The 46,047-nt window shown below is 71.3% G+C and carries 33 protein-coding genes; 22 read left to right on the top strand and 11 right to left on the bottom strand.

The genetic code is table 11. The features are described 5' to 3' along the window. Positions 1 to 233: 233 nt before the first annotated feature. Positions 234 to 4,031, bottom strand: coding sequence for a kelch repeat-containing protein (locus tag ABZV94_RS20330; RefSeq protein ID WP_356342011.1), 3,798 nt, complete (start codon positions 4,029 to 4,031; stop codon positions 234 to 236). A 286-nt stretch (positions 4,032 to 4,317) separates the two neighbouring features. Here ABZV94_RS20330 and ABZV94_RS20325 point away from each other — a divergent pair, with 286 nt between their 5' ends. The 4 genes from ABZV94_RS20325 to ABZV94_RS20310 all read left to right on the top strand — a co-directional run bounded on the left by ABZV94_RS20325 (position 4,318) and on the right by ABZV94_RS20310 (position 9,526). Next, positions 4,318 to 4,878, top strand: coding sequence for a DUF6069 family protein (locus ABZV94_RS20325; protein ID WP_356342009.1), 561 nt, complete (start codon positions 4,318 to 4,320; stop codon positions 4,876 to 4,878). A 446-nt stretch (positions 4,879 to 5,324) separates the two neighbouring features. Continuing rightward, positions 5,325 to 6,164: an alpha/beta hydrolase gene (locus tag ABZV94_RS20320; protein ID WP_356342007.1), complete on the top strand. Its 840-nt coding sequence runs from the start codon at positions 5,325 to 5,327 to the stop codon at positions 6,162 to 6,164. Positions 6,165 to 6,966: 802 nt separating this feature from the next. Further along, on the top strand, positions 6,967 to 8,541 hold the full coding sequence (locus ABZV94_RS20315) for an ABC transporter substrate-binding protein (protein ID WP_356342004.1): 1,575 nt from the start codon (positions 6,967 to 6,969) through the stop codon (positions 8,539 to 8,541). A 268-nt stretch (positions 8,542 to 8,809) separates the two neighbouring features. Continuing rightward, positions 8,810 to 9,526 carry an SDR family oxidoreductase gene (locus ABZV94_RS20310; RefSeq protein WP_356342001.1) on the top strand — a complete coding sequence of 239 codons (717 nt, stop codon included), beginning with the start codon at positions 8,810 to 8,812 and terminating at the stop codon, positions 9,524 to 9,526. A gap of 346 nt (positions 9,527 to 9,872) precedes the next feature. Here ABZV94_RS20310 and ABZV94_RS20305 read toward each other — a convergent pair whose 3' ends face one another. The 3 genes from ABZV94_RS20305 to ABZV94_RS20295 form a co-directional block, all read right to left on the bottom strand. Next, on the bottom strand, positions 9,873 to 10,718 hold the full coding sequence (locus ABZV94_RS20305; protein ID WP_356341999.1) for an LLM class flavin-dependent oxidoreductase: 846 nt from the start codon (positions 10,716 to 10,718) through the stop codon (positions 9,873 to 9,875). 50 nt (positions 10,719 to 10,768) lie between these two features. Beyond that, positions 10,769 to 12,469, bottom strand: a complete 1,701-nt coding sequence (locus ABZV94_RS20300) for an amidohydrolase (RefSeq protein WP_356341997.1) — start codon at positions 12,467 to 12,469, stop codon at positions 10,769 to 10,771. Positions 12,470 to 12,760: 291 nt separating this feature from the next. Further along, positions 12,761 to 13,324 (bottom strand): YceI family protein, encoded by a 564-nt coding sequence (locus tag ABZV94_RS20295; RefSeq protein WP_356341995.1) that lies wholly within the window; start codon positions 13,322 to 13,324, stop codon positions 12,761 to 12,763. A 210-nt stretch (positions 13,325 to 13,534) separates the two neighbouring features. Between ABZV94_RS20295 and ABZV94_RS20290 the strand changes: the two genes are divergently transcribed. Beyond that, the gene (locus ABZV94_RS20290; RefSeq protein WP_356341993.1) at positions 13,535 to 16,294 is read left to right on the top strand and encodes an AAA family ATPase; all 2,760 of its coding nucleotides are present in this window, start codon (positions 13,535 to 13,537) and stop codon (positions 16,292 to 16,294) included. A 302-nt stretch (positions 16,295 to 16,596) separates the two neighbouring features. Here ABZV94_RS20290 and ABZV94_RS20285 read toward each other — a convergent pair whose 3' ends face one another. Together ABZV94_RS20285 and ABZV94_RS20280 are read right to left on the bottom strand one after the other, a co-directional pair. Beyond that, positions 16,597 to 17,091, bottom strand: a complete 495-nt coding sequence (locus ABZV94_RS20285; RefSeq protein WP_356341991.1) for a hypothetical protein — start codon at positions 17,089 to 17,091, stop codon at positions 16,597 to 16,599. 147 nt (positions 17,092 to 17,238) lie between these two features. Further along, entirely contained in the window at positions 17,239 to 17,643 is a 405-nt protein-coding gene (locus tag ABZV94_RS20280; RefSeq protein ID WP_356341989.1) for an SsgA family sporulation/cell division regulator, read from the bottom strand. Positions 17,644 to 17,996: 353 nt separating this feature from the next. On the opposite strand from ABZV94_RS20280, the gene ABZV94_RS20275 reads away from it, so the two are divergent. From ABZV94_RS20275 to ABZV94_RS20265, 3 genes are all read left to right on the top strand, one after another. Further along, positions 17,997 to 19,502, top strand: coding sequence for a GMC family oxidoreductase N-terminal domain-containing protein (locus ABZV94_RS20275; RefSeq protein WP_356341986.1), 1,506 nt, complete (start codon positions 17,997 to 17,999; stop codon positions 19,500 to 19,502). A gap of 637 nt (positions 19,503 to 20,139) precedes the next feature. After that, a complete protein-coding gene (locus ABZV94_RS20270; protein WP_356341984.1) occupies positions 20,140 to 21,147 on the top strand; it encodes a hypothetical protein in 1,008 nt (335 codons plus the stop codon). Beyond that, positions 21,144 to 23,513 (top strand): hypothetical protein, encoded by a 2,370-nt coding sequence (locus tag ABZV94_RS20265; protein ID WP_356341982.1) that lies wholly within the window; start codon positions 21,144 to 21,146, stop codon positions 23,511 to 23,513. Before ABZV94_RS20270 ends, ABZV94_RS20265 begins: the two co-directional genes overlap by 4 nt. A gap of 39 nt (positions 23,514 to 23,552) precedes the next feature. Here ABZV94_RS20265 and ABZV94_RS20260 read toward each other — a convergent pair whose 3' ends face one another. Further along, the gene (locus ABZV94_RS20260; protein WP_356341979.1) at positions 23,553 to 24,575 is read right to left on the bottom strand and encodes a glycoside hydrolase family 3 N-terminal domain-containing protein; all 1,023 of its coding nucleotides are present in this window, start codon (positions 24,573 to 24,575) and stop codon (positions 23,553 to 23,555) included. 651 nt (positions 24,576 to 25,226) lie between these two features. Between ABZV94_RS20260 and ABZV94_RS20255 the strand changes: the two genes are divergently transcribed. The 6 genes from ABZV94_RS20255 (at position 25,227) to ABZV94_RS20230 (ending at position 29,963) form a co-directional block, all read left to right on the top strand. Further along, entirely contained in the window at positions 25,227 to 25,760 is a 534-nt protein-coding gene (locus tag ABZV94_RS20255; RefSeq protein ID WP_356341977.1) for a GNAT family N-acetyltransferase, read from the top strand. Next, entirely contained in the window at positions 25,757 to 26,020 is a 264-nt protein-coding gene (locus ABZV94_RS20250; RefSeq protein ID WP_356341974.1) for a hypothetical protein, read from the top strand. The genes ABZV94_RS20255 and ABZV94_RS20250 overlap by 4 nt, the downstream gene beginning before the upstream one ends. 72 nt (positions 26,021 to 26,092) lie before the next feature. Then, complete coding sequence (locus ABZV94_RS20245; RefSeq protein WP_356341972.1) at positions 26,093 to 27,358, top strand: ParA family protein; 1,266 nt, start codon at positions 26,093 to 26,095, stop codon at positions 27,356 to 27,358. Continuing rightward, a complete protein-coding gene (locus ABZV94_RS20240; protein WP_356341969.1) occupies positions 27,355 to 28,593 on the top strand; it encodes a ParB/RepB/Spo0J family partition protein in 1,239 nt (412 codons plus the stop codon). The genes ABZV94_RS20245 and ABZV94_RS20240 overlap by 4 nt, the downstream gene beginning before the upstream one ends. Before the next feature lie 157 nt (positions 28,594 to 28,750). Further along, a complete protein-coding gene (locus tag ABZV94_RS20235) occupies positions 28,751 to 29,524 on the top strand; it encodes a GNAT family N-acetyltransferase (RefSeq protein WP_356341967.1) in 774 nt (257 codons plus the stop codon). A 109-nt stretch (positions 29,525 to 29,633) separates the two neighbouring features. Continuing rightward, positions 29,634 to 29,963 (top strand): nuclear transport factor 2 family protein, encoded by a 330-nt coding sequence (locus tag ABZV94_RS20230; RefSeq protein ID WP_356341965.1) that lies wholly within the window; start codon positions 29,634 to 29,636, stop codon positions 29,961 to 29,963. A 45-nt stretch (positions 29,964 to 30,008) separates the two neighbouring features. Here the strand turns inward: ABZV94_RS20230 and ABZV94_RS20225 are convergent, their stop codons facing one another. After that, positions 30,009 to 31,073 carry an NAD(+)/NADH kinase gene (locus ABZV94_RS20225; protein WP_356341963.1) on the bottom strand — a complete coding sequence of 355 codons (1,065 nt, stop codon included), beginning with the start codon at positions 31,071 to 31,073 and terminating at the stop codon, positions 30,009 to 30,011. A 217-nt stretch (positions 31,074 to 31,290) separates the two neighbouring features. Here ABZV94_RS20225 and ABZV94_RS20220 point away from each other — a divergent pair, with 217 nt between their 5' ends. The 3 genes from ABZV94_RS20220 (at position 31,291) to ABZV94_RS20210 (ending at position 35,013) form a co-directional block, all read left to right on the top strand. After that, positions 31,291 to 32,082, top strand: a complete 792-nt coding sequence (locus ABZV94_RS20220; RefSeq protein ID WP_356341961.1) for an aquaporin — start codon at positions 31,291 to 31,293, stop codon at positions 32,080 to 32,082. A 160-nt stretch (positions 32,083 to 32,242) separates the two neighbouring features. Further along, positions 32,243 to 32,656, top strand: a complete 414-nt coding sequence (locus ABZV94_RS20215) for an ATP-binding protein (protein ID WP_356341958.1) — start codon at positions 32,243 to 32,245, stop codon at positions 32,654 to 32,656. After that, complete coding sequence (locus ABZV94_RS20210; protein WP_356341956.1) at positions 32,608 to 35,013, top strand: LuxR C-terminal-related transcriptional regulator; 2,406 nt, start codon at positions 32,608 to 32,610, stop codon at positions 35,011 to 35,013. Before ABZV94_RS20215 ends, ABZV94_RS20210 begins: the two co-directional genes overlap by 49 nt. A 19-nt stretch (positions 35,014 to 35,032) precedes the next feature. Here the strand turns inward: ABZV94_RS20210 and ABZV94_RS20205 are convergent, their stop codons facing one another. The 3 genes from ABZV94_RS20205 to ABZV94_RS20195 form a co-directional block, all read right to left on the bottom strand. Then, positions 35,033 to 35,560, bottom strand: coding sequence for an SRPBCC family protein (locus ABZV94_RS20205; protein ID WP_356341954.1), 528 nt, complete (start codon positions 35,558 to 35,560; stop codon positions 35,033 to 35,035). A gap of 400 nt (positions 35,561 to 35,960) precedes the next feature. Further along, complete coding sequence (locus tag ABZV94_RS20200) at positions 35,961 to 36,929, bottom strand: amidohydrolase family protein (protein ID WP_356341952.1); 969 nt, start codon at positions 36,927 to 36,929, stop codon at positions 35,961 to 35,963. Positions 36,930 to 37,135: 206 nt separating this feature from the next. Continuing rightward, positions 37,136 to 38,179 carry a LacI family DNA-binding transcriptional regulator gene (locus ABZV94_RS20195; RefSeq protein WP_356341950.1) on the bottom strand — a complete coding sequence of 348 codons (1,044 nt, stop codon included), beginning with the start codon at positions 38,177 to 38,179 and terminating at the stop codon, positions 37,136 to 37,138. A gap of 246 nt (positions 38,180 to 38,425) precedes the next feature. On the opposite strand from ABZV94_RS20195, the gene ABZV94_RS20190 reads away from it, so the two are divergent. From ABZV94_RS20190 to ABZV94_RS20170, 5 genes are read left to right on the top strand one after another with little or no spacing between them, the layout of a single operon-like run. Then, complete coding sequence (locus ABZV94_RS20190) at positions 38,426 to 39,721, top strand: extracellular solute-binding protein (RefSeq protein WP_356341947.1); 1,296 nt, start codon at positions 38,426 to 38,428, stop codon at positions 39,719 to 39,721. Between the two features lie 6 nt (positions 39,722 to 39,727). Beyond that, on the top strand, positions 39,728 to 40,639 hold the full coding sequence (locus ABZV94_RS20185; protein WP_356341945.1) for a sugar ABC transporter permease: 912 nt from the start codon (positions 39,728 to 39,730) through the stop codon (positions 40,637 to 40,639). Continuing rightward, on the top strand, positions 40,636 to 41,574 hold the full coding sequence (locus tag ABZV94_RS20180) for a carbohydrate ABC transporter permease (protein WP_356341943.1): 939 nt from the start codon (positions 40,636 to 40,638) through the stop codon (positions 41,572 to 41,574). Before ABZV94_RS20185 ends, ABZV94_RS20180 begins: the two co-directional genes overlap by 4 nt. Positions 41,575 to 41,625: 51 nt before the next feature. Next, positions 41,626 to 42,888 (top strand): glycosyl hydrolase, encoded by a 1,263-nt coding sequence (locus ABZV94_RS20175; protein ID WP_356341941.1) that lies wholly within the window; start codon positions 41,626 to 41,628, stop codon positions 42,886 to 42,888. Continuing rightward, positions 42,881 to 45,901 carry a glycoside hydrolase family 38 C-terminal domain-containing protein gene (locus tag ABZV94_RS20170; RefSeq protein ID WP_356341938.1) on the top strand — a complete coding sequence of 1,007 codons (3,021 nt, stop codon included), beginning with the start codon at positions 42,881 to 42,883 and terminating at the stop codon, positions 45,899 to 45,901. The genes ABZV94_RS20175 and ABZV94_RS20170 overlap by 8 nt, the downstream gene beginning before the upstream one ends. Positions 45,902 to 46,047: the final 146 nt, after the last annotated feature.

The following is a 46,047-nucleotide window of genomic DNA, read 5'->3' as shown; positions in this document are numbered from 1 at the left end:
GCTCAACGCCCTGCGCGGCACACACGCCGCCGAGGCCGCCATCACCATGGCCGTCCGCACCCTGCACGCGGCCCTGCACACCGCCTGAGCCGGGGGTGCGCTACGGCACCCTTCGGTCCCGGGCACCGTCTCCGCGCGCGGTCCGGCGAGGACGGACGGCGGAACCCTCGGGTCCGGACGGGCCGCACCGCCGGACACACGGACGTGTCCGGCGGTGCGGCCCTGTTCGCGTGTCAGCCCCGGGAGGCGGTGCGGGGCACCACCCGCAGGCGCACGGGGACGTCCGGCACCCAGTACGGGCCGTCGGTGGCCAGGGCCAGGGACGCCGTCCAGTCGCCCGTGCCCTCCAGGCGGCGCGCGTCGAGCGTGACGGTGACCGTCGCCGTACCGCCCGGACGCAGGGTCAGGCGGTGCGGGGTCTCCGCCAGCCAGGGCACGTCGGTCTCGGTGCGGTCGTAGCCCGGCAGCAGGATCGCCGTGGACACGGGGACCGGGAAGCGGGCCTGGCTGCTTCCGCCGACCCGGTACAGGCCGGGTGCGCCACCGCCGCGGTACACGGCGCTCGGGGCGTCCGGGAGCGGTGTCCAGGCGTCGCTGCCGGGGTCGTACGCGTATCCCTCCGCGGTGAGGACGCGCTGGGAACCGACGCGCTTGAAGCCGCCGGAGACGAGCAGCCGCCCGTTGGCGGCGGCGTAGGTGCCGGTCGCCAGGCCGGCCGGCATGGCGGCGATGGGCTGCCAGCTGTCGGACGCGGGGTCGTAGACGTAGCCGTCGCCGGTCTCGACGTAGTCGTGGATGCCTCCCGCGCAGTACAGCCGTCCGTCGACGGGGCCGCAGTTGGCCCAGCTGATGGTCTGCGGGTAGTCGGCGGCCCGGGACCAGGACCGGGCGCGCGGGTCGAAGACGTACACCGTGTCCGAGCAGTCGGTGTTCGTGCAGCCGCCGACGACGTAGAGCCGCCCGTCGAGGACGGCGCTCGCCGTTCCGTAGTGTCCCTCGGGGATGTCCGGGCCCTTGGACCAGCGGCCGGTGGCCGTGTCGAAGACCTGCGTGGTCCGGCTCACGGTCTCCTGGGGCCCCCAGCCGCCCACCGTGTACAGGCGGCTGCCGATGAAACCGTGCGCGGTGGCCTGCCGGGGCTCGGGCGCGGACGGGCCGCGCCGCCACGCGCCGGTCGCGGGGTCGTACACGTAGAGGTCGGTGGTGGGTTCCTGGCCGTCGGAGCCGAGGGCGGAGTAGAGCCTGCCCTGGTAGGTGCCGACCGCGTTGTCCATCACGGGGACGGGCAGGTCCGGCAGGTCGCGCCAGGCGGTGCCCGGGGCCGGGGAGCCCGGCGCGGTGCCGGTGCGCTCGCCGACGCGGACGGTCAGCGGCGCGGTGCCGGTGTTGCGCAGCGTCACCTTCCGCACGACATGGCCGCCTCGCGCGGTGGTCGCGTCGATCCGGGTCGTGCCGACCGAGAGCCGGCCGGCCTTCAGGACGAACGAGGCCGCGGTGACCCGGTCCGCGGGCACGGTGACGGTCCGCGTGGCCTCGGCGTAGGACGGCTTGGCCGCCGTGGCCGCGGTCCGGCCGCCGCCGGGGACGAACAGCCGGCAGTAGCCGTCGCCCGCGCGCGGGTCGCCGGAGGCCGCCACGGTCGGCGCGCTCGCGCCGCCGGTGCGGACCACGGCGCCGAGCAGCCCCTTGCCGGTGTTGGCGTCGGTGACGGTGCCGGTGAGCACGCCGCCGGCGACGGGCGTGGCCACCCGTTCGGTGACGGTGACGTCGTCCACGGCCCAGAACAGGCCGGGCCCGGTGAAGTGGAACCGCACCCGTACCGCGCCCTCGCCGGCGTACTCGGTCAGCGGGACCTCCACCCGCCCGCTCGTCCAGAGCTGGTCCTGGTGCCACACCGTGGTCCACGTGCGGCCGTCATCGGCGCTGACCTGCACCTCGCCCTTCTGCCCGGCCGATCCCTCGTAGTCGGTGTCGAAGCTCAGCGCCGGGTCTCCCGCGCGCCGGAAGTCGTAGGCGGGACTGATCAGGGAGGTGTCCAGAGAACTCCCGGCGTGGTCGGCGTCGGCGACGGCGAAGCCGCCCGAGCCGCCGGTGCCGTTGCCCCGGCCGCCGGGGTCGTCGAACGTCCAGCCCGGGCTGCCGGTCACGCTCCAGCCGGCGGGAGGCCCGGAGGCGCCGTCGAACGTCTCGCTGCCGACGGTGTCCGCCTTCACGGTGTACGCCGGGTCGTCGGCGGCCCAGGTGTCCACGGGGAGGGCCAGGCCGACGGTCCGGTCCGCTCCGCCCACGGTCACCCGGCGTACGAGGGACTGGTAGTCGCTGTCGTCGCCGACCACGCGCAGGGTGTACGTGTGGTCCTCGGGCAGGTCGAGGCGGTAGGCGCCGGTGACCGGGTCGGACCACACCGGGGCGCCCGGCACCCCGTCGACGGTGATCTTCGCGTGCAGCGGCCAGCCGTGCCCCGAGCCGTCCGTGACGGTGCCGGACACCCGGTGGGTGGCCAGCTTGCGCAGGCCGAGGTCCCCGTTCGCGGTGCCGCCGTCGGTGAGGCGGACGCCCGCCAGGGTGCCCGGCGCGTATCCGTAGGCCGTCACCCGGACGTCGTGGTCACCGGCGGGCAGCGGCAGGGTGTAGCGGCCGTGGGCGTCGGTGGCCGTGCTGTACGGCCCGGCCGTCACCTCGGCCGCCGCGACGCCCGCGCCCGAGCCCGCGTCCGTGACCGTGCCGCTCAGCGTGCCGTGCGGGCCCATGGTGAAGGCCGTCAGGCCGTCGGGGGTGCCGAGGCCGGTGGGGCCGTCGTAGCCGGGACCGGCGGTGCACAGGTAGGCCGGCGCGCAGGTCCCGTTGGTGCCCGAGGTCACGTCGTGCAGGCCCCGGCCGCCGGTGGCGTACGGGTAGACGGCGGGCCGGGAGCCCGCCGCCGGGGTGCCCGCGTCCGCGTACACGCCCGCGATGATCGGCGCCGAGGCGCTGGTGCCGCCCGCCACGCCCCAGCCGCCGGTGTCGCCGTAGCTGTCGTAGACGGCGACGCCCGTGTCCGGGTCGGCCACCGCGGAGACGTCGGCGACGGTACGTCCGGGGCAGCCGGTGTCCCGCTGGAACGCCGGCTTGGGCTCGTACCGGGAGCAGCCGGAGCCCGCGCCGTTGCCGTCGTGGTCCCACACCGACTCCGACCAGCCGCGTGCGGCGTCCGGGTCCCTGGTCAGCGTGGTGCCGCCGACCGCGGTGACGTTCGGGGAGGCGGCCGGGTACGAGACGCCGTAGCGGAAGTCGCCGGAGGAGGCGACGACGGCGACGCCCGGGTGGTCGTAGTGGACGTCGGCCGCCGACTCCGCCGGGTCCTCCGGGAAGAAGGCGTAGTTGGAGCCGTAGGAGTTGGAGACGTACTTCGCGCCGAGTGCGACCGCCTGGTCCACGGCCGCGCCCAGGTCGTCGATCGTGGCGGTGTCCGCCTCGACGAGCAGGATGCGGGCCTTGGGCGCCACCGCGGAGATCATGTCCAGGTCGAGGGAGATCTCGGTCGCCCAGCCGGGGTCGGGGTCCGGGTAGCGGGTGCCGCCGCGCTGGTCGGTCTTGGTGAAGCAGCCGTCGGCGGTGGTGCAGGGCGGCAGCCCGTACTGGGCGCGGTAGACGGCGAGGTCGGCCTCGGCGTTCGGGTTGTCGAAGGCGTCGACGACGGCGATGGTGGCGCCCGCGCCGCCGTCGGCGGGCAGGCCGTAGGCACCGCGCAGGTCGGAGGGGCCGAAGCCCTGGGGGTCGTCCGCGGCCCCGAGGACGCCCTTGCGGGCCGTCAGGTCGGTGCGGCGGAGCCCGAAGCAGGTGAACTCGTGCGGTTTGGGCGGGCCGCAGAGCGGTTCGGTACGGCTGTGTGCGGCGGGCGCCGCCGACTGCTTCACGGGCGCCGCCGCCCCGGTTCCCGCCTCGGCCGGGGTCACGGCCCCGAGAATGGCCAGGACGGCGGTGGCCAGCGCGGCGGCGCCGACGGCCTGGCGTCTGCGCCGGCGTGGCCCGGCGCTTCGGCGTATGAGCAAGGTGTTCTCTCTCTCGGGTGTGCGGTTCGGTGATCCGGTGCGGACCGCGCAGGCCTCAGCTTCGCCCGTTTTCGGCACGGGAAGATCACGAAAGAGGAGTGAAGCACCGTCGCGGCCCGGCGTCTTCCCGTTCGCCTCACAAGGAGGGCCCGAACGGGCAAGTCCCTTGCCCGGCACGGCGGAAGACCCGCATCGGTCGCGTCGACGGCGAAGGCGGAGCATGCTGGTACCAGCGCGACACGACCGCCAGTCGACCTGACAGCAAGTCGAGTGACAGCCGGTCGACATGGCAACGAGTCAACTCGGTGACGACACGTCCGAGAGGTTCCTCATGGCCGGCTCACCTTCGTACGGCGACGTTCCGCCCTACAACACCCCGCGCGGCGGGCCCGGTTACCGGACGCCGACCGGGCCGCGGTCCGTCGCGGCCGGCCGGCTGTGGGCGACCGGGGCCGCGACGGCGGTGGTCGCCGCCCTGGTCGCGGTGGTGGCGACCATGTTCGTGCGCGGTGTCCTCGGCATCGCGGTGTTCGTACCGGAGGCGGCCGGCGCGTGGGGGGACGCCACGACGGGCTACCTCGCCGCGTGGGCGGCGGCCGGCGCCGTCGCGGCCACCGGGCTGCTGCACCTGCTGCTGCTGACCGTCGCTCGGCCGCGCGCCTTCTTCACCTGGATCGCCGGGCTGGTGACCGTGGCGCTGGCCCTGCTGCCGTTCACCACGGACCTCACCCTCGCCGCGAAGCTCGCCGGCGCCGCCGTGTTCCTCGCCATCGGCGGCACGGTCACCGGCCTGCTCTCCGGCACGGCGTATAGCGTCGCGCCGGACCGGAGTCAGGAGGGGTGGTGAGGAGCGGACGCCCACCCCGCCGCCGGGCGCGGTCGTCGACGCCAACCTTCCCGGAGCGGGACGAACGTGACGCCACCGTGCGCACCCGGTCCGTGTACCGAGCACTCCTGAGAAAGCGGACACGTCGTCTCCACAGGGCCGGCATGACCCGTGATCTTGCAACCCACCTCTCGGTCCGGCTGCGACCAGTGACATGGGCACTCGTGCCCCGGCCGCGAGGACCGGCGTGTCACCCGACGGCGACGGCCGGGACGACGAGACCACTCCGTTTTGACTTCCGCCCGTGGCTCCCGCGATCAGGAGGCTTCGGAATCGGGCACCGCGACGGTTGCAGAGGACCGTGCGGTGTGGCCGGCCGGCGTGAAGGAAGAGTCGAGTCCGGTCGAGCGGTGCCGGAGATCGGGGGGCGCGTCACGCCCGAGCGTGCGAAGAGAGAGAATCCCAGCGTGAACAACGGACCCTTGGTGCTGGTGCACGGCGCCTTCCACGGCGCATGGTGCTGGAACGAAGTGATCGTGGAGCTGGCCGCATTGGGCAGGCCGGCCGTCGCCGTCGACCTGCCGGGGCACGGCCTGCGGGCCGGCAGACCCGCGGCGCTGCTGCGCAGACCCTTCGATCCCGGTGCGTTCGCCTCCGAGGTCTCTCCGCTGGCGCACGTCGACATCGCCGGTGCCGCCGCCGACCTCGCCGACACGGTGCGGCGGGTCGGGCGTGGCGCGCCCGCGACGCTGGTGGCGCACAGCATCGGAGGCACGGTCGTCACGCGCCTGGCGCAGGAGAATCCCAGCCTCGTCGCCCGAATCGTCTATGTGAGCGGGTACATGCCCGCCTCCGAGGTGACCGCGCTCGCCTACATGAAGCGCCCCGAATTCGCGGAATCCCGCATTCCCGCGCTGCTGAGCGGCGATGCTTCGGTGACCGGCGCCCTGCGGATCGACACACGCAGCGACGACGAGGAGGTGTTGCGAACCCTGCGGGAAACGTTGTACGGGGACGTTCCCCGGCCACTCGCCGACGCGGCCATCGCGCTACTGGGGTCCGACGCGCCCGTCGGTCTCGCGGCCCAGACAACACGTCTGACGGCCGAGGCATGGGGGTCAGTTCCCCGTACGTACGTGCGCTGCACGCGTGACAAATGTGTCCCGCTCGGCCTTCAGGACCTGTTCATCACGGAGGCGGACGCGGCGTTTCCCGGGAATCCGACAGTCGTCACGTCGCTGCCGACGGCCCATTCCCCGTTTTTGTCCGCGCCACGGCTTCTGGCTGAGACGATCCATACCCTGTGATCCCGGCTCCCCGACGCCCCCGGAGCACCGGAAGCGTTCGGCTCGGCCACATGCCTGGCACGTAGTCGGCACGTGCCGGAAGCGAGGCGTCTTTCCGGGTGGCTGACGGTCAAAACGGACGCTGCCGTCCGTGCGCACTGTGGCGCGTCCGACACCGTCTGCCCAGCGGCACGGTTGGCGCACCGGCGGAGACTGAGAGAATCCGGTTGACACGCGCGGGCACACCGCTTGCCTTTTCGGCCCGATTGGACGCCACGCCCCACGTCCCCGCAGTGACCGGGACCATGACCATCAGTCACATGTCATCCCATGGCGACAGTGCCACGTCGGCACGCATTTCGATTTCGTCCGTCTCTGCGCCGGTCACAGGTGCGGTTCTCCCCGTCGGCCGAACACACTGAGTCACTCACGGTGGGGGGGCGTCGCGTCCTGTGGCAGTCACGAGGCGGCACAGGGCGCCTTAACCTCATGCCGAACCGGCCTTGCCCGTCCCACCCCGGCGCGGACGGCCCGGAGCGCCGCACCCACCGACGTGACGCCTGGAGAGACCCGAGCATGAACCGCGAGGAGACCCGTGCGTTCGAGCCGACGGCTCAAGTGACGGGGGTGCCCGGCGCGCGGGCTCCGTGGGCACACCGCGCCGGGACCGTCTCGACGCCGGTCCGGTCGCGTTGACGAGTCGCATGACACCACCCCGAGCCTCCTACTACGCCTCCCCGCAGAGAAGGAACAGGGCATGGGAGCCGGGCCGCGGCCGCTAGAACCGGCTTCTCATCCACGCATCAAAGAAGAGGCAGTTGCAGTGAACACACGCAACCTGTGGTCGATCCTTCCCGTCGTCATGGGGGTCGCCTGCGGTCTACTGACCGGATGTGACGATATCGGCGCCCTGGACGGAGGCACCCGCATGGTGGTTGGAACGACGGACGACGTCCTGGCGACGGATCCGGCCTCTGGATACGACCCCGGCTCCTGGCTGCTGTTCGACAACGTTTTCCAGACCTTGCTCAGCTTCCCGAAGGGCGGCACACAGCCCCAGCCCGAGGCGGCTGACAATTGTTCCTTCACCGACACCCGGGCACAGGTCTACCGGTGCGTCCTGAAGGACGGCCTGGTCTTCAGCAACGGTGACCCGCTCACCTCTGAGGACGTCAAGTTCTCCTTCGACCGGGTGCGCAGGATCGATGACGCAGGCGGACCCGCGATCATGTTCACGGGGATCAAGAACGTCGAGACACCGGACGAGAGGACCGTCGTCTTTCGGTTGAAAAGCCCGGACGCCACGTTCCCCAGCAAGATCGCCTCCGCGGCCGGCTCCATCGTCGACCACCGACGGTATCCGGCGAACGAACTGCTCACGGACGGACGGGCCGTCGGTTCGGGTCCGTACCGGCTGGACTCCTTCACGTCCGGCAAGGCAGTTCTGTCCGTCAACGAGCGATACAAGGGCACTGGCACGATGCACAACTCGGGGATCACCTTGCGGCTGTTCCACGGCGACCAGGAGGCGCTGAAACGTGCTCTGCTCGACCACGACGTCGACATCGCCTACCGCGGCTTGGACGCACGCACTGTCGCGGACATGCAGCAGCACAAGACGCTCAAGGACATCGACGTGGTGGACGGCGACAGCGCGGAGATCCAGCACTTGGTGTTCAACCTCGACGATCCCGTGGCCGGCAAGCTCGCCGTACGCAGGGCCGTCGCCCTCCTCGTCGATCGCGAAGCCCTGGTAGAGGAGGTCTACCACGACACCGTGCTACCGCTGTATTCGGTCGTTCCCAGCGGTCTGGCCGGTCATAACACGGCGTTCTTCGACGCCTACGGCCCTCGGCCCTCCCGGGACAAGGCCGCGAGGGTCCTGCATCTCGCCGGCATCACCGGCAAGGTGCGGTTGACCCTATGGTCCACTCCTGCCCGGTACGGCCCGGCCACCGACCAAGAGGTGCGGACCATCGCCGCACAGCTGAACGCGAGCGGGCTGTTCGACGCCGATGTACGCTCGGTGCCATTCAGCCAGTATGAGAAGGATGTCGCCGACGGCAGGTACGGCGTCTACGTCAAGGGGTGGGTGCCGGACTACCCTGACCCCGACAACTTCATCGCTCCGTTCTTCGGGACGGGGAACGTCCTGCGCAACCATTACGCCAACAGCACCATCACTGACGTCCTCATCCCGCGCACCGCCGCACAGAGCGACCGCGCGGCCGACGCCCCCGACTTCGACCGCGTCCAGCACATCGTGGCCGAGGATGTGCCGGTACTGCCCTTGTGGCAAGGGAAGCAGTACGCGATCATCCGCGCCGACGTACGCGGCGTGGAGTACTGCCTGGACGCCTCGACGGTGTTCCGCTTCTGGGAGCTGTGGCGAAGGTGACTGTCTCAGGCGAAGAGGTCACCGTAGCGCGCATCGGCGGGTACGTTGCATCGCCGCAAGACACCGCCTATTACGACGTAATTCCCTGCGACACCCCGTATCCGCCGGGCGAACGATTCTGCCCTCGTGCCCTGCCGTACCCGGTCACCGGCACTTGCGTCCCGGGTGGGGACCATGGAGGCCCGCGGTGTCGGGCTGCCGTACGAGCCGGATGGAAGGATCGGCCGCAGAGGTCAAGTCACAGATGATCGACGACAAGGAGACCGCTGTGTCCGGACGTACCGTGCTGATCACAGGAGCGTCGAAGGGAATCGGCCTCGCCACCGCGCACCGGCTCGCCGGTCTGGGACACCGAGTGCTGGGGATCGCCCGCGGTATCCCGGACGGTGACTTCCCGGGGAAGCTGCACGCATGCGACCTCGCCGACGCCGAGGACACGCACGCGCTGTTGGACACCCTCGCCCGTGAGGAGAGCGTGGACGTGGTCGTCAACAACGTCGGCATCGTCATGCCGGAACCGCTCGGGAACATCACCCTCGACGCGCTGCACGCGGTGTACGACTTGAACGTGCGCGCCGCCGTGCAGGTCACCCAGGCGTGTATCGGTGGGATGCGGGAGCGCGGCTGGGGGCGGATCGTCAATGTGACGAGCCGGGCGCAGCACGGCTCCCGTACGCGCAGCAGCTACGCGGCGGCCAAGAGCGCGCTGGTGGGACTGACCGGCACATGGGCGCTGGAACTGGCGCGGCATGGCGTGACGGTCAACGCGGTCGCCCCGGGCCCGGTGGAGACCGAACTCTTCCGCGAGAAACACCCAGTGGGCGAGGCGGAGGAAGCGAGGGTGCTGGGCTCCGTGCCCATGGGCCGAGTCGGCCGCCCGGACGAGGTCGCCGCAGCCATCGCCTTCCTGGTCAGCGAGGACGCCGGCTTCATCACCGGCCAGGTGCTCGGCGTGGACGGCGGGGGCAGTCTGTCCGGCCGCTGAGGACCTGAGCCCGCAGCACCCCCGGGGACTGGCCAACCCGTTGCCTACCGGCTGTCGATCCGGGGGGCGCCACCCAAGCTTCCGCTTTCCGGCCGCCGCCCGGCCCAGTCGTCGGGCAGTCGGGCACCGGTGACTTCTGAGGCTCCCCGGTCACCGGCCCGCGTGGGATGGGGCAGCACAGCCCCAGCGGATCAGCACCCAGGCTGCGGTAGGGCTCACGTCCACGGGCCGACACCGCGAATACGGACGCCTCACACGGTGGGCGATCGACAAGCCTCGCCGCTGCGCAGTGCCTTGCGAAGGCGCCGGGCACCGTCCATGCGCCCGGCCCCCAGTCGCCGGTGCCTCACACCACGTCGGCAAGCCGGTCCACCTGGTCCGGGTCGGGACCATAGCAATACAGCATCACCTCGTCGGCGCCCAGGTCGGCGAGAGCGGCGATGGTCGCGCGGACGGCCGCCGAAGTGGTGAGCAGGCCCGCGGCCATCCGGTCGGCCATGCCCGTGAAGTCGTAATAGCCGAGCATGGCGGCGCGGGCTTCGTCGATCACGGACTCCGGGCCGAGCGCGACGCTGACCTGGGCGACGAGCCGGGGCCGGCCCTCCCTTCCGTATGCGCGCCAGGCCCTGCGCACGATGTCGAACAGGTCCGCGACCATCGGCACGGGCGCGGCGGCCAGGTAACCATCGGCCCACCGTGCAACGCGTTGGAGAGCGGTGGGGCGGAATCCGCCCAGCAGGACCTCGGGGCCGCCCTGACGGGCGGGGCGCGGTCCGACCGGTCCGATGCCGTCCCCGAGCTCCGCGCCGGACCACAGTTTGCGCATGACGGCCAGTTGTTCGTCCAGGCGGCGCCCGCGGACGCGCATGTCGGCGCCGACGGCCCCGTAGTCGTCGGCGCGGGTGCCGACGCCGAGGCCCAGCACGAGCCGCCCCCCGGTCATCCGGTCGATGGTGGCCGCCTGCTTGGCCAGCAGCACCGTGTCGCGCGTAGGGGCGAGGAGGACCTCGGTCTGTACGCGGATGCGCGAGGTGGCGCCCGCAAGGATCGCCAGGGCGGTCAGGGGTTCGGGATTGTCGTAGACCAGCCTGTCGAGCAGACCGATGGAGCTGAACGGACCGGCATCGGCCCGTCGGGCCCAGGTGGGCAGCAAGCTGGGATCGCCGATGGGCAGGCCGATGCCGACGTTCATGGACGGGGCTCCTTCTCTGGAGAGGGGGCGGGAGTCGGATGCGACTCCGATCAAGTCACCGGCGGCAGCGCCGGGCCGGTGGTGCCGAGCTGTTCCTGAGCGACGATCTGCGGGATCGGCCAGGTGACGCCGGGGGGCGGCCAGGACTGCCCGGTCGCCTTCAGGAACTCGGCGGGCGGTTCGTACAGCGGCGGCTGCGTGCCGTCAGGGATCATGCTCTTCCAGGTCACCCCGCTCGTGCGCTCCTTGAACTCGTCCTTCATGCCCTGGAGCAGGTCGGGCTGTTCGATGAGGTCGACGGCGGAGGCTGCCATGTAACGGGCGGCGGAAAGCATGGCCTGGTGGCCTATATGGGTCGCGGCGGTGGCGGTGACCCCCCAGTTGTGGTTGGGCAGCCCGGGCGGATAGGCCGCCGCGAGCAGTGTGGCCGTGGGCGCCTGCCAGCTGACGTCGGCGGCGTCAGTGGCCAGTCCGCCGGTGTAGTTGGCGGCGGGTGGGGCGAGGGGGGTGATGGTGGTGGGCATGCCGGTCTCGGGCTTGCCCAGCGATTTCTGGATCGCCTTGGCGAGAGCGTGGTCGTCCTCGGTGAACTGCGGCGCGCCGATCCGCCGCATGTTGTCATACACCAGCTCGGCGCCCGCCTTGTTGGCGAGCAGGTTCCAGGTGGCGGAGTGGAACTTGTGCACGAGCCGGGTCTGGCTCGCCTGGGCGGCCGCCTTGGCGCAGTCCACGATCTTGTCGTAGAGCACCTGGGCGCGAGCGGGGCTGCCCTCGCGGACGTAGTACCAGATGGAGCACATGTCCGGGGTCACGTTGGGGGCGCCGCCACCGTTGATGATCGCGTAGTGGAAGCGGCCCGACGGCGCGACGTTCTTCTCCCGCAGGTATTCCGACATCGTCGCCATCAGCAGCGCGCCGTCGAGACCGCTCTTGTTGCCGAGCGGGGTACCGCCGTGCCCTGAGGCGCCGAGGAAGGTGAACGTGGCCGACAACAGCGCGCTGGTGGTGTTCCAGAACGGCATCGTGACGTTGAACGGGTGCCAGTCGAGGACGGCGTCGAGCCCGTCGTACACGCCGGCCTTGACCGCGTACGCCTTGCCGACCAGTTGCTCCTCGCCCGCGCTGCCGAAGAGCTTCACCGTGGCCTTGAGGCCGTGCGCCTCAATGGCCTTGCTGACGGCGATGGCCGCGGCGGTGGCGGCACCGCCCAGCAGGTTGTGCGCGTCGCCGTGGCCGCCGCCATACGTCGGGCCGTAGGCGTCATAGTTGTAGACGAGTGGATCGTGCGTCGACGCGCCCTTCTTCTGGGAGAGGCCGGGCAGGGCGTCGTACTCCGCGCTGAAGCCGAGCACCGGCCCACCGGAGCCGTAAGTGGCCACGAACGCGGTCGGGAAGCCGGCGGAGCCCCAGGTGACGCGGAATCCGTTGCGCTCCAGCAGCGCGGCGAGGGCCCGGGACGACTTCCACTCCCGGAGGGACAGTTCGGCGTGTTGCCAGATCTCGTCGCTCAGTTCCGTGATCGTGCGGCTGTGGGAGGTGATCCAGGCGTCGGCGGTCGCTTGGGCGGGGGTGTTGCCCGCGATGCCGGTGGGGGCTTTGTAGTCGGTGGGAGAGACGCCGGTGCGTTCGTCGTGGCCGAGCGTTGCGGCGAGCACGGGGTCGGCTTGCAGGACCGTGGCGGTCGTGGCGGTGGCGCCCAAGCCGAACATCTTGAGCAGGCGCCTGCGGCCCACATAGGGCACGTCGTTCATCGCAGCCCTTCTGACAGCGCGATAGTGATAAGTGACACAGTCATGATGTCGCCAAGACATGATTGACACCAGGACTCGTTAAGCCACTTGATGTACTTATCAGCCATCTTTGATGTCAGTATCAGACGCATATGAGGTCACATGTCGCGGACCAACGCGTCACGTGTCTCCACAGGCGTTCAAGGGCTCGGCGCAGGCGCGCGCGGCGGGCCGGCCCGCGAGGAGCCGGCCCTTGCAAGCATCGGTCCAAAGCACCGATCGCCGGCCGTGACCGGACGGCAGGGTCGACGGTTACGCGTTCTTGATCGCCGAGATGTCGAAGACCAGCTTGATCTTGTCGGAGACCAGGACGCCGCCCGTCTCCAGCGCCGCGTTCCAGGTCAGGCCCCACTCCGAGCGCAGGATCTCGGCCTTGCCCTCGAAGCCGACGCGCTCGTTGCCGAACGGGTCCTTCGCGGCGCCGTGGAACTCCAGGTCGATGGTGAGCGGCTTGGTGACGCCGAGCAGGGAGAGGTCGCCGGTGATGCGGTAGTCGTCGCCGCCCAGGGACTCGGCCTTGGTGGAGCGGAACGTCATGACCGGGAACTCGTCGATCTTGAAGAAGTCGGACGACTTCAGGTGGCCGTCGCGGTCGGCGTTGCCGGTCTCGATGCTGGCCATCTGGACCTCGAGCGTGGCCGTGGACTTCGTGGGGTCGGCACCGTCGAGGTGGAGGGTGCCGGTGAAGTCCTTGAAGCCGCCCTTGACGTTGGTGACCATGGCGTGCCGGGCGACGAAGCCGATCGCGCTGTGGGCGGGGTCGATCGTGTAGTCGCCGGTCAGCGTCGCGGGATCCGCGCTGTCGAGAGTACTCATGGAGTGCTCCGGAAAGGTGGGCTGGAACAGAGGACGCCCAACATCATGGCACATCCCTTGAACGTTCAACCGATGCTTTCCGACCGATGTAGCTTACAGGGGCAGCCGGATGTGTTAGACATATGTGACAGAGCCAGTTCGTCACCGCGATGCGTCGGCGTATCCACGCAGCTGCTCACGGTGACAGCAGGACTCGCAGAGGGTGTGCCCATGGAAGATCCGACTTTTCCGCTGCCGTTGGTCGGCCGCCACGAGGAACTGCGCCGACTCGACATCTTCCTCCAGCGAGCCCAGGAGGTGGGAGATTCCCTCTTCCTGTACGGTGAGCCCGGCGTGGGCAAAACGCGGCTGCTGGAGGCCACCGCGGAACGCGCCCGCACGCGAGGCGTACGCGTCCTGCGAGCCACCAGCACGCAATACAGGGCGGACGTCAGCTACGGGATGCTCGCGGAACTGCTGCACCCGCTGGCTCCGCAGTTCGCCGAGTTGGACGACGTCCTCCACGACGCCCTGCTGGCCGCGCTCGGCAAGCGCACCGGCCCGGTCCCTCCCCGACTGGTGATCCTCAACGCCTGCTTGACCTTGTTGCGGCGCCAATCCGAGCGGGAGCCGCTCCTGCTCGTCGTGGACGACATGCCCTGGACCGACGATCCGAGCGCGGTCGCGCTGGGTTTCGTGGCCCGGCGGCTGGCCGGCAGCAGAGTAGGCCTGATCACTGCCTCGCGCACCGGCGAACGCGACCACTTCGAGCGCAGTGGCCTGCCGGGGCTGCACATCAAACCGATCGACGAGCGGGCCTCGGCCGAACTGCTTCACGCGGCGTTCCCCGACATACCACCGAGCGTACGGCACCGCCTGGTCGCCGAGGCACGGGGCAATCCGCTGGCGCTGCTGGAACTACCTGTGGCGCTGGACCCGGACCAGCTGACCGGCGTGGGGGTTCTGCCGGACGCGCTTCCGCTGACCCGCCATGTGGAGAGCGTTTTCGCGGCGCGCATCGCTTTGCTGCCCGCCGAGACACGGGAGGCATTGCTGATCCTCACCGAGGAAGGCACCGGTGATCTGCGCGTACTGCAAAGGGCTGCGGGTGCCGAACGCGTCCTCGACCACCTCGCCCCGGCGGAGAGCGCGAAACTGATCAAGGTGGACCTCGCCTCCAGACAGGTCGAGTTCCGGCATCCGCTGGTCCGCTCGGCAGTCGTGGAATCCGCCGGGGATGCCGAGCTTCGCCGGACCCACCGGCTGCTCGCCGACCAGTTCACCGACGATCCCGAGCGCCGAGCCTGGCACCTCGCCGAAGCGACGAGCGTGGCAGACGAGTCGGTCGCTGCACTGCTGGAGGAAGCCGCCCGGAGCAAGCTGCACCGCGGCGACGCCAACGGCGCACTGGCCGCACTAGTGCGGGCCGCTCAGGTGACGGCCCGGGCCGACAACCGCTGCCGACGGCTGGCCGAGGCCTCCTATCTGGCCGCCCATATCACCGGCGATCTGGGAACAGCGACTCGTCTGCTGAGTGAGCTCCGCGCCATCGGCCCGCGGCTTGGCGGTTCGCTGTACGCGGCGGCCGCCGCCGCCTACGTCCTCATCAATGGTGACGGCGACGTGGAGGCGGCGCACGAACTCCTTGTCGAGGCCATTGAGCAGGACCACCACGGCTACCAGGCCGACCGCGCCGACCTCGTCGAAGCGCTGCACACCCTTCTGATGATCTGTTGGTTCGCCGGCCGGGAGGATTACTGGCAACCGCTGTACGCCGCCATAGACCGTCTCCGGCCGCGCCCGCCCGAGCTGCTACAGCTGGTGAGCGGCATCCTGCCCGACACCGCCCGCGCCTCATCCGCGGACCGGCGGCGCCTGACCGAGCTGATCGATCGGCAGTCCGAGTGGAGTGCGCCCCAGGATCTGGTCCGCGTCCACGCCGCTGCGATCTATCTTGATCTGCTCGGCGGATGCCGAACTCAGGCCTGGCGCCTCGTCGAGAGCGCCCGGGCAGGCGGCGCCGTACGCAGCGGGCTGAGCGCGCTGCTGCATCTGGGGCTCGACGATTTCGCGGTGGGACGCTGGGAGGATGCAGAACAGCTGGCCGATGAGGGCCTGACGCTCGCCGCGGACAACGGGTACACCTTCGCCTCCTGGTTCTTCCATCTGCACAAAGCCCTGCTGGCCGCGGTCCGCGGCGACACGGACGCGGATCGCTGGGCCGACGAACTCGTCCGCATCACCAGCAGCCGCAAGGCCCACGGAGCAGCCCGCACCGCGTACCACCCCCGGGCACTGGCCGCCTCCGGCCGCGGTGACTGGGAGGCGGCCTACCAGCATGCCTCGCGGCTCAGCTCGGCTGGCCAATTGGCCCCGTTCACTTCGCACGCGCTCTGGGTGGCGCTGGACCTTGTGGAAGCTGCGGTCCGCACCGGCCGGACCGCCGAGGCGGAAGCGCACGCCCGGGCCATGCGCGAGGCGGGACTGCCTGACCTGTCTCCCAGGCTCACCTTGTTCACCCTGGCCGCGGAAGCACTCGTGTCCCCGGGCGAGGAGGCGCTGCTCCTCTTCAACCGCGCTGTGACGGCGCCCGGCGCCCATCACTGGCCCTTCGACCATGCGCGGGTGCTCCTTCTGTACGGTGAGCGCCTGCGACGTGTCGGTGACCTGGCCGAGGCACGGGCCCGTCTCAGTACAGCGCTCACCATTTTCCAACGGCTCGGAGCCACGCCCTGGGCGAACCGGGCGAGCGCCGAACTGCGGGCCACCGGCCGCAGCCTTGCTCTTCAAACCGCTGAGGGCGCGCGGACCGGAAATCTCACGGCTCAGGAGGTGGAGATCGCCATGCTCGCCGCGGAGGGCCTGACCAACAAGCAGATCGGCGAGCGGCTCTTCCTCTCCCACCGCACAGTAGGCACACATCTGTACCGCATCTTCCCCAAGCTGGGCATCACCTCTCGGGCGGCACTGAGGGATGCGCTGTCGCAGTAGGAGGGCACGGACTCCGTCAACAGGGCCTTCACCTGCGTCCACCGCGACCCACGGCCGGCTCCGTCCTGCGGCCAGTGGACCATGTGGTCCGTATCAAGGAACCGTCAGGCGCCGATCACGTGCACATCGGGCGCAACCTCGGTGATGTCCCGGTGGTTCTCGATGTCCTCTACGTCCTCCACGTCCTCCACGTCCTGCCGCACGGAGCCCCGCTGTCCGAGGACGCTGCCGACCCCGGCTGCGACTTCTCGTAGTCACCGGGGTGTTCCCGCCCTGCGCCCGCCGTCGGAGGAGCACGTGTCTCAGGCGGCGGCGTAGCGCACCGAACGGCCCTGTTGGACGCGCCGGGCAGCACCCTTGGCGACCAGCCCCTCGAGGGCCGTGCGTACGACGGTGGTCTTTATGGCCCGGTCAGGGTGAGCCTCGCACAGCGTCGCCGTGATCCTCCTGGCCGACGAGGGGGCGGACTGCCCGGCCAACTCGGACCGGACGAGGCTGACCAGTGTCGGCGTGAGCCGTCCGCGCCAGCCGGTGCGACGCGGGTCACGGGCCCGGCCGCGCGTGTTCCCACCGGGGAGGCCGACGGACCGTCGCACGGGGGCGTCACTGTCCAAGGCCTGTCGCATTCTGAGAAGTACGGCATGATTGCCGCGAAGTGCGAGCAGGCGCGCTTCCAGGTGCTCGAGCTCGGCTCTGACCGCGTCCTGCGCCGCCGCGTTACGCTCCAGGTCACTCGCCAGCTGAGCGCTGTAGTGCGCCACCATGTCCGTCGTGGTGGTTGCTTTCGTCTGGGGCATCGGCGCCACCTCCCTCTGCTGCCCCGTGACTGACCGTGCCCGCCGCCACCAGCGGCACAGCGAGCGTCGCTGGATGACGGCGTGCTTTGACTCAGTGTGGCATTCGGCGGTGAAGCACGCACCGGTGTTGCCTCTGGAATACGCGTCTCATTCAATCATGTGTGTCAGTCGATCCCACTCCAAACATCTCCACTCGTGTCCCTCGGGGACAAGGCGGTAAGTGTCGAGAAGCCACTCGGTAAGGGGCTCCGCCGTCATCTCGAACAGGGCAGTGTGAGGGTCACGGCCCACCTGGAGCCAGACGAACCACGCGTCGGTCCCGTTGCCCGCCGGCCAGACGGTGACATCGCCCTCGCCGACGCTGCTCGTCAGGCCGTCGGCGAGCAGTTCCCGGGAGAAGACCCACCGCACCGGATACTCACCTTCCGAGTCGAGGATCACCGTGACGGCATATGGATCGCGCGGGTCGTAGGAGATTTCGCAACGGACCATCACCGGAAGCCGCTTGGCGACCCAGTAGGTGGCGGTAAACGTCAGGTGCGCTTTCCTCATCGCCTCCACCTCCCGCCAGGTGGGAAAGAGGGGGGGTAAGTCACTGTTTCCGGCTGTTTCATCTGCTCGCTTCCCTGTTCTGGTACCGGGTTGCCCCGCACCACCCCGTACCGCCTCCTCATCATGCTCGTCGCGGCGGCGCCTTTCCCATCCGTCATATGACGTTCATCGGGCGCTGCCGCGGGACAGGGCCAGGCGCGCAACGGCGGTCCGCATGCTCAACGCACGTCCCCTGAGACCTGAGTCTGCCGGTTCGCATATGAAGTAACATCGCTTGTGTATTAGTCATAAAGCAGTCATGTCATTCTCACGGACAAGGTTGTATGGTGAATACAGAGACGTACGATTACGTCGTGGTGGGGGCTGGCACCGCTGGTTGTGTACTGGCGGCCCGGCTGACCGAGGACGCGGGGACCCGCGTTCTGCTCATCGAGGCCGGCAGTGCCGATCCGCTGCCTCTGATGGCCGTTCCCCCGGCCTGGCCGGCTCTCCTGGGCTCGGAGGCGGACTGGGCCGACCGCACCGTCCCTCAGGAAGGCGCCGACGCGCGCGTGGTGCCCCTGCCGCGCGGGCGGGCCCTGGGCGGCAGCTCGGCCATCAACGCGATGACGTTCCTGCGCGGACACCGCTCCAGTTACGACGCGTGGGAGAAGGCAGGGGCGACGGGCTGGTCGTACGACGAGCTCCTGCCCTACTTCAAGCGCAGCGAGAACCTGGCGGGTGTACCTGGCCGGAACCCCCGCTACCGGGGTACCGCGGGACCGCTGCGCGTCGCCCCGGCAGCCCGGCCCCATCCCCTGTCCGAGGCCTTCTTCGAAGCGGTGCGGCAGGCGGGGCACCCGATCACCGAGGACTTCACCAGCGGCCTGACGGAGGCGTTCGGCTGGGAAGATCTGACGATCGTCGACGGGCAGCGGCTGGACGCCGCCACCGCCTACCTGCGGCCCGTCCTCGACCGCCCCAACCTGACCGTGGTGACGAACGCCCTCGCTCACCGGCTGACCTTTGACGGCAAGCGGTGCACAGGCGTCGAGTACGGCGTCGGCGGACAGACACACAGCGCGGTGGCGACACAGGAGACGGTGCTGACCGCGGGCGCGCTGGGCTCCGCCCAGTTGCTGATGCTTTCCGGCATCGGCCCGGAGGACCACCTGCGCGAGGTGGGCGTCGAGCCACGATTGCACCGACCGGGAGTGGGCGCCAACCTTCAGGACCACACCTTTACGGGCGTGGTCTACCGCTCGGCCCGTCCGGTTCCGCCGTCGACGGGCAACCACGGCGAGGTCGCGGGGCTGATCCGCACCGACCCCTCCCTGGACGGCCCTGACGTCCAGTTGCAGATGGTGGACGTACCGCTGAGGGAGGACACGCTGCCCGGTCCGGAGATGGACCAGGGATACACGCTCATGGTGGCTCTCATGCGCCCGTTCAGCAGGGGTACGGTCCGGCTGGCCGACGCGACCCCGGGCAGCGCCCTTGTCGTCGATCCGCGCTACTACACCGACCAGCGGGACGTCGACGCGCTGGTAAGCGGTCTGCGCACGGTCCGGGAGATCGGCCTGACCGACGCGCTGGCCGACTGGCGGGGTGAGGAGGCCCTGCCCGGCGCGGACGTCCAGGACGACGATGGCCTGCGCGCCTACGTCCGTAGGAACATCCGTTCGTACTCCCACTACAGCGGGACGTGTCGCATGGGCTCCGACCCCGAGGCCGTGGTTGATCCGCGACTGCGGGTGCGCGGCGTCGAGAGGCTGCGGGTGGCCGACGCGTCGGTCATGCCGAGCATCGTGTCCGCCAACACCAACGCCACCGTCTACGCGATCGCCGAGCGAGCTGCCGAACTGCTGCGCACCCGCTGACGCGGCACCGCCGTTCCGGTCCCGCTGGGCAGCCGCTCGGCCGAGCCGACTGCCGGGCTGGACCGGGACGCCGTGGCGTGCGAGTGTCGTCCCCGCGGTGGGCGGCGTCTCGAAGCCTCGCCGGACATCCCGTAGTGGGGTGCACCCTGGCGAGGAGGCCCACGGCCAGGCCACGGCTGCGAGCAGGACGACCGCGCCTCAGTGCGTACGCTCCTCCCCGAAAACCGCGTTCCACGCCGCAACGAGAGCGGCACGCACCTCTTCCCGGCTTTCCTCAGGCTCGTCTCCCCCCTCTACCTCGCCGTGTTCACCGGCAGCTCTGTCCATCGAGACACCATTTCCATCGGGAGGATCGAAGGGGATGTGGGCCGGCAAGCCTCCGTGACCGCACCGGCGAGACTGTAAGGAGCGAGCCGCACACTCGGCAGTCGTTCCGTCCGGGCGTGTCCCGACGGACCACGTCGGTTCCCGTTCGTACACCTCGCGTCCTCGCAGCGGTGGGCCGCCCCCGAGGCCGCGCTAATCTGCGCCTGCGCTCGCACGCGCGCGATTCCCCCGGCCGGGGTGTCGTTTCCGACGTTGCACCGGGACGGCCCGATGCGCCGGGCCGAGCACATGGTGATGTGAAGTGGGAAACATGGATGGCAGTCAGGTACCGCTGCCGAGCGAGGACTCCGCTCCGGGACGGGACGACGCGCAGGCTCCCGAGGCCTCGGCTCCCGCCGGTGAGGAAAGCGCGCTGTGGAACGAGGTGCTGCCCTGGGTGGACGACGTGTCCGGCGCCGAGGACGCCCCCAGCCCGGCACCGGACGGCCCACGGAACGGACAGGCGCCTGAGCCCGGGAAATCCGGGTCCGCGCGGGCCGGGCGTCTGTCGCGTCCGGCCCGCCGGACGCGACAGACGGATGTCGAGCGGTCCCGCGACCGGCTGAGGCGGCGGAGGGGACCGATGGCCCTCGGTGCCGGACTCGTCGGCACGGGCACGGTTGCGTTCGCCATGATCGTGGCGACCCAGCACAGCGGGGACGGCCGCCCCGCCGCGGCCTCCGTCGTCCGGGCGGAGACCGGCGAACCGGCGTCGGACTCGCCCGGCGGCCACGCTCCGAAAGCCTCGTCGTCACCCGGCCGCTCCCCGTCGTCCGCCCCGGACAGCCCCACGCCGGCCGGCGGCGGGACCTCACTGTCCGCGAGCCCGTTCCCCGGCGCCACATCCGCCCCGGCCACCTCAGTGGACGACGCCCACTCCTCCAGGCCGCACACCGCTCCTCCGGCCGCCACGCCCCGTGAACCGACCACCACGCCCGCGCCGACCCGAGCACCCAAGGTCATCCGAGCCACTGCCGTGCTCAACCCTGGCCAGTCCGTGCCGTGGGGCAAGGCGACGCTGGCGATGACGCCCGGTGGAGATCTCGTCGTCACCGACGAGCACGGTGTCACCCGGTGGGCCTCGCACACCTCCGGTTCGGACCTGCAGACGGTCTTCCAGGACGACGGCTGCATGGCGATCTATGACCCAGGCGGCAATGTCCACTGGTCGTCGTACACCAACGGTCATCCCGGCGCGGTCCTCGTGATCACGGGGAACGGCAACGTGGAGATCAAGCTCGGGGACAGTGTGCTCTGGCAGACGGGGACCGGACATTGAGCCAGGGTCCGGGCGGCCCGGCGGTCCGCGCGGACCTTCCCCAGGCCGAGCGGGCGGGTGAGGACAGCCCACGGCCCGGCGCCCGCATGGCCGCCCGGCCGGCCGGGAACGCCTGGCTCGTCCACCCGGCGGGCGAACTCGACCAGCGGTCCTGGATGTACGCGGCTGGTTTGGCCCACGACTCCGAGTACACCCTCGTCGTGGTCGACATCCCACCGGACGCGTCTGCCGGCGTCCTGCACGACGTGCTGCGGGCCCTGCCCCCCGGCGAGCGTGGAGTGCGGCTGGTGTTCGGCCGTACGCCTCCTGGTGGTACGGCACAGGCCGGGTCGTGGCTGGCAGCTCGGTCGGGCCGCATCGTGGTGACCGCGCTCGGCCGGCCGCGGCCCACCTCGGAGGGCGCCCTTTTCATCGGTGCCGAGCAGGGGCCGGGCTGGATGCGGTACGACCCGGCCGGCGGCGCGGCCTGGGAGGGACGGCGCTTCCCCCGGCCCGAGTGGGAGCACGACCTGCGCGCGGAGTCGTGGTCGGCGGGCCGGGACACAGTGGCCGAGCCCGTCCCCGCGGGGCTGTGGCTGCGCCCGACGCGCCTCACCCCCTCGTTGCCCCGTCACCGGTCGCTGTTGATGACTCGGCTGGCCGGAAGACCCGACGCGGTCACCGTGGTGGTCGGCGCCCCCGGTGCCGACGCCGTGCCGCTCACCGACGTGGCCCGAGCGTGGTGGACGCTCCCCGAACACCTTCGGACCTTTGCCCGCTTCGTCTGCTTCGGTCCGGTCGACGTGCCGGCGGGTCTGTCGTTCAGTGCCGCATTGGCCGCGAAGGTGGGGGTGGCCGTACGAACGTACAACGGGCTGCCTGTCGGCCCCGGCCCGCTGTCGGTGACGGGCGGGGCCGTGATGACGGTCGGCTCGGACGGAACCCTGGGACGGCCGGTGATGGTCCGCGAGTCGGTCCAGTTCCCCCCGCTGGCTACCGGCGCGCCCCGGGATCCCCTGGTGACGGACCATCATTGGCCGCTGCTCGGACTGCCGTTGGTGCGCCCTGGCGTCTACCGGTACGGCTCGGACGCGGTGGTCGAAGTGGTTCTCAGCGGCCTGTGGATCCGCGGTGCGCGGGAACGGCCGGGGACGGCGCGACGATCGGCGGCGCCGGACGAGCGGCACGAACTGGTCCTGTACGACAGCGCGGACGCCGGCGCCCGCGAGCAGTTGTGCCGGATCGCGGAATCGCTCGCCCGGAAAGTGTCGGCAGAGTACGGGGTGCCCGTCCAGGTACGCGCCGTGGACGACGGCCCGGAGGAGGTCCCGGAGGTTCCGCCGGGCCGGGCCACACCCGTCTCCGGCCCCATCACGGGACAGGCGCTGGAGTCCGTCACCGCGGTCGCGCCGCGCGGCGCCGCAGACGCCGTGCTCCTGCCGTCGGCGCCCGCACCGACATCCGGTACGGCCTCAGCGGACGTTCCCGGCACGGTCCGCACATCCGGGCCGCGACAGGCGTCTGCGGCCGGACCGCTCCCGGGCGTGGCGGGACACCCGGCGCCGTCACCGGTACCGGCCGGCACACCGGTCCCCGTATCCAGCCGGACCCCCGGGCCCGGTACGGCGGACACCGCCCCGCCGCACCCGCCCGGCGACGGCGCCCCGGGCGCCGTGGTGGACGCGCGGCTACGGAACGCGCTGGGGCAGCGGTACGAGGAAGAGGCTACCTTCGCCGTAGCGTTGCTGCACCGCCAGCCCGCCCTGCTCCACGGCGGACCGCTCGCCGACGCCGTGGCGGAGCTGGCACTGCTCCGGTTCTATGTACGCGACAGGGGGATCCTGTCCCTCCCCGCGCAAACACGGGACGACCGGTTCCTGCACGCCACGCTCGGCCTGCGGCTCACCGCCGGACTGCGCAGGCTCCCCGCCTTCACCGGGCCGGTGACCGTGCGAGTGTCACTCGGAGACGACGACCTGGCCTGGTACGCGGCCCGTGAGCAGGTCGTGGCACAGAACTGTTGTGCCGCCGTGCTCTCCCCGACGCCCGGACAGCCGGGAAACACGGACGTTGTCATCCTGTCGGCCGGCGGCCGTCGCACGGCGATGCTGGAGGCGGGCGATCCTGATGTGGTGCTCTTCCCGCCTGGAACCGCCTTCGCCGTGCTGCGGGTAACGCGGGCCGGCGCCACAGGCCGCCACCTCATACTGCTGCGGGAGCTGGACTCGCCGCGCGATCCTGAGGCGGACCGCGCGGCGCTGCGCCGGCTGGAGCGGGCTCTGGCCGAATGGCGGCGTGACGAGAGCACCGGACCGCACCGGAGGGGCCCGTCCGGCCGCTTCTTCCAGCCACCGGGCCTGGAACCGGGCGGGCGCCGGCCTGGGTGAGACAGGGGCTGTCTCCCGCCTCAGTCGGCGCGGGTCTGCTCAGCCGCAGGTGAGCAGACCGGCGTTGGCCTTTGCGGCGAGAACCCGGTGCACGCTGTCGGCGACGTCGGCGCGGAACGCGGCACTGGTCCGCATGCGGGAGCTGACCGCCTGGGTCATCGCCGGGATGATGGACGGCTTCACGGTCAGGACCAGGTTGCCGCCCGCCGACAAGAAGTCGACCGCTCGCTGGGCGGGGGTGAAGGACCGCACGGCGACGGCTTGACCGAGGTCGTCGGAGATGACCACGCCCTTGAAGCCGAGCTGGGCGCGCAGCAGCTTGCGGACGACCGTGGGCGAGAAGGCCGCGATGTTGTGGGCGTCGATCTTGGTGTAGGTGGCCGAGGAGACCATGACGAACGGCGCCCCGGCCCTGATCCCGGACTTGAATGGCGTGAGGTAAGAGCTCGTGGCGGTCGTCACCGAGTCGACGACGTTCGCCGTGGTGTCGGTGTTGCCGGTTACCCGGCCCAGTCCTGGGAAGTGTTTGAGCGTGGTCAGCACGTGGCTCTGCCGAAACCCGGCGGCGAACGCCCCGCTGTGCGAAGCGACGGTATCAGGGGTGTGCCCGTACTCGCGGTAGTAGCGCCCGATGGGTGCGTTGCGCGTGCCGAGGCTCGCCGGCACGACGTCCGCGACGGGGGCCAGGTCGAGATTCACCCCTGCGGACTTCAGCTGGTCCGCCCAGCCTGCGGCCTTGCCGCGCAGGGTGGACGTCGACCAGCTCCCCTGGGTCAGAGCGTTCGGGATGGTGGAGAAGCCGGGACCGCTCAGCACCTGCACCTGACCGCCCTCCTGGTCGGTGGCGACCAGGAGGCCCACCTTGCGGCCAGCGACCGTGTCCGCCTGGCCGCGGAAGCCGTCCACCACTGCGCGTGTGGCCTTGGTGCCGGCACTGCTGCGCCCGGTCAGCATGACCGAGCCGACATGATGCTCACGGAGGGTACGCAGGTCGGTGGCGCTGGGCCGGGCTGCGGACACACCGCCCATGAAGAGCTGTCCTATCCGCTGTGCCTGGGTCATGCCGTTGTACGCACGGTCGGCACAGGTGGTGGCGGACGCTCCCGGGCCCGACGGCGTCACGGCGGACACTGGCTGTGCGGTCCGTGCGTGCGCGACTTGTTGTCCGCAGGCCACCACGGCCAGCATCATGCCGACAAGCGGGGCACCGGCACGCAGAGCCGTCGAACGGCCTTTTCCCGGCCGGCGAAGTCGTGCTGTCATGGAGGGCGCTCCTGTCTCGGGGGTATGTCTCGGGAGAGGGTCGGCGGTGTGATCGCCGCCCGCTGGGCAGCCATCCCGGGCCGGCCCGCCGCGCCCCCATACGCTACGCCGGACCGTACGGATCCGCGCGCCACGTCCGGAAAGACGGGACCCGGGCGGCGGGTGGCCCCTCCGCTGGTGCCGTTCCTGCCGTGCGGCGACGCGGCGGTCCTGTCGGTGGACCGCACCAGGGCGGGTGACATGTACCTTTTGACCGTCACGTTCAGGTGATCTCGTCGCCGCGTGCGGCGCTCCCCGCCCAGCCCGTAGAGACATTCGCCTGACAGCTGAATTGACCTCGAAGTCAAGGCCAGCGCACACTAGCGGAAGATGTGAGCTGCGTGGTGTCGACAGTCACCCGCTTCCTGAGTGACTGGACTGATTCCGCACTCCGTGAGGAACGAGACGTTCGTGTCCCATGCCTCCGCCGCGCTCCGGCCCGGCCACCTCTCCGTCACCGACGACGGCCGGAGCGCACTGACCCGCCCCGCTGTGCCGGCCGACCACACCGCCGTCAACGCGATGCACGACAGATGCAGCCCGGAGTCCCGTTTCCGGCGCTATCAGACGGCGCGGCTCGGGCTGACCCGCGCCGAATGGCTGTCGCTGACCAGACCGGACAGGGGTGTGAGCTGGATCACGCACCCGGCCGAGGACCCGGGGCGGATCGTCGCCGCGACTCATGTGTTCCGCACCGCGACCACCGGGAACGGCGAACTCGCCATCCTGGTCGAGAACTCGTGGCAGAGCGTCGGACTGGGCACGATTCTGGTACGGCGGGCACTGCGGCAAGCCGGTCGTCTCGGCATGGCGTCCGTCCAAGTTCTGACTCACCGGGACAACCACCGCATGCTGTCCATCTGCCGCTCGTTCGGCGCCCGTATCCCGCAAACCGGAGGTCCGACCGTGGATCTCACGCTCGCCATCGCCGAGGAGGCGCCTTGAGGACGCGGTCGTACCGGCACGCCACCCCCGTCCAGCGGTTCGCCGCCCGCCACCCCGTCCTGCTCGCGGTGTACACCGGTACGCCGATCGGGCTCGTCGTCGTCCTCGCCGCCTGGCCCCGCGTCCGTACCGCCGCGGACGTCGCCTTCGTCCTCGCCAACTGCGCGCTCGTGTACTGCGTCTTCGCGCTGGTCGCCTACGGGGAACGCGCGCGGCAGCGGCTGCTCGGCCGGGACCGCCGTACCGCCAAAAGGGGCTGACGGACCGACACAACTTTGAAAACTAACGCGTCGCTGGCTCATTCGACCATCCGCGTTAGTAAGGTGTCCTCCATGAGTTCTCCAGCCACCTCCAGCGACCGCGAGAAGGTCGTCTCCAAGCTGCCGGGCTGGCTCCGGCAGAACCTCAAGGTCAGAGCGGCCCAGCTCGGCATCGAGATCCAGACCGCCGTCGAACAGGGCGTCCGGGACTGGTGCGCGCTGGCCTCCGCCACCGCCCCCGTCGACACCGCGGGCGCCGACTCCTTCTCCACCTTCCTGCCGCCCGGCCAGTGGGAGGAGTTCCGCCGGACCGCCGAGGACCGCAGGGTCTCCCTCATCCAGGGCCTGGCGCAGTCCGTCCAGCTCTGGCTGGACACCAACCCGGCGCCCGATGTCGTACGCCCCGCGGTGACCCGCCGCATCGTCATCTGCAACCAGAAGGGCGGCGTGGGCAAGACCGCCATCACCGCCGGCCTCGGCGAGGCGCTGGCCGAGTCTCCGGACGCCCTGCACCCCGTACGCGTGGCGAAGGCGCTCGCCAAGGCCCTGCGCGACAGCGAGACGGGCGTCGACGCCGCGGAGCCGGAGGACGACCCGCTGGGGGTCGAGAACCTGCCGGGGCTCGGGATGCGGGTCCTGCTGGTCGACTTCGACCCGCAGTGCCACCTCACCAACCAACTCGGCGCCACCCCCCTGCCGATGAACGGCGACAGCCTCACCAACCACATGGCCGGAGACCCCAAGGGCGACCTGCGCGACCTCGTCGTCTCCATCGACGAGGAGAAGTTCGGCGGCCGGCTGCACCTGCTGCCCGCGTGCAACGACGCCTTCCTCCTCGACGTGCGGCTGTCCGCCGTACGGGCCCGGGAAGCGGCCCTCGAACGGGCCCTCGCGCCCCTGGAGTCGGACTACGACGTCATCCTCATCGACTGCCCGCCGAGCCTCGGCCTCAGCATGGACGCGGCGGCCTACTACGGCCGGCGCCGCGACGGCGAGAAGCCCGGCCAGTCCGGCGCGCTCATCGTCGTCCAGGCCGAGGACAGCTCCGCCGACGCCTACGAGCTGCTGACCACGCAGATCGAGGACCTGCGCGCGGACCTCCAGGTCGACATCGACTACCTCGGCATCGTCGTCAACCTCTACGACTCGCGCCGCGGTTACATCGCCACCTCCTCCCTCCAGGGATGGGTCGACATAAAGGATCCGCGGGTCGTCGGCCTCATCGGAGACCTCAAGGAGCAGAAGGAAGCCGTGCGGATGAAGCAGCCCCTGCTGTCCTACGCACCCAAGTCCCAGCAGGCCATCGGCATGCGTGCGCTGGCCCGGGAGATCTCATGAGCAAGGCCGAGCAGCTGGGGGCAGGACGCTTCGGCGGCGCCCGCACCGTCAGCGCGCGCCGGCAGGCCGTGGCCGCCGCGACCGGTGTGCCGACCGAGGGCGTCGCACCCCCCACCGAACTGCCCATCCACCGGATCAGCCCCAACCCCGACAACCCCCGCTCCCGGCTCGGTGATCTGACCGACCTCGCGGGGAGCCTGAAGACCCATGGCCAGAAGCAGGCCATCACGGTCATGAACCGGGACGCCTACCTCAAGGCCAACCCCGACCGCGAGGGCGACCTCGAACCGGACACCACCTACGTCGTCATCGACGGCAGCAGCCGGCTCGCCGCCGCCCGGGAGGCCGGGCTGACCACCGTCAAGGTCATGGTCAGCGACGACCAGGGCAACACGTCCGAGGAACTGCTGGAGTCGGCCCTCGTGGCCAACATCCACCGCCAGGACCTGGGCGAGCTCGACGAGGCCCGTGCCCTGCAACGGCTGCTCGCCATCCACGGCAGCCAGACCGCGCTGGCCAAGCGGCTGCACCGGTCCCAGGGCTGGGTGTCCCAGCGGCTCGCCCTGCTGACGCTCACCCCCGAACTCCAGGCGCGCATCGGCCAGGAGCCCATCGACCTGCTCCGGGCGGTCGGCAAGAAGCCGGCCGAGGAGCAGGAGGCGGCCCTGGAGGCCCTCAAGGCGGAACGGGCGCGCGCCGAGGCGGAACGCCTGGCCCGCAGGGAGGCGGAGAAGCTCGCGCGCGAGGTTCCCCAGCCGCCGGAGCCCCAGCCGGAGCGTGAACCGGAACCGCGGCCGGTGGCCGTGGCACCGGCCGCACCCGAGGAGCCGACCGTGGCGCCCGGCACCGCGCAGCCGGAGCCCTCCGTCCCGGCGACACGCCCGGCTCCTGTGACGGTTCATCCGGCCGCGCCGGCCGCGCCGAGCGCCCCGGCCCCCGGCCCGGATGCGGCACCGTCCGCGACCGTTGCGGACACGGCGGTTCCCGAGCCCCGTACGACCCCGGGCGCCGCCGCTCCCGCCGTACGGCCGGCCGGCGCGGAGCAGCCCGTGCGCAGGCTGCCGTACGACGAGCCCGGCTCGCTCGCCATGCTGCTGGACCAGAAGATCGAGGACGACGACGTGTTCTTCGACCTGATCCGGTTCCTCGGGCTGCGCGCGCTCCAGCGCGACCCCGCCCGCCTCGGCGAGCTGGGCCGGTTCCTGGCCGACCAGCCCGCGGCCAAGGTCGACTGACCACGGCCCCGTCGCACGCCGCACGCCCCGCGTCCGTCCGGCCGCGGGGCGCGGGCCGTAGGCCGTAGGTCCTGGGCGGGAGCGGTGACACTGGGCGCACCTTAAGCGTGTCATACGTTTCGACACCTGATGTCATTCAAAAGGTGGGCTGGAACCCATGACAACCGCACTTGACACCGGGCAGCTGGCCCGGGTCACCGCCAACTTCCGCCAGTACCTCATGGGGTGGGGTGCGGAGCTGAGTGAGTGGGGAGACCCGGACCACTACCGCAGCGGGCTGGCCCAGCCCCAGTTCAACTGTGTCGTGCGGCTGCGGTCGCTGGACGTCGTCGAGGAGTCGATGGCCACCGCGCGGGCCCGGCTCGCGGGCGTGCCCTGGTGGTGGTGGGTCGGCCCGGACAGTCCGGCGGGGACCGCGGAGGCGCTCGCCGGTCTGGGAGCGGTGTCCCTCGGTGCCGCACCCCTGATGGCGCGCTCCCTCGACCAGGCCGAGCAGACCGAGGAGCCGTCGCCCGGCCTGCGGGTGGAGGAGGTCGGGGACGGGAACCGGCTGCGGGAACTGGTCCGCACCTACAGTGCCTCGATGGGGGTCTCGCCGAGCCTGGAGGACGGCGTGGTGCGCGTCGAGGCCGGGCGGCCCGACAACGCGGACGTCGTTCGTCTCGCCGCGGTGCTCGACGGTCGCGTGGTCGGTACGACGGTGGTCATGATGGCGCACGAGGTGGCCGGTGTCTTCCTGGTCCATGTCGCGGAGCCCTACCGCCGGCGGGGCGTCGGCGGTGCCCTGACGACGGCGGCGCTGCGGGCGGGGCGGGAGCGCGGGATGCGCCTGGCCGCGCTCGGGGCGAGCCCGATGGGTGAGCCCCTGTACCGGCGTTTCGGCTTCGAGACCGTCGCGCAGTACCACCTGTTCTCCGGACCCGCTGCGTGACTGGCGGCAGATCGGCGGCTCGGATGCTGCGTCGTCGGCGCGTACGAACTCTTCGAGGTGCCGGCTCCGGAACCGGCCCAGTGACCCTTTCCCGTGAGGAGCGGCTGCCATGACCGACATCGAACTTCCCGACGCCATCAGGGCGTTCATCGAAGCGACCAACGCCGGTGACTCCGAGGCCTTCGTGGCCGCCTTCACCCCGGACGCGTACCTGAACGACTGGGGGCGCGAGTTCCACGGGCGCGCCGGGGTCAGCGACTGGAACCGCACCGACAACATCGGTGTGCAGGCGCACTTCGACCTGGTCTCGGCGCAGCGGGACCCGGCGGACGGCCGCTACCTGCTGACGCTGAAGGTGTCCGGCAACGGCTACAACGGCACCGGGCCCATGGCCTTCGAACTGCGCGACGGGCTGATCTCCAGCCTGCGGATCAGCTAGGGCCTGCCGCCGGCACGCGGCTGCCGCCCCCGGCCGGGGGCCCGCTCACCGAGCGGCGGCCGGCGGGGGCAGTCGCATGCCGGCGAGGTCGGGCGGGATGGGCGTGTCGGGCCGGAAGAACGGCGCCGAGGGTCCGTCCTGCGCCGTGGCGGGGGCGTCGGTGAGGTGGAAGCGGCCCCGGAGACGGCCGTAGAAGTCCGTCGGGTGCAGGCGGATCAACCGCACCCGGTCCGGGGCGCGGAAGACGCCGATCCAGTCACCGGGGTCGAGCACACCGCGCAGCTGGCCGTCGATGCTCACCGCGGCCTGCCCGGAGTGGGGCAGGACGCGCAGGGCGACCGGTTCGTCGGGCGCGGCGACGATGCTGCGGTTGAAGGTCATGTGCGGCGCGATGGGGGTGAAGACGACCGCGTCCATGTGCGGGGAGAGCACGGGGCCGCCGGCGGCGAAGCTGTAGGCGGTGGACCCGGTGGGCGTGGCCACGGCCAGCGCGTCGGCCGAGTACGACGCCAGCAGCCGGCCCGCCAGGTAGACGCCGACGCTCACCTGGCGGTCGCGGGCGAGCTTCTCCAGCACCACGTCGTTGAGCGCGTTGACGTCCAGGGCGACGCCCCAGCCCTCGCCCTCGGTGGTCTCCGGCCGGACGTGCGGGGCGGGCAGCGCGGGGCCGCGCCCGTACAGCAGCAGGCCCTCCATGCCCGGCGGTATCTCCAGCGGGCGCGACGCGCGCATGGTGAGGGTCATGCGTTCCTCGACGACGGCGTGGTCGTCGTGAACGGCGTCCAGGGCGGCCGTCACCTCGCCCGCCGGCACCTCGGTGAGGAAGCCGACCTTGCCCAGGTCGACCCCGAGCACGCTCGCCCCGCTCTTGACGGCGATCCGGGCGCCCCGCAGGAAGGTGCCGTCGCCTCCGAGGGTGACGACGAGGTCGGGGTTCCCCGCGGCCTCCGCCTCCTCGCGTCCGCCGCGCCGGCCGTGGTCCTTGGCCCACACGTCGATGTCGGTGCACGGGATACCGCGGGCGTCGCTCCACCGGTGCACGGTCAGCGCCGCTTCCCGGGCGGCGGCCCGTCCCTGATGAACCACGAGGCCTATGCGTTGTATGGGCATGCTGACATCATGCAACACATAACAGCAGGTGGCACAGCGGAGAGCACCTGACTTCCCATGGGTTGACGCCACTGAGATGTGCGAGGTGACTTCACCACGGCATTGTGGGGATCGCCCCACGCGCCGGTTGGTGCAGGCTCGATTTCACCGGGTCGTGGTGGCTGGAAGGCTGCGCAGTGAGCGTCCCCGCTTCCATCGCCGTGCCGAGGTGACCCGTATGACCGCGTCCGCCCGCCGTCCCGCCGCCGTACCCACCGGACAGGTGTGGTGCGAGTTCGCCCTCACGACCGTGCTGCTCTTCCTGGTGGTGACCATCGTGCGCTGGGTCCGCGTACCCGCGTCGCCGCTGTACGTCGGCGATCTGCGCCTTGCTCTCGCGGTGGTCGGACCGGTCGCCGGACTGCTGATCACCGGGCTGATCCTGTCACCGTGGGGGCGCCGCAGCGGCGGACACATGAATCCTGCGGTGACCGTCGCCGTATGGCTGATGGACGTCTTCCCCGGGGTCAGCGTCCTGCCCTACATCGCCGCCCAGCTGGCGGGCTCCGTACTCGGGGCGTCCCTCGGGCGGCTGGTGTGGGGCCCGGTCGTGTCCACGGTCGGCTTCGGCGCGCTGCGGCCCGCCCCGGCCTGGCCGGCGTCGGCCGTGTTCCTCGCGGAGACCGGATCCATCCTCGTGCTGGCCCTCGCCGTCGGCTTCCTGCTGGCCTATCCGGCGTTCGGCCGGTGGCTGCCGGCGACGGTGGGGGTGTGCATCGCGCTCATCATCGTCATCCTCGGCCCGCTCAGCGGTGGTTCCGCCAACCCCGCGCGGCAGTTCGGACCCGCCCTGCTCGCCGGCCGGTTCACCGACCTGGTGACCTACATGGTGGCGCCGATCCTCGGCGCCGTGCTCGGGGCGTCGGTGCACCATCTGCTCTACCGCCGGTTCCAGTTGCGCGAGCCGATCACCTACAAGCTCGCCGGCACCGGGGACGCCGCCCAGAGCGCCGAGACGCCGCGGGTGTGACAGGTTCCTCGGCCCGGCCCCGGCGCCCGCTTTCCCGGTCACAGGTGATTTCCCGGGGAATGCTGATTCCTTCCCGAGGAAACCGGCGGTGGGGCGGGTGGGACGCGGCTGCGTCAACCCCGCCTTGATAGGCCAACGGCGCCCGGGGGAGACTTCACGGGTGATCCAGCCCGGCGACCGACCCGAAACTCTCGTGGGACGACTGCGAGAAATCGACTTCCTCCAGCGATTCGTCCACCAGAGCGGAGTGAACGGCGGCACCCTCCTGCTGTCCGGAGAGCCGGGTGTGGGGAAGACGGCCCTGCTGGAGGCGACCGCCGGCACCGCCCGCGCGTCGGGGACGACGGTCCTGCGCGTGACGGGGGCCGAGTTCGAGGCCGAGGTCAGCTTCGCCGGGCTCAATCAGGCCCTGTTTCCCCTGATCGACGAGTTTCGGCGCTCGGCGACGAACACGCCGGGGCACTGCGGGTCGCCCTGGGCTTCGAGGTCGGCCCCGCTCCCGACCGGCTCCTGCTGTCCAACGCCGTGGCTCTGCTGCTGCGACGGGTGGCCGCGCGGGCACCGCTGCTGCTGATCATCGACGACCTCCCCTGGCTCGACCGGGCCAGTGCGGTGGTGCTGAGCTTCGCGGCACGCCGGCTGATCGGCAGCAGGGCCGGCCTGCTGGCGGCCTTCAGAACGGGATCGGCCGGCTATTTCGACACCAGCGGCCTGCCCGAGCTGCCGTTGCACGCGCTCGACGACGAAGCCGCCGCCCGGTTGCTGGCCGAGCGCTTCCCCGGCCTCGACCCCCAGGTGCGCGCGCGGGTCCTGAGCACCGCGCAGGGCAATCCCCTGGCGCTGCTCGAACTCCCGCACGCCGTGCGGGAGACGCGGCGCGGCCCCGCCGAGCCCGTGCCCCGGATACTCCCGCTGAACCAGCGCCTTCAGGGACTGTTCGCGGCCCGGGTGGCGGCCCTGCCCGCCGCGACCCGTACCCTGCTGCTCACCGCCGCGCTGGAGAGCACCGGTGACCTCAGCGCGCTCCAGGCCGCGGCCGGCGCCGCCTACCGGCTCGACGATCTCGCACCCGCCGAGCAGGACCAGCTCGTCCGGGTCGCGGCCGCCTCGCACACCGTCGCCTTCCGGCACCCGCTGATCCGGTCCGCCGTCGTGACCGAGTCGACGTCCGCGGAACGCCGTCGGGTGCACCGGGCCCTGGCGGAGGTCCACCGCGACGACCTCGAACGCCGGGCCTGGCACCTGGGCGAGGCCACCGTGGAACCCGACGAGGAGGTGGCCGCGCTGCTCCAGGAAGCGGCGCGCCGGGTCCGCGGACGCGGTGACTACCAGGCGGTGATCGCCCTGCTGTGCCGTGCCGCCGATCTCAGCCCGACACCGCAGGCACGCAGCCGCCGCCTCGCCGAGGCCGCCTACATCGGGGCGGAGGGCCTGGCGGAGACCAGGAGCGCCCTGGAACTGCTGCAAGGGGTCCGCCAGTCCAGCGAGCAGACACCCGCCTCCCTGAACTACGCGTCCGCGACCGCCTTCCAGCTCCTCGACGCGGACGGGCACGTCGACACCGCCCATCGCCTCCTGGTCGGCGCGATCGAAGCCTGGCCCAACCGCACGGACCCGCTGGACGAGGAACTCGTCACCGGACTGTGGACCCTCGCCCTGATCTGCCTCGTCGGCGGACGAGCCGAACTGTGGGAGGCCTTCCACGCGGCGACGGCGCGACTCGAGCCCGGGCCGCCGGAGATCATGACGCTGAGCATCGGCCTGTTCGCCGCCGACCCGGTGCGCACGGGGGTGGCCCTGCTGCCGGCCCTGGAGACCAGCCTGGCGACGATCCAGCACGAGACCGACCCCGCCATGGTGCAGAACGTGGCGGCGGCCGCGATCTACCCGGACCGCCTGGCCGCGGTACGTGAACCCCTGTGGCGGAGCATCCGGCAAGGAAGGGCCGGCGGGCCCGGCAGAAGGCGGATCGTCGCCCTCATGGACGTGTGCTTCGACGACTTCGTCCGGGGCGAGTGGGCCGAGGCCGGCGAACTCGCGGCCGAGGGTCTCGCGGTGTGCGAGGAGTTCGGGGGCAGGTTCTTCGGCTTCTACTTCCGCTACCACCAGGCTCTCCTCGCCGCCGTCCAGGGCCGGTTCGAGACCAGCCGCGCCCTCACCGACCAGATGATCGGCTGGGCCGGTCCGCGCGGTGTGGGCATGGCGCAGACGTACGCCCGCCACGCCCTGGTCCTGGCCCACCTCGGGGAGGGCGACTACGAGTCGGCCTACCAGCGGGCGACGGAGATCAGCCCCGCCGGGACCCTCGCCTCGCACGTACCGCACAGTCTCTGGGTGGCCCTGGAACTGGTCGAGGCCGCTGTCCGCACCGACCGCAGGACCGAGGCCGAACAGCATGTGCGCGCGCTGCGCGCGTCGGGCACCGCGGCCCTCTCGCCCCGGCTCGCGATGCGGGAGGCGGCCGCGGCGGCACTCGTCGCCGATGACGAGGCCCCGGAGCTGTTCGAACGCGCCCTGATGACGCCCCGGACCGGCGAGTGGCCCTTCGACACCGCGCGCGTCCGCCTGCTGTACGGCGAACGGCTGCGCCGCTCACGGGCGATGAACGAGGCGAAGGTCCAGCTCAAGGAGGCGTCCGACGCCTTCGAGAAGCTCGGTGCCACGCCCTGGGCGGCGCGTGCCGAACGGGAGCTGAGGGCGGCGGGGCAGGCCGCTCGCACCCCCGCCAACACCCGGGGCGCGGCCGCGCTGACGCCACAGGAACTGGAGATCGCGCGGCTGGCGGCGTCCGGCATGACGAACAAGGAGATCGGCGAACGGCTGTTCATCTCACCGCGTACGGTGAGCAGTCACCTGTACCAGATCTTCCCGAAGCTGGGCATCACCAAGCGGGCGGCCCTGCGGGACGCGCTCGGCAGCGACGACGCGTGACCGCTGTTCCGCGAGGCAGTCACCCCTTGCGGACCACCCCGTCGCCTCCGGACGCCTGTGCCTCCAGCCCCCTGAGCCACCCCTCCACCATGCGCCGGGCGGACGCCGGGTCCGCTTCCCGGCGTGCGATGGCGGCGGGGCCGCGCGCCGCGATCCCCGTGCGGACCAGGGTGCGACCGCCCAGGTCAAGGAGCAGCCACTCCTGGTACAGGCCGAGATCGCTGCCCTGCGCGAACCAGGCCAGGCGGCTGCCGGGGCTGCACTCGCCGACCCGTGCGCGCATCCGCAGGCCCTCCAGGCGGTAGGCGAACTCGCTGCCGCTCCGCAGCCCCGGCGGCTTTGGGTCCGCCATGGACCCGTCGTCGACCGGCGTGGCATCCCGTGCCCATGTGCACAGGTCGGCCAGGTGTGCGAAGACGGTTTCCGGCGGCGCGCCGATGTCGGTCTCGCCGACGGCCCAGAGGTCCGAGAAGTCCGGGGAGTAGCCGATCGGCCAGTGCAGAAGTCGGTGACCGTCCGGCTGATCCGGTCCGGGCGCATCGAACACGATGTCTTCCTCCGTGCGGCTCCTGGTGGTTCCTTCCCCCCACCAGGCTTCCGGACGGCACACGGACGGGCATCAGTCATTCGACGGGGTCGGCGCATGATCAGCGCCCCGGCTGGGCCCGGTCACCCCGCTCGGCCCCGCGCCACCCCACTCACAGTGGTCCACGCGAGCGGCACCCAGTCCGCATAGACGCTGACCACGGCATTGACCTCGGCAACGAGCTGGGCATCCGACGTGACCAAGGCCGTGGCGCAGCGCCGCCTCCACGGCCCGTCGGTCGACCGCGACGCGGAACCTGTACCGCCGGCACAGCGCACACGGTCGTCGCCGGCGTGGCAGTGCGAGGGCGATACGGCCGGTGCCGGCGAGCCCACAGCCCCCGACGGCATGTGTGGTCCGCTCAGTGCCCGGTGAGCAGGTCCGGCAGCAGCCGGGCCGCGTTGCGGGTGGTGAGCGCGCGCCAGGTGCCGCCGGCCGGCTGTTCGGCGGCGTCGACGGAGGCGATCTGCGCGACGGTGCCGGCGGCCGGGGTCCAGCAGTAGTCGCTGCCGTAGAGGAGGCGGTCGTAGCCGAAGGTCGTCGTGAGCACCGGGATCTGGTGCGGGAAGGGGCTGCCGGCCATGTCGAACCAGAGGCCGCGCAGCTGCTCCTGCACGGTGGGGCCGTCCTGGTCACCGAAGCCGAACACGGTCCGGAACAGCTCCATGCGGTCGGCGAGCAGCGGGAGCGCGCCACCACCGTGGGTGAAGACCCACTGGATGCGCGGGTAGCGGCGCAGCACTCCGCTGAACACCAGGTCGGAGACGGTACGGGTGGAGTCGAACAGGAACTCCAGCATGGGCCGGGGCCGGTCCAGGGCGACGGCCTCGTGGCAGGGCGGGGAGGTGGGGTGGACGAAGACGACGGCACCGCGCTCGTCGAGGTTCCGCCAGAGGGGTTCGAAGCGGGCGCTGCCGAGATAGGCGCCCGCGTGGTTGGTCTCGACGGCGACACCGTGGCTGCCGAGGACGTCGAGGGCGTGGGCGGCCTCGGCGAGCGCGCCGTCCACGTCGGGCAGCGGGAGGGAGGCGAAGTGCCCGAAGCAGCCGGGGTGTGCGCGCAGCACGTCCGCGGCGAACTCGTTGACCCGCCGGCTCAGCAGGCGCGCGGCGCGGTCGTCGCCGAAGTGCATACCGGGCGAGGAGACGGACAGCACACTGGTGCGGATGCCGTGGGCGTCCATGAGGTCCAGGTGCCCGGCCGCCGACCAGGTGGGGTAGCCCCGCATGCCGTCGGGGAGCAGATGTCCCGCGGCCTTGGCGGCCTCGACGTAGTCGGGGGTCACGAAGTGGGCGTGGACGTCGACGAGTTGCTCCGCTGTCGCGGTCACGGGGGAGGCCTCCCTCTCTGGCCGGCGGCATGGGCGGGGCGCGTGCCGCGGGCTGGGACGTACGGTCCCTGCGGCTGTGTGCGGCGGTGCCCCGGCCGGTTCCCCGATTCTCGTCAGGGGGTCCGCGGGAGGGCCATGGGGTGATCCCCACGGCCGGACACGGCGGGCATGGGGTGCACCCCATGGCGGCGGTCGGCGGCCCCTTCCTAGCGGGGCGCCCGCCCCGTGCTCTCCCGGGCTATGAGTTCGGGCAGCGGTACCTGGACGGTGCCCGGGGCGGCTCCGTCCAGCAGGGACACCAGTTCCCGGGCGGCCGTGCGGCCGAAGGCCACCGTGTCCCGGGAGAGCGCGGACAGCCAGGGCTTGACCATCCGGCACAGCGCGGAGTCCTCCCAGGAGACCACCGACACGTCGTCCGGCACGGTGAAGCCCAGTTCGGCCGCGGCGCCCACGCCCGCGACCGCCATCACGTCGTTGTCGTAGATCAGCGCCGTGGGCGCGGTGGCCGCGCTCAGCACCCGGCGGGTGACGGCGGCGCCTTGCGCGTCGGAGTAGTCGGTGGTCACCGAGCGGACCTCGGTCAGGCCGCGCCGCTCGGCCTCGGCGCGCAGGCTGCGTACCCGCCGCTGGGTGTGCGCGAGCCCGGGGAGCCCGGCGATGTGCACGATCCGCCGGTGGCCGAGCGCGTGCAGTTCCGCGACGACGGCGGCCATGGCGCCCGCGTCGTCGGCCCACACGGCCGACAGCCGGGGGTTGAGCCCGGCCGGCGCGCCGCCGATCACCACGGCGGGCAGGCCGAGTTCGTCGAGGAGAGCGGGGCGGGGGTCGTCGGTGCGGGGGTCGACCATGAGGACGCCGTCGACCCGGTGCTCGGCCCACCAGGTCCGGTATACCGCGCATTCGTCGGCAATGTCCTCTACAACTTGGAAGAGCAGGCCGAGGTGTCGCTCGGCCAGCACTTCCTGGATGCCCGAGACCAACTGGAGGAAGAACGAGTCCACACCGAGGGTGTGCGCGGGCCGGGCCAGTACGAACCCGACCGTGGCCGTGCCCTCGCCGGACAGCTGGCGTGCGGCGGTGCTCGGCCGCCAGCCGAGCTGTTCGGCCACCCTGCGCACCCGGGCCCGGGTCACCTCCGAGACGCCGGGGCGGTCGTTGAGGGCGAAGGAGACAGCGCTCTCGGAGACCCCGGCCCGCCGCGCGATGTCCTTCATCGTCGGCCGGCGCGCCGGTGAACGCTTGTCCGCCACTTCTGCTCCCCTTCCCTGACGTCGAGCACTAATGCGCTTGAGTCATGCCAGCCTAAAGCGCATTAGCGATCAGCAGCAAGACCCTTGTCTCTCCTTTACCAAACGCCTCTGACCTGCGGCTTTGTTCAACCTGAAGAACTTTTCCCCGGCATCCATTGACATTTTTCCGCCGAAGGATGCAAGGTCTGCCCCTGAACCTGTGGCCGGCACCGTCGCCGTGGCCCGCTGTCCGAAGGAGTTCCCGCCGTGCGCATATCCCGCAGAACCCTCGCCTCCGCTGTCGCCGTCGCGGCCCTGCTGCCGCTGAGTGCCTGCGGCTCCGGGAACGACGACAGTTCGTCGGGCGACGCCTCGGGCAAGATCCAGGGCGACATCACCTTCCAGACCTGGAACCTGAGGGCGAACTTCAAGTCGTACTTCGAGGGCGTCATCGCCGACTTCGAGCACCAGTACCCGGGCACCCACGTGAAGTGGGTCGACCAGCCCGCCGAGGGCTACGCGGACAAGCTCAGCGCGGAGGCGGCCGGCGGCACGCTGCCCGACGTCGTCAATGTCTCCCCCGACCTCGCCGCCCCGCTCGCCAAGGCGGGGCTCGCCCTGAACCTGGACAAGGACAAGGCGGCGGCGAAGTACAGGAGCGAGTACCTGCCCGGCGCGTGGAGCAGCACCGACATCCCGGGCCTGCCGGGCACCTGGGCGTTCCCCTGGTACCTGAACACCGGCCCGCTGTTCTACAACAAGGCCCTGTTCAAGGAGGCCGGCCTCAACCCCGACCAGCCGCCGAAGACGTACGCCGAACTGTTCAAGGACGGTCTTCAGATCTCCAAGAGGACCGACGGCAAGGTCGCCACCCTCGCCAACGTGCCGGCCGTCGAGGACTTCGGCCGCTACGGCGTCCAGCTGATGAACAAGGAAGGCACCGCCTTCACCTTCAACGACGCCAAGGGTGTCGAACTCCTCACCAAGTACAAGGAGTTGTACGACGCCAAGGCCCTCGACCCGCAGGCCCTGACCGCCACGCCCGAGTCGTCCGGCCGGAAGTTCCTCACCGGGGCCGTCGCCATGAACCCCGGCAGCGCGCTGGACCTGAAGAACTTCAAGACGCAGGCGCCGACCCTGTACAAGAACATCGGCATCACCGACCAGATCACCAGCACCGGGCACGTCAACATGTACGTGCAGAACGTGATGGTGAACGCCCAGTCCAAGCAGAAGCCCGCGGCCGTGGCCTTCGCGCACTTCGTCACCGACGCGAAGAACCAGATGGCCTTCGCCAAGAAGGTCGCCATCTTCCCGAGCACCGCCGGCACCCTGAACGACCCGTACTTCACCAAGGAGGACGGCACCGACGAGACCCGGGTCCGGGTGGCCGCCGCCAAGTCGCTGAAGACGGCCGTGAACTACACGCCGGTGCTGTTCAGCGACCAGATGAAGACCGCGCTCCAGCAGGAGGTCGACAAGGCGCTCCAGGGCAAGGAGAGCCCCAAGCAGGCGCTCGACAACGCTGTCAAGGCCTGCGACCAGCTGCTCAAGCAGGGCTGATCCGCCGTGGCCCTCTCCTCCCCCGCCCGCCGAGGCTCCCGGGTGCGGCGTCAGCTGCCCACCAGTCCGTGGCTGTTCGCCGCACCCGGGTTGCTGGTCACCGCCGCGTTCGTGCTGTACCCGTTCGTGTCGACCGTGGTGAACTCCTTCACCGACCGTCGCACGCTGATCCCGGGCCGGTTCGTCGGTCTCGCCAACTACCGCGAGATGCTCCACGACGACATGTTCTGGATCGCCCTGCGCAACAGCACGCTGTACATCCTCGGGGTCGTCCCCGCGCTCGTGATCCTGCCGCTGCTGCTGGCGCTGCTGGTGCAGAAGCACATCCCCGGCATCGCCTTCTTCCGGTCCGCCTTCTACACCCCGGTCGTGGCCTCGATCGTGGTCGTCGGCCTGATCTGGGTGTGGCTGCTGGACGAACGCGGTCTGGTCAACTCGCTGCTGGAGACGCTGGGCGCGAGCCCGGTCGGGTTCCTCAGCGACCAGTGGCTGATCCTGGTCAGTGCCATGGCGGTCACGGTGTGGAAGGGCCTCGGCTACTACATGATCATTTACCTGGCCGCGCTCGCGAACGTACCGCGCGAACTGCACGAGGCCGCCGCCGTGGACGGCGCGGGCGCGGTCCGCCGCTTCCTCAGCGTCACCGTGCCCGCCGTGCGGTCCACGATGGTCCTGGTGGCCGCGCTCGCCTCGGTGTCCGCCTTCAAGGTGTTCTCCGAGGTGTACCTGATGGCCGGCCCGACCGGCGGCCCGGCCGGCGAGGACACCACCCTCGTGATGCTCGTACAGCGCACCGGCACCGGCCTCAGCGGCCGGGTCGGCTACGCCTCCGCGATCTCCGTGGTGGTCTTCGTGATCACCGTGGTGCTGATGCTGCTGGTGCTGCGCGCGGACCGGAAGGACGAGGCCCAGGCATGACCGACACCCTGCGCACCCCCGGCGAGCGGACCGCCCGCCCGGGCCACCCGACGGCCGGCACCGCCCGGCGGACCGGCCGCCGCTCCCGTTTCACCGACGAGACCGGCCAGCGGGTCAGGCCCTGGGAACTCGTCCTGCGCTACCTGCTGCTGCTCGCCGTGCTGGCCCTGACGATCGGCCCGTTCCTGTGGCAGCTGTCGACCTCGCTGAAGGGCCCGACGGAGGACATCTACAGCTCCCCGCCGTCGTTCCTGCCCGAGCACCCCACCCTGCACAACTACAGCCGGGTCGCCGGCGTCATCCCCGTCTGGGACTACGCCCTGAACTCCCTCAAGGTCGCCGTCGCCAGCGTGGTCACCAACTGCGTCGGCTCCGCCCTGGCCGGCTACGCCCTGGCCCGGCTGCGCTACCGGGGCCGCGGGGCGCTGACCCTGGTGTTCATCCTGGCGCTGCTGGTGCCCGCCGAGAGCATCATCATCGCCCAGTTCACGACCATGCGGTCACTGGAGCTGAACAACACCCTCATCGGCGTGGTGCTGCCCGGCTGCGTCGGCGCGATGAACGTGCTGCTGATGCGCAACGCCTTCCTGAACCTGCCGTACGAGATCGAGGAGGCGGCCTTCGTCGACGGCGCCAACGTCTGGCAGCGGTTCCTGCGGATCGCGCTGCCCTCGGTCAAGGGCACCCTCGCCGTCGTCGCGATCTTCGCCTTCATGGGCGCCTGGGACGACTTCCTGTGGCCGCTGATCGTGCTCGGCGACCCGTCCAAGTTCACTCTCACCGTCGGCCTGAACTACCTGCACGGCACCTTCGCCAACGACCAGCGGCTGGTCGCCGCCGGCACGGTCATCGCCGTGGCCCCGCTCATCGTCCTCTTCGCCTGCCTCCAGCGGTACTTCTTCCGCGGGGTCGGCGAGGGTGCCGTCAAGGGCTGACCGCCGTACCGAGGGCTGACCGCCGTACCGAAACCCCCCGCAAGGACTTCCATGCCTCCTGCCGTGCGCTTCGGCGTCAACTACACCCCCAGCGAAGGGTGGTTCCACCACTGGCTCGACTTCGACCTCGACTCCGTACGCGCCGACCTGGACTCGATCGCCGCGCTCGGCCTGGACCACGTCCGGGTCTTCCCGCTGTGGCCGTACTTCCAGCCGAACCGGACTCTCATCCGGCCGCGCGCGGTGGAACAGCTCGTGGCCCTCGCCGACGCCGCCGCCGAACGCGGCCTGGACGTGAACGTGGACGGGTTGCAGGGCCACCTGTCCAGCTTCGACTTCCTGCCCGCCTGGACGCGCACCTGGCACCGGCGCAATCTCTTCACCGACCCCGACGTCATCGACGGCCAGGCCGCCTACCTGCGCACCCTCGCCGCCGCCCTCGCCGACCGGCCCAACTTCATCGGCATGACCGTCGGCAACGAGGTCAACCAGTTCAGCGCCGACCCCCACCCCGATCCCGACCGGGCCACCCCCGGGCAGATCGACACCTGGCTGGAGCGGATGCTCGCCGCCTGCGAGGAGGGCGCCCCGGGCCGGCTGCACCTGCACGCCGAGTACGACGCCACCTGGTACCAGCACGACATGCCGTTCACCCCGGCCCAGGCCGCACGGTACGGCGGCGTCACCGCCGTGCACTCCTGGGTGTTCAACGGCACCGCCCAGCGCCACGGCCGTACCTCCGTACCCAGCGAGCACCACGCCGCGTACCTGGTCGAGCTGAGCAAGGCGTGGGCGGACGACCCGCACCGGCCGGTCTGGCTCCAGGAGGTCGGAGCCCCCGCCCCGCTGATCCCCGCCGAGCACGCCGCCGCCTTCACCGAGGCGACCGTCACCAACGCCCTGGACTGCCCCGGCCTGTGGGGGATCACCTGGTGGTGCTCGCACGACGTCGCGCGCGGTCTCGCCGACTTCCCCGAACTCGAGTACACCCTCGGCCTGCTGACCAACGACCGGCAGCCGAAGGACACCGCACGGGTCCTGGCCGACGCGGCCCGCCGGACCCACCCCGCCCCGGCACCGCGCACCACCGCCCTCGTCGTACCGGCCGACCCCGAACAGCGCACCGCGCTGGCCCCGGGCGGGACGGTGTACGACGCCTTCTTCCGGCTGACCGCCGACGGCGCCCGGCCCACCACGGTCCTCGACGTCCGCGCGAACGACACGGATCATCTGCTGGCCCGTGGTATCACCGAGACCGTCACGGCCGAGCAGGTTCTCACCCCGCAGCACCGATGGAGCACCCCGCATGCATGACGACCGCACGCTGATCGAAGCCCGCCTCAAGCGTGTCCTCGACGAACGTATCCGCCCCGCCGTGTACCCCGAGTCCGTGCCGCTGGAGGTCGCGGTGTGGCACGCGCCGGGTGAGCCGGTCCCGGTCGAGGAGGGGCTCGCCGCCGAGGTGGAGCCGGTCGAGGTGGGGGCCCGGTGGGGTGCCCCCTGGGGGACGAGCTGGTTCCGGGTGACCGGGACCGTGCCCGAGGCCTGGGCGGGCCGGACGGTGGAGGCGATCCTCGACCTGGGCTTCGACGAGAACATGCCCGGTTTCCAGTGCGAGGGCCTGGTCTACCGTCCCGACGGCTCGCCGGTGAAGGGGCTGAACCCGCGCAACCAGTGGGTGCGCGTCGGGGCGCCGGTGGCGGGCGGGGAGGAGGTCCGCCTGCACATCGAGGCCGCCTCCAACCCGGTGATCCTGGACTACCACCCCTTCCTGCCCACGCAGCTCGGGGACAAGGAGACCGCCGGCAGCGAGCCGCAGTACACGCTCACCCGCATGGACCTCGCCGTGTTCGACGAGACGGTGTGGCAGCTGGTGATGGACCTGGAGGTCCTCGGTGAGCTGATGGCGGAGCTGCCCGGGGACTCCGCCCGCCGCTACGACATCCTGCGCGCCGTGGACCGTGCCCTGGACGTCGTCGACCTCCAGGACGTCAACGGCACTGCCGCGCGGGCCCGCGAGCAGCTGACCGGGGTCCTGTCGTCCCCCGCCGTGCCGTCCGCGCACCGGATCAGCGCGGTCGGTCACGCCCACATCGACTCCGCCTGGCTGTGGCCGCTGCGGGAGACGGTGCGGAAGGTGGCGCGGACGACGTCGAACATGACCGCGCTGCTGGAGGACGAGCCGGAGTTCGTCTTCGCGATGTCGCAGGCGCAGCAGTGGGCGTGGGTGAGGGACCATCGGCCCGAGGTGTGGGCGCGGGTGAAGAAGGCCGTCGCGGACGGCCGGTTCGTGCCGGCCGGCGGGATGTGGGTGGAGTCGGACACGAACATGCCCGGCTCGGAGGCGATGGCGCGGCAGTTCGTGCACGGCAAGCGGTTCTTCCTGGACGAGTTCGGGGTGGAGAACGAGGAGGCGTGGCTGCCGGACACGTTCGGGTTCGCCGCCGGGCTGCCGCAGATCATCAAGGCGGCCGGGTCGAAGTGGCTGCTGACGCAGAAGATCTCCTGGTCGCAGACGAACAAGTTCCCCCACCACACCTTCCAGTGGGAGGGGATCGACGGGACGCGGATCTTTACGCACTTCCCGCCGGTGGACACCTACAACTGCTCGATGAAGGGCAGCGAGATCGCCCACGCGGCGAAGAACTTCAAGGACAAGGGGCGGGCCCGGCACTCCCTGGCGCCGACCGGCTGGGGCGACGGGGGCGGCGGCACGACCCGGGAGATGGTCGCCAAGGCCGCCCGGCTGCGGGACCTGGAGGGCTCGGCGCAGGTGGTGTGGGAGACACCGCAGGCGTTCTTCGAGAAGGCCGAGGCCGAGTATCCCGAGCCGCCGGTGTGGGTGGGCGAGCTGTACCTGGAACTGCACCGGGCGACCCTGACCAGCCAGGCGAAGACCAAGCAGGGCAACCGGCGCAGCGAACACCTGCTGCGCGAAGCGGAGCTGTGGGCCGCCACCGCCGCGGTCCGGGCCGGGTTCCCCTACCCGTACGAGGAGCTGGACCGGATCTGGAAGACGGTCCTGCTGCACCAGTTCCACGACATCCTGCCCGGCTCGTCCATCGCCTGGGTCCACCGCGAGGCACGGGCCACCTATGAGCGTCTGGCCGGGGAACTGAACGCGATCATCGAGGGCGCCCAGCGGGCACTCGCCGGTGAGGGCAGCACCGAGCTGCTGTTCAACTCCGCGCCGCACGAGCGGGCGGGTGTGGTCGCGGGCGGTGCCGCCGCCCCCGCCGTCACCGGCGCCACCACGCTCGCTGCGCGCCCGGACGGCGGGTTCACGCTGGACAACGGACTGCTGCGGGTCGAGATCGACGCCCAGGGACTGGTGGTGTCCGCCTACGACATCACCGCCGACCGCGAGGCCATCGCCCCGGGCCGCGCCGCCAACCTCCTCCAGCTGCACCCCGACTTCCCCAACATGTGGGACGCCTGGGACGTGGACGAGTTCTACCGCAACACCGTCACCGACCTCACCGGCGCCGAGTCGGTCACGCCGGGCGAGGACGGCACCTGCGTGCGGGTCGTCCGGGCGTTCGGCGACTCCCGGGTCGCCCAGGTGCTGACGCTGCCGCCGGGCGAGCGGCGCCTGGTGGTGGACACCGAGGTCGACTGGCACGAGACGGAGAAGTTCCTCAAGCTGGCCTTCCCGCTCGACCTGCACGCCGAACGCTACGCCTCCGAGACCCAGTACGGGCACGCCTACCGGCCCACCCACACCAACACCTCCTGGGAGGCGGCGAAGTTCGAGGCCTGCAACCACCGCTTCCTGCACCTGGAGGAGCCCGGCTGGGGCGTCGCCGTCGTCAACGACTCCACCTACGGCCACGACGTCACCCGCACCGTCCGCACCGACGGCGACCAGGGCACCACCACCACGGTCCGCGTCTCTCTCCTGCGTGCCCCGCGCTTCCCCGACCCCGAGACCGACCAGGGCGTCCACCGCTTCCGGCACGCCCTCGTCCCCGGCGCCTCCATCGGTGACGCCGTCCGCGAGGGCTGGCGGATCAACCTCCCCGAACGCCGGCTCACCGGCGCCGCGGAGGTCGCCCCCCTGGTCACCGCCGACAACGACGCCGTCGTCATCACGGCCGTCAAACTCGCCGACGACGGCAGCGGAGACGTCGTGGTCCGCTTCCACGAAGCCCACGGCAGCCGGGTCCGGGCCACCCTCACCGCCGGCTTCGAAGTCGCCGGCCTCACCGTCACCGACCTGCTGGAGCGGCCCCTCGCGGACGCGGCCGCCCCGGAGCGCGACGGCGCACGGATCGCCGTACGCCTGCGCCCGTTCGAGCTGGTGACGCTGCGCCTGCGGCGGGCGTGACCGCAGGCACCGGGAAGGGGGCGCGGGGCGGCGGGGGGGGCGGGGCGGGCCCGGGGGGGGGGGGCGCGCCGGACGGCCCCCCCCACGGCCTGGTTGCCGCCCTGGCCGAGGGTGGGGGTGGTGCCGAGCCGACGGCCGGAGCGAGC

It is taken from the genome of Streptomyces sp. NPDC004658 (genome assembly GCF_040609555.1).
Classification (GTDB): domain Bacteria; phylum Actinomycetota; class Actinomycetes; order Streptomycetales; family Streptomycetaceae; genus Streptomyces.
This window is presented reverse-complemented; position numbering and strand designations above follow the sequence as displayed.

Coding starts and splice junctions, on each gene's coding strand:
- ABZV94_RS20325 (WP_356342009.1), top strand. CDS start 4,318: ATGGCAACGAGTCAACTCGGTGACGACACGTCCGAGAGGTTCCTCATG.
- ABZV94_RS20305 (WP_356341999.1), bottom strand. CDS start 10,718: ATGAACGTCGGCATCGGCCTGCCCATCGGCGATCCCAGCTTGCTGCCC.
- ABZV94_RS20300 (WP_356341997.1), bottom strand. CDS start 12,469: ATGAACGACGTGCCCTATGTGGGCCGCAGGCGCCTGCTCAAGATGTTC.
- ABZV94_RS20295 (WP_356341995.1), bottom strand. CDS start 13,324: ATGAGTACTCTCGACAGCGCGGATCCCGCGACGCTGACCGGCGACTAC.
- ABZV94_RS20290 (WP_356341993.1), top strand. CDS start 13,535: ATGGAAGATCCGACTTTTCCGCTGCCGTTGGTCGGCCGCCACGAGGAA.
- ABZV94_RS20285 (WP_356341991.1), bottom strand. CDS start 17,091: ATGCCCCAGACGAAAGCAACCACCACGACGGACATGGTGGCGCACTAC.
- ABZV94_RS20280 (WP_356341989.1), bottom strand. CDS start 17,643: ATGAGGAAAGCGCACCTGACGTTTACCGCCACCTACTGGGTCGCCAAG.
- ABZV94_RS20270 (WP_356341984.1), top strand. CDS start 20,140: ATGGATGGCAGTCAGGTACCGCTGCCGAGCGAGGACTCCGCTCCGGGA.
- ABZV94_RS20260 (WP_356341979.1), bottom strand. CDS start 24,575: ATGACCCAGGCACAGCGGATAGGACAGCTCTTCATGGGCGGTGTGTCC.
- ABZV94_RS20245 (WP_356341972.1), top strand. CDS start 26,093: ATGAGTTCTCCAGCCACCTCCAGCGACCGCGAGAAGGTCGTCTCCAAG.
- ABZV94_RS20240 (WP_356341969.1), top strand. CDS start 27,355: ATGAGCAAGGCCGAGCAGCTGGGGGCAGGACGCTTCGGCGGCGCCCGC.
- ABZV94_RS20235 (WP_356341967.1), top strand. CDS start 28,751: ATGACAACCGCACTTGACACCGGGCAGCTGGCCCGGGTCACCGCCAAC.
- ABZV94_RS20230 (WP_356341965.1), top strand. CDS start 29,634: ATGACCGACATCGAACTTCCCGACGCCATCAGGGCGTTCATCGAAGCG.
- ABZV94_RS20225 (WP_356341963.1), bottom strand. CDS start 31,073: ATGCCCATACAACGCATAGGCCTCGTGGTTCATCAGGGACGGGCCGCC.
- ABZV94_RS20220 (WP_356341961.1), top strand. CDS start 31,291: ATGACCGCGTCCGCCCGCCGTCCCGCCGCCGTACCCACCGGACAGGTG.
- ABZV94_RS20180 (WP_356341943.1), top strand. CDS start 40,636: ATGACCGACACCCTGCGCACCCCCGGCGAGCGGACCGCCCGCCCGGGC.
- ABZV94_RS20175 (WP_356341941.1), top strand. CDS start 41,626: ATGCCTCCTGCCGTGCGCTTCGGCGTCAACTACACCCCCAGCGAAGGG.
- ABZV94_RS20170 (WP_356341938.1), top strand. CDS start 42,881: ATGCATGACGACCGCACGCTGATCGAAGCCCGCCTCAAGCGTGTCCTC.